Genomic DNA, 44044 nt, shown 5'->3' on the forward strand with positions numbered 1-44044 from the left:
GTGAGAAGATCACCCGAACCGGCGCCGTTGAAGGGATAGCGTTCCGGATCAGCGACTAAATCAGCACCCTGTTAGAAGCCGCTGCGTGCCGCCCCGGCCCGGCGATCCCGATCCCAAACCTAAGCATCCATACAGGACGAACAGCGCGTATGTGGCCTTGGCATCGGCCCCCTCAGCTTTCAGGAGGGGTCAACCTACGCCATATGCAACCGATATATCGGTTGCATATCAAGTCAGGATATTCCATAAAATTCTGAAAGGAGGTGAGGGATGGCTCGGGAAACGGGGAAAGCTGCGCTGGCATACAAGGCTATCGAGACCATGATTCTCTACGGAGAGGTCGCTCCGAATTCACTGGTTTCCGAGGCACAATTGATGCGGCTGACCGGGCTGGGCAGAACCCCTATTCGTGAGGCCTTGCAGCAGCTGTCGCGAAATAGGCTGGTCGAGATCTATCCCAGCAAGGGCGTGCTGGTTCCGCGCGTATCGGTCGAGGAACAGCTGCGCATTCTGGAAACCCGGCGCGTGCTTGAGGTACTGGCCGTCAGACTCGCCTGTGAGCGTGCCACTCAGGAGGAAAGACAGCGGATGGCGGACATGGCCAGGTTTCTTTCCCGGAATGAACCGGAAATCCGTGAATATGTCGGGACGCTGACCGAAACCCATGATCTGATCGTCGCGGGGGCGCATAACGATTATCTGACCATGGCGATGGCCCCGCTTCAGGGGTTGTCACGCCGATTCTGGATCAGCCGGTTGAAAGACGCGCACCGCGAAATCCGGATCGGTTCCAAACTGCATATTATGATCCTGGAGGCCATTGTCGCCCAGGACAGCGCCGCCGCGGAAAAGGCGTCGCGGGATCTGAACGACTATCTGGTCAATTTCGCGCTGGACAGTATCGGCGGAAAATAGAGCGAAGCTCCGCGACTTGACGATTTCGATGATCGTCCCCCCCTGATGTGGCGATTACGCTCGGCGGGGTTAGTCACGACGGTAGCACGGGCCGAGCGGAGCCTTCGCGTAGCGAAGCGAGGCCCGTGCGGGTCGCCTGGTTGCGGTGTTTGGCCTCGCCGGGACTTGTCTCGGCATCGGCTGAATATGGAGGCCCCGCGTTGCATGCATCCTGTCCGGACGGGAACGCTTTCGTCTTTGATGATGCGCGCGACCGCAGTCGATCGGATGCGCGCCCTTCTCTCTGACGGCGCATCCGAAGCCGACCCCCGAATTTACCGAAACAAAGCTGATTTCACCTTCTGATTGTGAAGATTTCCACGCCATAAGAGTTCCTGTGCCCCTGAAGCATGCGGGAAGGGGCTTGGCTAAGGCCGGAGGTCAGTGAATCGACAAAGCCTGCGCGCACTGGCAACCTGTGGCGCGGCCCAAGGCTTGACATATCGTCACGCAGCCGATCACGAGTACCGAGAAGCCCCGTCGCTCGAGCCTCCGCCACAACAGGCCAGTTCGAGCGCTTCAAGCTGCCGATTTCGTGGCATGCGAGGCAGACGCTGTCACCCCAGGGATGCGCGATGGGTTGAGGGGCGCGCCGATGCAAGTGCAGCTGCCGGTGGGAACGACGATATCGCCATTATCCAAGCGATCCTACGGGCTTGGGATAGCTGCATCTCCCGAGATATGCGCCCCTGCCCCCGAGGACACAAACGCCCGATAATGCGCAACAGCGGGTCTATGGGCATCAACGCGGTTGCGCGAGATATTACCATCCTCGATGGTTGGACACATAACCCACAGTCAGATAACTGTTTTCCCACTGCTCACCTTGTCAATTGAAGCGAAAACATAGCACCCACATGAAAAAAGTCCTCATCACCGGCACCGCCGGGTTCATCGGTTTCCATCTGGCCAAGCTGCTACTCGCAGAAGGGTTCCAGGTGCATGGCTATGACGGCATGACTGATTATTACGACGTCACCCTGAAACAGCGCCGCCATGCGCTGTTGCTGCAGAACCCCGGTTTCGCGGCGACCGAAGGTCTGCTTGAGGACCGCGATTTGTTCGACAGGATCTGCGACGATTTTCAGCCGGAGATCATCGTCCATCTCGCGGCGCAGGCCGGGGTGCGCTACAGTCTGGAGAACCCGCGCAGCTATCTGGATTCCAACGTCATCGGCACGTTCAACGTGATGGAGGCGGCGCGACGTCTGCAGGTCGAACATCTCCTGATGGCCTCGACCTCTTCTGTCTATGGCGCCAACGAGGACATGCCCTTCGTTGAAACCGACCGGACCGATACGCAGCTCACCATCTATGCCGCCACCAAGAAGGCGACCGAGGGGATGGGCCATGCCTATGCGCATCTGTGGAACATCCCCACCACGATGTTTCGGTTCTTCACCGTTTACGGTCCCTGGGGGCGTCCCGATCTCGCGCTCTATAAATTCGTCGATGCGATCCTCGATAACCGCCCCATCGACATCTACAATCATGGCGACATGTATCGCGACTTCACCTATGTCGACGATCTCGTCCGGGGTATCCGACTGCTGATCGACGCGGTGCCCGAACGTCCCGCGTCGCGCGAGGATATTGCGGAAGGAGACAGCCTGTCGCCGGTCGCACCCTATCGTGTCGTCAACATCGGCAATTCCGACAAGGTGCGGCTGCTCGATTTCGTCGATGCGATCGAGGAATGTCTTGGACAACCCGCCCAACGTAATTACATGGACATGCAGATGGGCGACGTTCCGGCGACCTGGGCGGATGCCGATCTGCTGCACAAGCTCACCGGCTACCGCCCGCAGACGGATTTCAAGGACGGTATCGCGCGTTTCGTCGCGTGGTTCCGGGAGTATTATGATAAATAGCACTGGCATGTCGGAACATCGCCGAGGGCTGCTACAATGAAATCCAAGTCGTCGCAGAGCAAGATCGCCGTGATCGGCCTCGGCTATGTCGGCCTCCCTTTGGCGGTAGAGTTCGGCAAGCGACGGCCGGTCGTGGGCTTCGACATCAACGAGGATCGCATTGAAGAGCTGTCTGGGGGGTATGACCGAACCAGAGAGCTGACCCCCGAAGAGCTAAGGGCGGCAAAACATCTGACCTATGCCAGCAAGGTGAATACGATTGCCGATTGTACGATCTATATCGTCACGGTCCCTACGCCGGTCGACCGCCACAAGCGCCCCGACCTCACGCCGCTGCTGCGCGCTTCAGAGACCGTCGGCAAGGTGCTAAAGAAGGGCGACATCGTGATCTACGAGAGCACGGTCTACCCCGGTGCGACGGAGGAAGATTGTGTTCCCCTGCTTCAGGAGCATTCGGGCCTTAAGTTCAATGTTGACTTTTTCTGCGGCTACAGCCCCGAGAGGATCAACCCCGGCGACAGGGAACATCGCCTGACAGATATCAGGAAGGTGACGGCCGGATCGACGCCTGAGGTCGCCGAGACCGTCGATGTGCTTTATGCGGAGATCATCACCGCAGGTACCTACAGGGCCGAGAGCATCCGCGTGGCGGAGGCGGCAAAGGTCATCGAAAACTCCCAGCGTGATCTCAACATCGCGCTGGTGAACGAGCTCGCGATGATCTTCAACAAGATGGGGATCGACACGGATGCGGTTCTGAGAGCCGCCGGAACGAAATGGAATTTTCTGCCCTTCCGCCCGGGACTTGTCGGCGGTCACTGTATCGGCGTTGACCCCTATTATCTGACGCACAAGGCCAAGGAGATTGGTTATCACCCGCAGGTGATCCTCGCCGGGCGGCGTATCAACGATGGCATGGGTGCCTATGTGGCCGGGCAGCTCATCAAGGCAATGTTGAAACAGCGGATTCAGGTGCACGGCGCGCGGGTGCTGGTGCTTGGGTTGGCGTTCAAGGAGAATTGTCCTGACCTGCGTAATACAAGGGTGGTGGACGTGATCCGCGAGCTTGAGGATTATGGCGCTACGGTGGATGTCCATGACCCCTGGGTAGAACCGGAGGATGCTCTGGCCGAGTTTGGGATCGGCCTCATCGAAGAGCCGATGGCGAAGACCTATGATGCTGTTCTACTGGCCGTGCCGCATGAAGAGTTTCGCAGCGAAAGCGCCGCAAAGATGCGCGGCTACGGAAAAGACGATCACGTGTTCTTCGATCTCAAGAGCGTTTTTCCTCCCGCCGAGAGCAACCTGCGCCTCTGACGAGAGACAGGTAAATATGACCGTCTCGTTAAGCCAGTCTCGGTGAGGCTGGCTTTTTCGTTTGAAGGACGGTGAAGCCGCTCACCGCCCCACCTCGGCCGTGATCTCCAGCAGCACCGGCGCATTGCGCGGCAGGCGCATCACGCCGATCACCGAACGCGGATGCCGTCCGGGACCGCCGAAAGCGTCAATGAAGACCTGCGAGGCGGCGTCCGCAACCTCGGAGATGAATTCGAACTCCGGTGACACGGCGACAAAGACATCCATCCGCAGGATCTGGCGCACTTTCTCGCCTTCGCCGAGCTGCGCCTCGAGCCAGCCGAGCCCCTGCCGTGCGGCGATCTCGGCGCTTTCCTTGGCCGTGGTAAGGTCGATGGTATCGCCGCATCGTCCGGCGGCGTGGATTTCGGTATCGCTGATCTTGGCGATCTGTCCGGCGAGGAACAGGATATTGCCGGAGCGTTTCGCCGGTTCATAGGCGTAGATAGTTCTATGCAAGCTCGTTCCCGTCTTCTCCTGCATATTCATGCGCTTGCCTCCGCTGATCGCGCGCGGTGGCGCAGTGTTTGAAAGAGATAGGTCAGGACCAGAACCAGCACGCCGAGGCCGGAGGTCAGCAGACCGGGATGGATCATCAGTGCTGCAACGACGAAGAGCAGAGCGCGCAGCACCAGGTTGAGCCGCCCGCCGCCGAACCAGCCGACCACCACCACCGACATGCAGATCAGCGCGAGGGCCGAGCGGGTCAGGGAGTAGAGCAGCTCCACGCTGAAGCTCGGGGCCAGCAGGTCTAGATTGGCCACGAAGAGGAACGGGATCACGTAGATCGGCAACCCGATGGCGAAGGCGGCCCAGCCGACGCGTGACGCGGATTCACCGGCGATCGGCGCGGCAGCATAGGCCGCCACGGCCAGCGGCGGGGTGATCTGGCCGAGCACCGCGAAATAGAAGACGAAGAGATGCGCGGCGAGCGGATCGGCACCGAGCTTCACCAGCGCGGGCGCGACCAGCGTCGCCTGGATGATATAGGCCGCGGTCGTCGGCATGCCCATGCCGAAGATGAAGGAGGCCAGCATCGCCAGCACCAGCGCGACGTTGAGCGAGCCGCCGGAGAAATCGGTGACGAGCGCGCTGAAGCGGAAGCCGAGGCCGGAGATTTGCACGATCCCGACGATGATCCCCGCGGAGGCACAGGCGGCTGCCACCACCACGGCGCCCTCCACACCCGAGCGGATACCGGCGATGAGCTGCTCCGCCCCGATGAAGGTCGAGCGACGCAGGAACGGGGTGATCAGCGCGGCCAGCACGCCCCAGAAGGCGGCGTAGCTCGGGGTGAACCCCTGCAGCATCAGCACCACCAGCACGATCACCGGCAGGATGAAAGTCCAGCCCTGCGCCATCACCCGGCGGGTCGAGCCCGCCTCGGCGCGCGGCAACGGTGCGAGATCGTGGCGCAGCGCCATCAGATGCACACTGATCAGCAACGCGCCGAAGAACAGCAGCGCGGGGAGCGAGGCGGCGAGCACCACTTCGACATATTCGATGCCGAGGATCGCCGCCATCAGGAAGGCCGCCGCACCCATGATCGGCGGGGTGATCTGCCCGCCGGTGGAGGCGATCGCCTCGATCGCTCCTGCGAAACGGCCTGGATAGCCAAGGTTCTTCATCATCGGGATGGTCAGCGAGCCGGTCGTCGCCACATTGGCCACAGAGGAGCCCGACATCATGCCCATGAGGCCCGAGGCGATCACCGCGATCTTGGCCGGGCCGCCGCGGCTGGTGCCGGTCACCGTGCGGGTCATGGCGATGAAGAAATCACCGCCGCCCGCGACCTGCAGCACCGCGCCAAACATGACGAAGAGGAAGATATATTCCGCCGAGACACCCAGCGCCGTGCCGAAAATCCCCTCGAAGCTGAAATACATCTGATCGACGAATTCGTTCAGGCCCACGCCGCCATGGGCGAGCGGGCGCAGGAAATCGACATGTCTCAGATAGGGGCCGACGAAAGCATAGGCGATGAAGATCAGGCAGAGGATCGAGATCATCGGCCCGAGGCTGCGCCGTGTGATCTCAAGCGCCAGCACTACGGTGCCCAGAGCCACGAAGATCTCGAGCGGACTTGCATCGAGCGTCCAGGGCGGGCGCACCACGATCTGCGGCGCAAAGATGATCGCATAGCCGAGACAGATGATCGCCAGACCGGCCAGCGCGAAATCGAGCGCGCGCCCGGCCCAGCCGCGTGCCATCGGATAGAGCAGAAGCACGATGAGCGCCGCGAACAGCAGATGCCCCGAGCGCAGCACCAGGTTGGGTGCCAGCCAGAGCGGCGATGCCGCTACGAGATGGAACAGGGCCATCAGGATCGCGAGGCCGCACACCATCCGGTCGCGCAGGGACATCTCTGCCAGGACGCTCATCTTGTCTTACCCCGCAGTCTTGAGCTGCGGCTCGCCATAGGCGATGCCCTGCTCGTCGAAATAGGCCTTGGCCCCGTCATGCAGCGGGATGACCATGCCCTTGCCGACCGTCTCGGCCGAGATATTGCCGAGCAGCGCATGGGTCTTCTTGAACTCCTCGAGATTCTCCCAGACCGTCTTGACGATCTCCTTTGCCGCCTCGTCCGACATTTTCTCGGAGGTGAAGAGGATCGTGTTGGTGCCCACGGTCTCGGCGGGACTGTCCTGACCCTCGAAGAGCCCTTCGGGCAGGGTCACCCGCTCGAACCCACCGCTGTTCTCCAGGAAGCGGTCGAGCACGGCAGGGTCGATCGACAGGGCGCGCATCGGGCGCACGGTCTCGTTCTGGCGCACCGTCGGATGCGGCCAGAGCGACAGCCACATCACCGCATCGAGCTCGCCATTGCGCAGGGCGTTGTGGGATTCAGACCAGCTCAGCTTGGCGATCCGCCCGCCATCGGCCTCGATATCCTCCATGGACATGTCCGCTGCCGCCAGCAGCTTCTCGAAGGCGAGCCAGGAGGTCTGGCCGGGCTGCCCCGCCGATATACGCTTGCCGCGCAGGTCCTGCAGACTGCGGATGTCGGAATTGCCGTCGACCCAGATCTGCACCGCGCTTTGCATGATGGTCATCAGCCCGCGCAGGTTCTGCACCGGCGCCTCGGGGGTGGCGGGGTCGCGACCGTGGTAGGCATCAAAAGCGTTGCTCGCCGAGGTGATGCCGAGATCGGCCTTGCCCGCCGAGACCCGCAGGATATTCGGCCCCGAGCCGCCGGGCTGCACGTCGATGATCGTGTCGGGATAGACACCGCGCAGCAGATTGGCGAGGCCGGTGGACACGATGTTGAAGACACCGCCCGAGGGACCGCCGCCGATGGTCAGGAAATCCGGCACGCTGGCGCGCAGAGCCATGGGCGCGGTCGCCGCCGCCGCGATCGTGGCGCCGAGAAACTGTCGTTTGGTGAGCCTGGTCGTCATGGAAATTCCTCCCTGAAACGGCGATCATCGCCCGTCATCCATTCAGACGACAGCACGCCACATAAAGCCATTTCTATCAATTAGGAACTTCTGACGCCGACTTCAGATTGGCTGAAGTGGTCCGCGATGCTTCCACTGAACTGCGGTGGTAAACGCAAATGTCCCTCACGACGCCAGTATCGCGCAAATGACGATAGCCCCGGTTATCGAGGCTATCTTATCTATCGTCCGGACTGTGGAGGGACAGTTTACCTGCGATGGCGACGCTCCCAGAGCAGCGCGATACTGGCGCCGATCATGGCCAGGGCTGCGGTTCCGGAGAGGGCGCTGATTTCAGGTACGTCGACGCCGCCAGAACCATAGCCGTTTCCGTTACCGTTACCGGGGCCATTTCCGACACCATGACCGGGACCGTTCCCGACGCCATGACCAGGGCCGACACCGTTACCGCCGCCACCGGCATTGCCGCCACCGCCGCCGGCACCACCGCCGCCGCCGCCAGCACCACCGCCGCCGCCGCCGCCAGCACCACCGCCGCCGCCAGCACTAGCGGTGTGAACAAGGCTACCGCCGTTGCTGCCGCACAGGTTGTTCAGGCCATTGTCACCGCCACAATTGCCGCCATGGCCGAGAACCAGACCATCGCTGACGGTTTCAAGGTTGCCTGCGAGTGCCTGATCGACGACTGCCATTGCGAGTAACGTGGAGAAAAATAATAACTTCTTCATGGAACATACTTTCAGATAAGTTCGACAGGCGTCGAATATGGAGTTACAACGATACGTCTATTCATCGAGACGCGATCAGCGGGCGGCGATAATCGCCGCCCGAGACTTCAGTTGTTTGCTTGCAGGCTAATTCCTGCGTGAACCGATTGAATTAAGGTTCCGATTGATAATGGACGTTGTTTAATGTTTCAGGCCCGGACTTACCCGATGACCCTGGGATCGATAAATTGTCTTGTCTTGCCAAAAATTCCGAGATGACGGTCTTCGAACCAGATAGCGCGCATCGGAATGAACGCCGCAAATTTCTGGTCAACGATTTTGGGAAAGTTGGAAAGTTCCACAACGGAACGAACGCTTTGCAGTAACCCATCATCATTAAATCCGCTTCCAAGCAATTGTTAGAGAATCCGAATAGTCACGTCACAACATTTACGCCACGTCGCCACAAAGTCAACATATTTGAAAGTTGGGACCTCTCGCTCCGTTACGATTTATGCAACCTCGCTGACCGGGACACCGCCCGCAGTTCTATAGGTTGCTCCCCCTAGCCCGCCGCGATTGCAGCTGCAAATCGCCGCTCAAGGCTTCAGAAGCAGAAAAGACTCACGCCTTGGTGGCGTTCTGCGCTAGCTTGCCCGGTATCCTATTTTGAAAACTCTTCCCCGGATCGTGGAAGACGTGTCCTGCGTCGGAATACCCCGAGCTGAGCACTACTGGTTCCAGTAAAACAATGTTCACCATTATCCCTTCGCTCCCTCGGCCGAAGATCCGGGACAAGATTGACGGGGGGCCGATTTGAACCATCACGATTTGCAATGGAATCATGGCCTTCGAGACGTGCCGCTTCGTTCAAGAAGCGCAGGAGATGGCAGGTGCCGGAGTAACGGCCGCTTGCAGCAGGCGGTGTCACCGCCGGTCAGGCCCGGGATCGCGTTATTTGCGAGATTATGACCGGGCCTTGATTTTATCATCGTTCGATAAGGAGATTGATTATGAAGAAACTAATTGTTGCCTCGGCTGCGCTATTGGCCTCCGCGCAGGCGTCCTTGGCTGAAGTGTGCACATATGGCGAATCCTGCGGCGAATACCCGCCGCCGACCAACGTGCCGGAAATCAGCGCCCAGGGAAGCATCGCGGCACTGGCTGTGGTCGGCGTCATCACGCTATTGGCCTGGGAACGCCGTCGCCGTCAGGCCTGAACTCGGTTTCTCCCTGCGCGAGTCCGCTTGCGATCTATCGTAGGCGGGCTTGCGTTTTTTGGGCACGAAGTGGCTATTTGGGATTGCCCATCCCTCTGCTCAACCGCTGGCAGCCCGATCGCCCCGCCCCCATTTCCGCCATGCCATCCAGCAAAAAAAAGCACCTCCGAGGATAAACGCCAGATGCCGGGGGCGCAGGCCCTGGCCCGCGGAGACCTCGTCACCGGGATGATAGCGCGGGTCCAGCAGGCGCGTGTCGGCCAGCATGCCGCCGATAAGGGTCTCCGTCCCCCGCGCGACGGGGCGCAGCCCGCGCCCCTCGGGCTTGTTCAGCAATTCGATGGCCGGGATCAGCGCGCCTTCGCTCTCCTGCACCTCGGCGAACACTTCCGGCGACACGCCGAGATGTTCGGCAAGGAGGCGCGTTCGGAAACCGACGATAAGCGCGTCAGGTTCCTCGATCGCCACATCGCATTCAGTGTCAAATCCCATCGAGCGATCGTTGAGATTGCTCGAGCCGATGCGCAGCAGGTCGGAATCCACGGTCATGATCTTGGCATGAACGTAGATCGGCTCTCCTGCCGCGTTGACGGGATAATAAATGCGAAAGCGGTCCTCGCTGTCAGCCTCCCGCAGCCGCGTGATCATCCGTTCGCGCAGCACATGCATGGCATCGTCCTCGAGCTGGGATTCGGCATCCTTCGGGTTGATCACGACGACCTCGGGGCCGCCCCGTTCCCTCAGCCGGTCCTCGAGCGCCTCGCAGATGGTTCCGGCGGCGAAATACTGGGATTCGATATAGATGATGTCCTTTGCCGCCCTGATCCCGTCGAGATAGAGCTGCTCGATCTCGTTGATCAGCGGCTCCCCGTCGAAAGGCGGTTCGGTCCGGGCGATCGCGACATCCACATTCCTCGCTTCGACTTCGAGGCTGCCGGGCCAGCCGGACAGGGTCGCATTCTTCGGCCGTTCCAGAGTCTCGCCGGTGGCGCGGTGCCAGCGCCTGCGCGACAGCTCCCCGAGCGCCGCCGCGGCCGGGCCCGTCATGGCCGAGGTCGCATCATGCCAAGGACCGGAGAGCGTGCCGTCCTTGCGAATCCGGCGCAGGTCCTCCGGCAGGTGCTCCGCCGTATCCCAACGGTCCTCCGTCGCGTCGATCCCGCCGCAAAAGGCGAGGCTGTCGTCCGCCACGACGATCTTCTGGTGATGGCAAGCGCCGAAGGGGTGATGCCCGTCGAGGGCGAAGTGAATCTGGTCACCGCCGAACAGGCTCAGCGCGAGGGAAGGCGCCAGACGCCCCGGCGCGGCCAGCACTGCCCCGTTCCATTTCAGCAGATAGACATCGAGCTCCGACGCCTGTTCGACAACCGCCTCGATGAAGGCGCCGAGCTTGTTCGGGAAACCATCCGGAGCGAGCCCGTCCTCGTCGCTTTCTCCGGGAAGCATGTCGAGTTCGAAATCGAAGTCCCAGCCGATCAGCAGAAGCTCGCGCCTGGCCGCGATGAAAACCTTGCGCAGCACCCGAAAGTAATCTGCCGCATCAACGATCAGGGAGAACTTCTCCGCGCGGGCCACGCGCCAGCAATTTCTCTCGGTTTCAAAGCAGGTGAGGCGCGTGCCGGGCACGGGCGCTTCGGTCTCATTCCGCCTCAGCGCTGCGTCCGTGCTGGCAGTCATTCGGGTATTCCTTCTCGGCCGTCGGTTTCATTTTCCCGGCCCAGCGCGTACCGTGCATCCGGGTCGTCTGCCACATCGGTACCCGGGCGCCGCTGCGCTACATTGGCGTGCTTCGGGGCGGTCCGCGGCTGCCTATGTCAACCCGTTGAGGAAGCCCGAGGTTCCAGCATCGCGGCCATGGCCGAACAATCGGCGCTTCTCCGTTTCGCAGACACCGCCCGGCGCCCGGTCATGCGCCCTCAAAGGCCGCTTTCAGCTTGGCGACGTCCATCTTCACCATGTCGAGCATCGCCGCCATGACGCGCTGCACCTGTTCCGGGCTGCCTTCGTGGGTCATCCGCCAATAGGCTTCCGGCACAAGCTGCCAGCGCAGCCCGTATTTGTCCTTCAGCCAGCCGCATTGTATGGGCGCGCCCCCCTCGGCGGTCAGCGCATCCCAGATCCTGTCGAGCTCCGCCTGATCCCGGCAATTGACCGAAAGGGACACTGCCTCGTTGAAATCCACGCCCGGCCCGCCGTTCAGGGCCTGATGGGCAACGCCGCTCAGCGTGAATTCGACCAGGACCACGTCACCGGCCTTGCCCGCTGGCCAATCGACGCCGGAGCGCATGATATGGTCGATCTGCGACTCCGCGAAGATGGATGTGTAAAACTCCGCCGCCTCCAGGGCCTGGCGATCAAACCACAGGCAAGGAGAGATGGGTTGCGATGGCGTCAGGCCATTTCCGCTCTCCTCAGTCATGGAACTCACCCTTTCTGTTCCCGACAAACATCATCTTCGCGCCTTGCGGATCATCGGTCTGGATCAGCCAGCCCGCATTGTCCGGCAATTCGGTCGGCCCGATGCGCAGAAGGCCGCCCGCCTGTTCCACTGTTGATCTGGCCTTGTCGATGTGGGTCACCTGCAGGGCGAAATTCCAGTAAGGCTTTGTATCCTTCTCAGGCATCTCCATCACTGCCCCGATCATGTCGCCCTCATGATTCAGGAATATGTACTCACCCGCGGGTCCCATGGACATCGCGCCGCCATGCTCCCAGCCAAACAATTTACCGTAGAAATCGAGCGCTGCCTTCTGATCAGTCGTGACCAATTCGTTCCAGCAGGCATGGCCGGGTTTCATCGGCGTGAAGGCCGCACTCGCCTCGTCGCTGTCGGTTCGCATCAGGTAGAAATGCGCGCCCTGGGGGTCACTGCAGAAGGCAAAACGACCGACATCGGGAATGTCGTCCGGTTCCATGTCAACACGGCCTCCGAGTGCCTTAACCTTCTCGGCCGCTGCATCGACATCCTTAACGGCGATATAGGCAAACCACATGTCCGGCATGGCCTGCGCATGTTCGGGTTTGCGCATCACGCCCGCAATCGGTGCCCCGCCGGCCGAAGCAACGCGGTAATCCATATCGTCTTCGGCGGGCATGGCTTCGAACGACCAGCCCATGACTTTTCCGTAAAAATCCTGCGCCACGTCAGGGTTCTGCGTCATCAACTCATACCAGATCGGGGTGCCTTCACGATTTCTCATTGGTCCGTTTCCCTTGTTTTCATGATCGCGCCCGCGATGCTTCAGACGTCGAGGATCGGTTGGAACCCGCCGTAGATCAGGCGCTTGCCATCGAAGGGCATTTCCTTGGCCATCGCATCGAACCGCGGATCTTCCATGATCTTTTCCATGGCGGTATCGCGGGTCGCCTTGTCGGGCCATTCGATCCATGAGAACAGCACGACCTCGTCGTCTTGAGCCTTCACCGCACTGCGAAAATCGGTGACCTTTCCTTTCGGCACATCATCGCCCCAGCATTCGACCATGCGGATCGCGCCGAGATCCTTGAACAGCGCGGCCGCCTCTTTGGCATGTTCGATGTATTTCTGCTTGTTGGCAGCGGGCACCGCGATCACAAATCCGTCGACATAATTCATCGCAAATCTCCTTTGTTCGATTGCGCCTCACTGCGAGGCAGTTTGAAAAGCAGTTCGATATAGCGTTTGAGGTGATCGATATTCTCGCGGGCGATCTCGGGATCACCCGTCGCCTTGGCGAGGATGAAGGCGCCCTGCAGCACCCCTTGCGTGTGACGCGCGAGGCTTTGGGCGGTCCAACCCTCTCCCGTGATCCCGCGCTCGGACATCGCCGCCTCAATATCCGGCTCCAATGTCGCGGCATGATCCACGATGCTGGCTGCGCAGGCCTCGCGAATGGCCGGGGAGGAATCGTAGATCTCCTGGGCCATGGTGCCCACGAGGCAGGTGAATTCCGCCGTGTCGCCCTCGATAATGGTCTTGCGGAAATCCAGATAGGCCAGCAGCCGGTCGAGCGGATCGTCGGCTGCATGGTATGGCGCCTCGGCGAAGAGCGCGGATGTCGTCTCGCCCCAGTATTCCGCCGCAGCAACGCCTAGCGCTTCCTTGCTGCTGAAATGGTGGAAATAGGCGCCTTTCGTCACTCCGGCGGCCTGGCAAAGGTCATCCACGGTGGTCGCTGTGAACCCCTTTTGGCGGATGATATCTCTTGCCGCCTCGAGAAGGCGGGTACGCGCGTCACCGCGCTGCGGATCTATCTTGGTCTTTCGTGGCATGGGGCCACCATACCATACAGACGGTATGTATGTCGAAAAATTTTTTCTCAGCAATCTTTGGGTGCTGCTGATCGCCGAGACCCGCGTAGTTGTTGTATCGCAATATGTGTTGCACTATGTAGAACATGGAGTTTAGCACAAGGGAGGCTGCAATGCCGTCACCATTGAATATCCGCGACATCGGTCGGGACCGGAAGGCCGCGCTCGAAGACGAGGCAAGGGCCGCCGGTACCTCGATTGCCGAAATCGTGCGGGAATGGATCGACGCGGGCATTGCGCAATCCCGGGCCGAGCGGGAGCGCGCGGCCTGGATCGCCGCCGCGCAGAAAGGTCTTGCGGATGAAGCCCGGCAATTGGAGCTGAACGGCCCCAGTCTTGCCCGCTACCGGCAGCTTTGAGCGGAACGGGAATGGTTCAGGGAAATATTCATCGCCTGCGCGATGGCGGTGAGTTGATCTGCCGTATCCAGACAGACCTCGGTGTCGAGACGCCCTATATCCTCTGCGCCCCGGTGGTGCCACGCGCCGAGTGGGGCGCTCTGGCGCCGAAGCTGCATATCCCGATATTTCTGGGCGACGTGCCGCATGTCATCGTCATGTCGCAAATGCTCGCGCTGCCCGGCAACCAGATCGGGCCGCCATGTGGAGATGCGTCGCCCTGGCGTGACGAGATCGTTGCAGCGGTGGATCTGCTGGTCTCCGGATTCTAAGGGCTCACGCATCGCATCGCCGGAGACTTGAACCGCCCTAGAGAAACCTGCCGCTGCGCTCCAGCACCTCGATCTCATAGCCATCCGGATCGGTAACGAAGAAGAACCGGGCCACCAGCGTCCCGCCCGGCGCGAAGGCGACGATCTTGCGGGGCGCGAACCCGGCTTCGGTGAACCGCGCATATTCGGCCTCCAGATCATCGACCGACACCGCGAAGTGACCATATCCATCGCCCAGCGCGTAGGGCTCTGACCGGCCCTTGTTCACGGTCAGCTCGAGCTCGAAACCGCTCTCCGCATTGCTGAGATAGACCAGCGTGAAATCATCGAAATCCAGCCGGTCGGCGATCTCGAGCCCGAAAGCCTCGCGGTAAAACGCCACCGAGCGCTCTTCGTCAAGCACCCGGATCATGCTGTGGATTGCCTTGGCCATGCTGCCTCTCCATTCGATCGTGATAACTTTGGCCCGACCTAGCACATCGCGGGCGCGGCGACAGGGGCGACCCTGAGGCGCGCCGCGACTTCGCCCCGAACTTGTGCGGTTCACGAAGTCGTGCAAAGCTGCGCCACGGGGTCAAGACGTGATCGAGCAACCACGATTGGGGAAGCTATGACAGATTCAACCTCCGAAAGCAGCGAAATCGACACCGACTTTGAAGTGGGCCAGGACAATATCGAAGGCAGCCTCGGGCCCTTCGGCTTTGACATCCACAACCCGGTCTTCGTCATATCCGGTTTGACCGCCGTCGCTTTCGTTCTTCTGACATTGATCTTTCCCGATCAGGCGGGGGCCATCTTCCTCGCAGTCCGCAATTTCGCGACCACCAAGCTCGACTGGCTGTTCATGATCATCGTGAATATTTTCGTGATCTTCTGCATCGCGCTGATCTTCATGCCGATTTCCAAGGTCAGGCTCGGCGGGGTCGATGCCGAGCCGGAATATTCCTATCCCGCATGGTTCGCCATGCTCTTCGCCGCGGGCATGGGGATCGGACTGCTGTTCTTCGGTGTGCTCGAACCGGTCTATCACATGAACGTTTCGGGCCCCCTGAGCGTCGCCTCCCCGATTGCGGCGGACGGCAGTATCATCCCCGAAAACGTCGAAGCGGCCCGCGCCATGGGTCTGGCCGCGACCTTCTATCATTGGGGTCTGCACGGCTGGGCCGTCTATGCGATCATGGCATTGGCGCTGTCGCTGTTCACCTATAACAAGGGCCTGCCCTTCTCGATCCGCTCCTGTTTCTACCCGATCCTCGGGGATCGCGTCTGGGGCTGGTGGGGGCATCTCATCGACATCTTGGCCGTCTTTGCCACGCTTTTCGGTCTAGCCACGTCGCTGGGGCTGGGCGCGCAGCAGGCCAATGCCGGTTTCAACTTCGCCTTCGGCCTCGATATCTCGATCAATGCCCAGGTCATCATAATCATTCTGGTGACCGCCGTGGCGCTGGTCTCGGTCTGGCGCGGCCTCGACGGCGGTGTGAAGATCCTCTCCGAGGTCAACATGGTCGTCGCCGTGTTGTTTTTCCTCTTCGTGTTGCTGGTAGGGCCGACGCTGATCGGCCTCGGCGGCTTCTGGACCGGCTTGATCGCCTATACAAAGGAAATCATCCCGCTTTCGAACCCCTTCGGCCGTTCGGATGACGCTTACCGGGAGGGCTGGACCGCCTTCTACTGGGCCTGGTGGGTCTCATGGGCGCCCTTCGTGGGCATGTTCATCGCCCGCGTCTCGCGCGGCCGCACGGTGCGCGAGTTCATTATCTGCGTGTTGCTGATCCCGTCGCTGATCATCTTCGTCTGGATGGGCGTCTTCGGCGGCATCGCGATCGAGCAGATCCTCACCAGCCCGGAAACCTCGCTGGTGAAAGCCAATGTGATCGACAGCTATTCCCCGGAACTGTCGCTCTTCGGCATGCTCAACGAATTGCCCTTCACCAGGACGGCCTCGACCATCGCCATCCTGCTGGCGCTGGTGTTCTTCGTGACCTCCTCGGATTCCGGCTCGCTGGTCGTCGATACGATCACCGCAGGCGGCAAGATCGACGCGCCGGTGCCGCAGCGGATCTTTTGGTGCGTCGTCGAGGGCCTGATCGCCATCGTGCTGCTGATCGGCGGGGGGCTTTCCGCCCTGCAGGCAGGCGTCACCGCCACCGGCGTGCCCTTCTCAATCCTGATGCTGCTGATGTGCTACACGATCTTCCAGGGGCTGCGCAGCGAGCCCCGCTAGGACTCCCGCGACATCAGCGAATCAAGCAGAAAGCGCTTTGAACGGGCCGGTGCTGCATCGGCCTGAATCTGCGCCGATTCTCCCCGCCAAAAAATTTGTTAAAAATCTAGCGACTTGCACATTTCTGCCAATTTTTGTTGACTTTGCAACGGCTTTCACTAACCGTTAAGTCATTGATAACGGGCCTGCCCTCCCGCGTTTGTGGCAATTTGTTTCTGTATCGAGTGGCCTTATTGAGCGTCAGCTTCACGACGGAAACGTCATTTTCAAACAAAGACATAGTCTGCGCAGCTCAGGGAGCGCATCGCGATGACCTATTACAACCCCGGATCCTATTCGGCTCCGAAAGCTTATAAATTCACCGCCCTCAAACTTTCAGATCTCCAGGACGGCGGCCTTCAGGGCAGCGTCAATTGCGGCGACACGTTCACGATGGGCGCCTCTGCCTCGCTGTGCATCACGGTCAAGGACGATGACCGCTATCTCTCCGGTGACGGACGCTGGTGCTACAACGACAAGGCCACCGATCAATCCTATCAGAAGGGCAAGATCACCAAGGGCGAAAACGGCCCCGAGATCGGCAATGGCGGTCAGCTCTATATCGAGAAGTATTTCTGGGTCTCCGATCAGAACGGCAAATGGTACGTGATGCTCGAGATCGAGCAGGAAGGCTCGGACGCGAATTACTACACGTTCCACTCCAGCTACGGCGTGCCGCCCGAAGGGGCGCAGCTGAAGGTCGGTTCAAGCTGTGATGTTTCCGGCTCCGGCATCAAATACGAGAACCTCGGCGCCGGAGACTGCGCTCCGCCCCCGCCCCCGCCCGATTGCATCGTTGTCGAGGCCGAGGATATGCAGCTCTATGGCTACAAGACCGAGTATCTGGCCGGTGCCTCGGAAGGCAAGGTCATCAAGGCAGGCTGCGATGTCTCCTGGGCCAAGACGACTTTCAAGGGCGAGGCCGGGAAATACGATCTGAAACTCTCCGTGGTCGATGAGAATGACGGTCAGGGCTATATCAAGATCTACATCAACGGCAAATTGAAGAAATCGGTGAAACTCGATGAGGACAGCGGCGGCGCCTATGGCGAGACCGGGGTCTTCCGCGAGATCGTGCTCGATGACGTGATGCTCAATGTCGGGGACAAGATCGTCATCAAAGGCGTTCGCAATTGCAACGAATTCGCCCGGATCGACAAGCTCGAGATCTGCAAGGACGATGAGCCGCAGCCTGCCGCCCTCGGCGACACGGTGTTCTATGACACCGACAAGGACGGTATCCAGGATGCGGGCGAGGCCGGTGTGCAGGGCGTGACCGTCAACCTCAAGGACGCGGGCGGCGCGATCATCGCGACGACCCTCACCGATGCCAACGGCAAGTATCTCTTCGATAACCTCGCTCCCGGCACCTATTCGGTCGGCTTCGTCATCCCGGCCGGATTTGTCGGCAGCCCCCAGGATCAGGGCGGCGATGACGGAATCGACAGCGATGGCAACTCGAGCACCGGCATGACCGGACCCTATACACTCGCCGCAGGGGAGACCAATCTCAGCGTCGATATGGGGATCTACCAGGAGAACAACGCCCCGGAGCCGGAGGATGACCGGGCCGCGGTCTGCGCGACGGAGACGGTGAACATCGACGTGGTGGCCAATGACAGCGATCCCGATGGCGATCCGATTGAGGTGGCGCATATCAACGGCGTCGCGGTCGCGACAGGCGAAAGCGTGACACTGGCTTCCGGTGCGGTGGTGACGCTGCTCGCCGATGGTTCCCTCGATTATGACAGCTCGAATGCAAGCTACATGGTCGATGGCGTGCTGACCCCGGCGGATGAAATGCTGATCCGCACCGAGGTTTCCGAGAACTTCAGCTATTCGATTTCGGACGGTGAGGATATCGGCTCCGCCTATGTGAACGTGAAGGTCTGCGGCGCGAAGAATACGCTGGAGACGATCGAGGCGAGCCTGCCCGCCAGCGGCATGGCGGTGCTGTCCGTCGACAACGCCGACTTCTTCACCATCGAGATCAGCGGCACGGGCGATGCGAATTTCAACGGCAGCTACGACATCGCCTATTGCATCGCCGCAGAGGTGCCGATCACGCCGGGAACCTCCTATCAGGTCGAGTTCTGCGTTCTCGACAAGGACATCTCGACCGATTACATCGCCAATCCCGAGAATGTCGGCTATATCAACTGGATCCTCAATCAGGACTTCACCAGCGTCAGCAATGGTGAGGGTGGCTTCTATACCGAGGGCGAGATCCAAGGCGCCATCTGGGGTTTCAGCGACGGTTTCTCCTTCATCGATGATGTGCCTGACAGTTTCGGCAGCGATGAGAACTCGATTGAGATCTATCAGGCGGCGCTGGATGCCGGACTGGCGGCCCAGAACTACGTTCCCGGCGAGGGCGACATCGTGTCGATCCTGCTCAAGACCGAGAACCCGCATCAGGTGCAACCGCTGATCATCGGCATCGAATTCGACGAACTCGCGCAGGAATGCACCTGCGACAATTTCGTCTTCTAGGGAATTCGCGGGGTCGAGCGTCACCAGATCTCGGCTTCGCGAAAAAGTCCCGCCGGACCCTCTGGCGGAACATTGCAACCAAACATCTGGCCTGCTGCCGGATAGATAGAAAGGATGTTTTATGAAGAAATTATTTACCTTCTCACTCGTGATGGGCGCGGTGCTGTCCAGTCAGGCACTGGCAAACCCGTTCTATGTGCCGCCGACCGACGTGCCGGAAATCGACGCGCTCGCCGGTTTGGGCGCGCTGGCCACGCTGGGCGCCGGGGTGGCTCTTTTCTGGGAGCGTCGCCGCCGCCGGTGATCCGGAACGGGGCACTTCGCCCCTGTGACTGAAACTTGAACATGGCCCTGCCCTTTCCGGGCGGGGCCATGTTAGGTTGCGATCCTTCAACCACTCAGCGGCTCGCGCCCTCAGAGCACCGCCAGTTCCCGGTTCGACAGATTGCCCTGGCTGCCCAGCCGCATTTCGAGCTTCTTCTCCAGCGACATGATCACCGTCTCGGCAAAATCGACGCCCTGCATATCGCAGATGCTCCAGAGCCCGCCCGGTGTGAACACGTTGATCTCCAGGATCTTGTCCCCGACGATGTCGAGTCCGACCAGGAACAATCCGTCATGGATCAGCTTCGGACGCACCAGCTCCGCCACGGCGAGGATCTCATCGGTCATCTCGACCATCACCGCCTCGCCCTTCGCATGCATGTTCGAGCGCACGTCGCCCTTGGCCGGGACCCGGCGCAGCGCGGCGTATTTTCCGTCCCGTTCCAGCGGCGTGCCGTTCATCACGAAGAGACGCACGTCGCCATCCTTCGCCTTGGGCATGAAACCCTGGGCAATCATGTAGCCCTCCTCGCTGACCGCTTCGAAGATCTGGTTGATGTTGGAATCGTCGGGCCCGTCGATCTTGAAGACATTCTTGCCGCCGGAGCCCTGAAGCGGCTTGATGATCACGCCCTTGGGCTGCGTGTCGATGAAATCGCGGATTTCCTCGAGGTTTTTCGAGATCAGCGATGCGGGCCGCGCGGCCTCCGGGAAACCCTGCAAGTAGAGCTTGTTCTGCGCCAGCGCCAGCCCGTCGGGATCGTTCACCACCAGAACCCCACGATCCACGGCGAGCCGCCCGAACATCGGACCGGCCTGTGCCGCCCAAGGGTGCGTCTCGGCATCCTGCGACGGGTCATTGCGCAGCATCAGCACATCGATCTCGGTGATGTCGATGGTTTCCCGCGTGGTTTCGTCCGATTGCAGCGCCTTGTGCAGGGTCTGCACCTTCTGGAACGAGCGGTCGGGCAGGTTCAGCACGCTGGCATGCAATGTGTCATCATCGCGCAGCACGAAATCCGACGGGGTGATGTAGCAGACATCATGACCGCGCGCCTTCGCCGCGAGGGCGAAGACGGTGGTGGTGAAACGGGGCGCTTCATCCTTGATGCTGTTGACGAAGAAAGCGATACGCATTGGAGAAGCTCCTATCCTGAAATCAGTTCGGCCGGTGTCATACCGGCGCGGGCCGCAGCCAGCCGTTGTTCGGCAAGCTCGCCGGTTAGAAACGCCGGGGAGACCGGCGGGGTCCTGAGCAGACCCCGCGCCGCGAGTTCCTCGATCTGGGAAAACTGCGATTTGGCGAATTTGCCCAGCCAATAGGGCGCGAGCGATCTGCCCGAACGCAGGTGTTCGAGCACGTCGCGCAACCCGCGCAGATAGATCGCATCCTTGGCAAGGCCGCCGGAGCGATAGAGCCGCACCGTCAAATTGAACGCGGCGCTGTCGGAAAAGCCGTGATCGCGGGTCAGGATGCGGAAGGTCTCGACAAACTCGGCCCCGTCCAGCATCGCGGCGCAGCCGACCACGCGGGCGGCCAGCAGCCGCAGACGGCCCGCCGTCAGCCCGCCCGCCAGATATTCCGCAAACACCCCCAGCCCTTCCTGGATACCTTCGTAGCCCGCCAGCCCGCTGCGGAAAATCCGCAAACCCTGCGCGTCGCCGGTGAAATAGGTCATCAGATGCACGCCGATCTCATGGCTCAGCAACGCCTGCAAGCGGCCGCGCGTCATCCGGGTGCTGCGCGAGATCATCAGGCAGGGCCCCGACACCATCATCCCTGCGGGCAGGTCATCGCGGATCACGACTTCGGCGTCGAAGCCGGGATATTCCGCGTGGTAATCGGCGATCATACGGCAGGCGGCATCGCGCAGCTCGTAGCAATCGACATGGCCTTCCTGACCGCCTTCACCCTTGGCGGCTTTCCCGTCCCTGAGCGGCCGGGCGAGAATGTCCTGCGCTGCCGCGAGGAGCGCGTCCTCGACCGGCCCATAGAGCAATCGACTTGCGTCGCGAAACCGCGTCGTGTCGCGCAGGTTGATCGCGGTAAGCTGCAGATCGAGTTCCTGCTGCCGGTCCCGGTAGATCGACGCCAGCAGCGGATCTTCGAGATTTTCGAACGCGATCCCATGAAGCGCCCGCTTCTGCGCATCGACCTCGATAGCGAGGGGCCGATAGAGCAATTGCGGCGCGCGTTCCTGCTTCTGCTCCCGGAATCGGTCCCAGGCCGCCGCCGTGTTGATCGGCGTCACCGCCAGCAGAAAGTCGAAACTGTTGCAGACCGCATCCATCTGCCGGTCGAGCTTCCTCACCGCGTCCACGAAGGCCCGACGGCCGAGCGCGCGGTGGGTCGCAGGCTCCATCGCGCCGCTTTCGCGGGAGAACGCCGCCGCTGCCTGCAACAGCGCATCGAATATATTCGCAATCAGCCGCTCGCGCAGTTCCGTATAGACCGCATCGCTGTCAGGTTGGCGGTAGATCGGAGCGAAGCGCAGCGACAGCAGGCCGAACTCCGGATCGAGCCCGGTCAGCGCGTCCGTATCCCGGCGCTCTCCAACCGTGCGCGACACCAGTGGCGAGCGGTATTTAACATCGACGCTCTCGATCGCACCGGCCGCCGCCTCAAGGGCCGCGCGCGTATCGGTCCGCGGTTCGGTTTGAAGCGCGATTTCGAATTCCGGCAGATAGGGGCTGTCCTCGCTCAGCAAGTCGTCCTGCTCGAATTCCGAAACACGGATCACCAGGAAGGCGCCGAACCGGTCGATCATCGCCCGCCCGATGCCGTTCAGAATGTCGATATCGCGGCCGAGATCCTCTGAAACGAGGTAGGATGCATGGGCCAGGGCGATATCCTCGGCGGCCCGCTGTGTCTCCTCGACAGCCTGATGCACACAGATGAAGGGCAACGGCCGGTCGATATGTATCCGCGCGCCCGAAGCCAGGGTTTTGCGAACCGGCTTGTCGGCACTCAGGCAGGAGACGATCTCCCCGCGCTCGGTTGCCGTCGTCGCGCTCATGGCATGCCTTTGACGATATCTTCGAGCAGGGGCAGCGTGGATCGGATCATGGCGCGCATGGCGACGAGCGCTTCGCGGTCCGGCTTGCCGCTCCACTCATCCATGAAGAATTTCTTGAACTCGATCGCGATGGCGCAGCCGGTTTCGGGAAAATGCTCGTGGATGAATCGGGTCTGCTCGCCCCTGCCCTCGAACGCGACGTTTTCGCGGACATCCATCCGGTGACCGCGGAACTCGAACTCCCGCAGCTTCGCCATGAACGGATCGACCACATGCGCCCAGCGCTCCCGGTCCATCGAGAAGGTGCCGATATTGATTTCCGGCATGGTATCGGGATCGGTGGCGGGTGCTTCGGGACCGTCGCGCCGGTGATTGTAGCTGTGAATGTCGAGCACGACGAAATGCCCGTATTGCTCCTCCAGCTCGCGCAGCATCGTCTTGAGCATGATATAATAGTGATCGTGCATCTGCAGCGATTGCGCCACCATCTCCTCGCTCGGCGCGTCTTCCCACACGTCCAGCCCCCAGGATTGCTCCGGCGAGAGATAGACCGCCTCGTCGCGCGCGCGGTTCAGATCGACGGCAAAGCGCGAGCGGTGAAAGGCGATGCGGTTCGGCAGATCGCGGATGGTGAATTCGGTGAACGGGTCCTCCTCGCGCAGCCGCTCGTCCTCCTCGAGCGCCATCTGATCCTCGAGCTCGGGTCGGACCTCATGCCCGTTGTGGATCGCCGTTCCAAGGATGGGCGAGGCACCGCGATGAATGGTGAACCAGTCCCGATCGCTTGTCTTCAGCGCAATACCTTGTTCCTTGGGCATCCTCGGTTCCCCTGCATTCCATGAACTCACCGGCGGGTCATGCCGATCTGCGCGTTTCTTCGGTCTCTGGGTGTTTAACCACCCGTCGGTGGGGAAGTTCCTCGGCGGACAGGGCCCGACTTCCCCGGCCCGTCGGCTTACCCGGTAAAATCCCCGTGTGTGCTGGTTGAACGGGGCGCGCGCTGATATAATTCCGGGGCATTGCAGAAGTGCTTTTGCAACCATGGGAGACATCGTCATGACGACCCCAATACCCACAAGACGCAATCTCATCTCCGGCGCTGGCGCGGCGCTGCTCATCGGCGCCTCGGGCCTGCGCCTGCCCGCTCGCGCGCAGACGCTCGCCCCCACGCCGACCATGCGCGGCGGTGCCAATAATTACCGGCCCGGTGCCCCGCTGACGACCAGGATCGGCGGCGGCGGTTTCTTGACCAGCGGCCGCGTGCGGCGCGCAGGCGACGGGGCGCCGCTGGCCGGGCGCCGCATCCAGGTCTGGGCCCATACCACCGAGGGTCACGAACGCGACGCCCGCTCGCATGGTGCGACGCTGACGGATGCGGATGGCGTGTTCCGCATCGAGATGCCGCAGATCGTGCCCGCCTTCGGGCAGCCGCATGGGCATCTGGCCTATGATGCCGAATATGACGATGGCGGTTTCGAGACGGTCTTCCTGCGACCGGTGATGGCGCGGGCCTCGGACAGGAGCCTTCATGTGGAATTCGTCCTGCGCCCGGCCTGATGACATGGCGTGGCGCGCTGATCTGGGCGGCGCTGGCTCTCGCGATCGCCCTTCCCGTGATCACCGCCGCGCAGAGCCCGCTGCTGCAATGGCGTCAGCCCATCTATATCATCGCCGGATTTGCCGGGATCGTCGGGCTGGCGCTGCTGCTGGTGCAGCCGCTGCTGATCCTGGGTCTCCTCCCCGGTGTACCGGCGCGACGCCTGCATATCTGGACCGGCGCGGGGCTGGTGATTGCGGTGATCGTCCATGTGCTCGGCCTCTGGCTCACCAGTCCGCCGGATGTGGTGGATGTCCTGCTGTTCCGCTCCCCGACCCCGTTCTCGGTCTGGGGCGCGGTCGCGATGTGGGCGGTCTTCGCCGCCGCCCTGCTTGCCGTCTTCCGAAAACGGCTGGGCCTGCGCCTATGGCGCCTCGGTCATAGCGTCGCGGTGGTAATCGTCGTCATCGGCACCGTGGTCCATGCCTGGCTGATCGAAGGGGCAATGGAAAGCCTGACGAAAGCGGCGCTCTGCCTGCTGGTTCTCGCAGCCGTGTTCTGGGCCTTGCGCCGTCGGCGGGTGTGGCGGATGCTGCTTTGAACCAGCGTCGCGGATCATGTCTCCCGCCCCTACTCTGGCGGGGATCGGCTAACGATTCATAGGCCCGATTGCCCTGCCCCGCCGCAACCCCTATGCAAGCACCATGCGGAAACTCCTGACCCTGATCCTGAGCAGCCTGATCGCCACCTCGCTGGCGGCGCATCCGCATATCTTCGTCGATACCGGATTGGAGCTGATCACCAGCGATGCCGGAGAGATGACCCATGTGCGCGTCACCTGGGAATATGATGAATTCTATTCGCTGCTGATCACCGAGGACATGGGGCTCGACGGCGATGGTGATGGCCTGCTGACCGAGGCCGAACTGGACAGGCTGAGCGGGTTTGACATGAACTGGATCGAAGGATTCAACGGCGATCTGGTGGCGCGGCTCGGTGAGACGGAGATTCCCCTGTCAGACCCGCAGGAGGTCACCGCCAGTTTTGCCGAAGGGCGCATCACCACGACCCATCTGCGGGCGTTTGAAGAGCCGATCCCGGCGGGGGAAACGCTGGTGATGAAAGCCTATGATCCGACCTATTACACCGCCTATGAACTCTCCCGCCCGGTGCGCGTCGAGGGCAGCGGTACCTGCGACGTGCGGCGCAAGGCGCCGAAGCTCGACAATGAGCTGCGGGAATTGCAACAACAGCTCGCGACGCTCGATGCCGAGATGGACCCGGAAGATGTCGGTCTGCCCGATATCGGGGCGCAGATGGCGGGCAGCGTGCATGTGACATGCGCCGCGTCCTGACCTTGCTGGCCCTCGCGGTCCTGATCGGACTGGCGCTGATCTGGTGGAGCGGCGGTTTCGACCGGCTCGCCTATTGGGCCGCCGGTCAGCAGCGCGCCTTCCAGATCACCATCGCCAGCAGCCTGCGCGCCGCCCGGGCCGGGCAGCCGGGCGCGGTGATCGCCCTGCTTTCCGCCTGTTTCGCCTATGGGCTGGCCCATGCGGCTGGGCCGGGGCATGGCAAGGTGCTGATCGGGGGTTACGGGCTGGCGCGCGGCGTGCCGATGCTGCGCCTGTCGCTGATCGCGCTCACCTCCGCGCTCGGGCAGGCGCTGACGGCGGTGGCGCTGGTCTATGGCGGGGTCACTCTGCTGAACCTCGGCCGCGAGGCGATGGTGGGCGTGACCGAAGATATCATGGCGCCGGTGAGCTACGGCGCCATCGCGCTGATCGGTGCCTGGCTGATCACCCGCGGGCTGCGCCATCTGCGTCCCGTGGCGCTGCAGCAAGGCGAGCCGACCACCTGTGCGAGCTGTGGCCATGCCCATGGGCCGACACTGGCACAGGTCGAGCAGACCGGCAGTCTGCGCGAAGCGCTGGTGCTGATCGCGGGCATTGCCCTGCGCCCCTGCACCGGCGCGCTTTTCGTGCTGATCATCACCTGGCAGATGGGGATCGGCCTGCTGGGGATCGGCGGCACCATCGCCATGGCGCTCGGTACGGCGGCAATCACCATCAGCGTCGGGCTCGGCGCAGGCGTCCTGCGGGGCGGCATGCTGGCCGGATTCCTCGGCTCGCCCCGCGCGGCGACGCTGGCGGCCCTGTTGCAAATCCTGGCCGGTGCGCTTGTCGCCGTGCTGGCCGGTGGCCTGTTGCTGCGCGCGCTCTAACGCGCCGCCAGAGCCGCGACGATGGCCTAGCCTGTCTGGCTAGACCCGGGCGCGTTCCCGCACCAATGCCGCAACCGCTTGCTCCTCCGCGCTTTCCTGCGCGCCGAGCCCCGCCTCGACCCCCTGACGGTCGGTGCTCTCCTTGTTCTGGCTGACCTTCCAGGTGCCGGCGAGCTCCTCGATCTCGATCTCGAAGCCGACCAGCCCGCGCAGCTGACGCATGACGAAATCCTCCGGCGCGTCCGTGACCGCCCAGGGCTGCGGCCGCTGGCCCTCCTGCTGTGCCGTCAGGTCCTGCAGATGCCGCAACAGCCAATAGGTTTCCCGCGTGAAGCGCAGCCGCCCGCGCGCATGGACCACAACGTAATTCCAGGTTGGCACGACTTTCCCATGTTCGCGTTTGGACGCGTACCAGGACGGCATGACATAGGCCTGCGGGCCCTGGAAGATCGTCAGCACCTCGATTCTGCCCTCGGTTTCCCGAAACAGCGGGTTCCCCGCCCCCAGGTGTCCGCGCAGCACCCCGCGCGCGCCTTCGCCCTCATGCAGGACAAGCGGGACATGTTCCGCCGTCAATGGCCCGGTGGCGGCGGAGACGAGGGTGGCGAAGGGATGCGCGCGCATCAGCGCCTGCATGACCTCGGGACGGTCTTCACGAAAAACAGGCGGCTGGAACATCTGGACTCACATTTCAAACAGCAGGAACAGCGGAGCTTAGGCGCGCGGCGCTTGCGATGGCAAGCGGGCATGCGTTGATCCCGAGCGGACCCTTTCCTACCGGATTGCGTCTTGTGCGCCGACGGCTTCCGGTGTCGGGTAAGCGCATGAAACTCGGCGGCCCCTTCCTGTTCATTCTTGCAACGCTGATGGTGGATGCCATCGGTGTCGGGATCGTCTTTCCGATCATGCCCGATCTCATGGAACGCGTCGGGGCGGGCAGCGTGGCCGAGGGGGCGTTCTGGGGCGGGGTCATGATGTCGGCCTATGCGGCGGCCATGTTCCTCTTCGGCCCCATCGTCGGTAGTCTCTCTGATGCCTACGGGCGGCGGCCGGTGCTGATCGCGGCGCTGGTCACGCTGACCATCGATTATGTCATCATGGCGCTGACGCAGACCTACTGGATGTTGCTGGCCGGAAGGATCATCGCGGGCATGGCCGGGGCGACCTATATCACGGCGACCGCCTATATATCGGACATCGCCAGACCCGAGGAGCGCGGCGCGGCGTTCGGAATGATCGGCGCCGCCTTCGGCATCGGCTTCGTCTTCGGCCCGGCGCTCGGCGGTCTTGCCTCGGGCTGGCATATCACCGCCCCATTCTGGATCGCCGCCGCACTCTCGGCGCTCAACGTGATCTTCGGACTGATCGTGCTGCCGGAATCGTTGAAGCCACAGAACCGCCGCCCCTTCGGCAGACGCGACCTGAACCCGGTCGCCTCCATCCTCGCCGCCTTCGCGCTGCCCGGGCTGGCGGTGCCGCTGATCTGCATCTTCGTGTTCGAATTCGCCAACCTGGTCTATCCGACACTCTGGGCCTTCTGGGGCCGCGAAGTCTTCGGCTGGGACGGTTTCGCCATCGGGCTGACCCTGTCGGCCTATGGCATCCTGATCGCAGGGGTGCAGGCGGGTATCCTGCCCTTGCTGTCCCGGCGCATGGGCGATTTCAATACGCTGATCATCGCGACCTGCGCTGCCGTGATCGGGCTGGCAGGTTTCGGTTTTACCACGATGCTCTGGGCCGTGGCGATATTCCTGCCGATCGCGGCCCTGTCGGACATGGCGCCGCCGCTGATGACGGCGGTTGCGGCGAACCGGGTGAGCGAGGACCGGCAGGGGCTGGTGCAGGGGGTGATCGCCTCGCTGTCATCGGTGGCCGCCGTCGCCGCGCCTTTGGCGCTGACCGGCGTGTTCGAGCGGTTTGTGAACGGGGAAGGGATCTATCTGCCCGGCGCGCCGTTTCTCGTCGCCGCTCTATTGGTCGTGGCGCTGACGCCGCTGATCCTGAGAATGAAGCCGAACGCTGAGCGGGAGGTGGAACCGGGGCCGGGCTGATCCTTCAGCTGTCCGCGCATCTCGTCCGGCCCGAAGGGCCGACGGCGCAGATCATGCTGCGGCGACCACCGGCATCGGCGCCTCGGCGACCCGGCTATCGGGCAAGCGGACGGTAAATTTCGTGCCGACCCCGACGGCGCTTTCCACCGTGATGTCACCGCCATGCGCGGCGGAGAGTTTCTTGCTGATCGCGAGCCCGAGGCCGGTCCCGCCTTCGGAGCGATTTTCGGCCGTCTCGACCTGGGTGAAGGCCTCGAAGATGCGGCTGAGATCTTCCTGCTTCATGCCGCATCCATTGTCTTCGACCTCAAGCCGGAACCCGGTCCCATCGACCTTGGCACGCACGAATATCTTGCTCGCATTGGAAAACTTGAGCGCGTTTCCGATCAGGTTGATGAGGATCTGCTGACAGCGCCCGCGATCGGCCAGCACCCTGATATCGTCGCAGTCGACAAGGAGTGTCGCCGACTTTTCGGTGACAAGGCCCTGGAACTGATCCCTGATTCCCCGGAGCAGGTCCTGAACCGGGAATTCGGTCTTGCTGAGCTTGATGTCGTTCAGCTCGATGCTCGTATAGTCGAGAATCTCGTTGATGATCGTCAGGAGATGATCGCCAGCCGTCTTCACGCGCTGCCCGTAGAGCTGCGTCTGGTCGCCAAGCGCATGGAAATGGGCTTCGGTGATCGGCTCGTCCGGTTTCAGCTTGCTCGTCGTGTGCCCCTTGAGCTTGGACAGGAAACTCGCATAGCCGATGATGATCGTCAGCGGGGTGCGGAGTTCGTGGCTGAGCACGCTCATGAATTCGGACTTTGCACGGCTTGCCCTCTCGGCCGTGTCCCGCGCCTTGCGCAGCTCTTCGATGCTCTCCATCCGCGTGCGGTTCTCGATGAAATAGGTGAACAATCCGCCCAGAACGATCATGCTGGCCGTGCCCGCGATGACCAGGGCGAGCAGCTTGAATTCATCGGGATTGGTATAATCGCCCCCGGACCCCATGGATTGGACCCTGAACGCCGTCATGCCGGTGAAGTGAAGCCCGGTGATGGCCAGCGTAAAGGCCAGCGTCATCTGCAGATCGCCCCGTTTCTCCCGGTTCTTGCCGAGGAACAGCGCAATCGTGGCGAGGATCACGGCGATCAGGATCGAGGCAATGAGGTAGGTCTTGTCCCAGGATACCGCCCCCTCGACGCGATAGGCGACCATCCCCGTGTAATGCATGGCCGAAATCGCCAGTCCGACGATCGTGCCGCCGATGACGGTCGTGATCGTCGATTGGAACACACCCGCAATCAGGATGCCCATCGTGCAGCCGAGGATCGCGATGATCAGCGAGGCGAAGGTCAGCGACAGATCAAAGGTGACGGGGGACTCCGGCTGATAGGCGAGGATCGCGATGAAATGGGTACACCAGATCGCGATGCCGGAGGTGATGGCCGTCATGAAATACCAGATGATTGCCTCTTGCGTCGGCCGCTTCAACGCATGTCTGTAAAGCCGCGAGATGACCCAGCTGCCGAAAGCACACAGGAGAGCCGCGAGAACGACCAGACCGAAATCATGATGGGCATGGATAGAATGGGCGACGGTGAACATATGATTTCCTTGTGGGCCTCTCGCGACCCGGATCTAATGGAGCATGATGGCGGAATGTAGTCGAAATCTGGTTGTTTAAACGCCCGGGTGAACTTGTCGGGGCGGGTTCAGGCTTCGTGATCTCGTGGGGGGGAACATCCTCGATATGGCGCGTTATAAGGGCGCCGATTTTGCAAATTGACATGGCTCGTACAATCGACGGCTGAGTTAGGCAAGATTATGAATACGCGCACCAAAATCTTGCCTGGATATGTGTCCACAATATCACCGGGGCCATACAACTCGAACAGCCGGTCCTGATCGGGCGCAGCATTGCAAATTCTTGCGGTCGCCTGCTCTGGCAGCCGCTGCACCGTCTGATAACTCCGTGCGCGGACCTTGGGAATTTAACTCAGTCAGCAACCGACGCAGGCGGACCGTCTTTCCATTGCTCCCAATCAGCAATGATCCTGTCCACCAGCGGCGCCCCCACCAAGGTGATGTTCTCGACAGTTTCGGCGAAGCCACCTGCGGTTTCACCTGGCGCAGGGTCGAGATGCTGAAGGGTTGTTTCGTTCGGATTCCCCTGATCGAAGTTCACGGCACCGCGCAAGCTGACGATCCGGTCGGTTCCATGCTCACGGTCGATGACCAGGGCAATCGCGGCGGCCTCCATTTCGGTGATCATATAATCATCCGCACCATAGAGCTCGGCGATATACTGGGCCTCGTTCGACAGGCCCGGACCGTGAAAGAACGTGTCTCCGGTCATATGCGTGCCGGTTTTCACACCGGGAGCCGCCTGCGCCGCCGCGTCCGGGTAGCGCTGTCGGTACTGCCGGGCCGCGTCGGAATCCCGCAGCTCGACATCGTCTGACAGGGCGACACCCCAGGCCACCAGTTCGGGGTTCAATTGAAACAGACGGTAGGATTCGTAGCCGGAGCGCGGCATGAACACGGGCGCGCCCGGCTCCCCTTCTTCCGGTGCCCAGCGATGTCCGAGGTCATAATCGACAAGCCAGGTCCCCCAGACAACATCGCCGATGGTGCCCCTTGACGGCGGCGTGCCCGCGACCCCTGAAAGAACATAATAGGCCTGCGAAAAATCGTAATCCGGATGCAGCAGGATCGCTTGCATTGAGGCGGAAGAATTGACTTTGCCCATGCCAAGGACGGCTCCACAGACGCCTGCATCGTCGCAATATACCGGCTTGAACGCCCCTGGCACGTCCTGCGGTTCGGCTTCGGTCCAATATCGTTCATACCAATGCTGAAATTCGCCTGCCCGATCCCCGGTGTTGTCTCCTATCTCGAACATCGTGCCGATAAAGACCTTCACCGCGACCGGCTCGCCCGAGGCAATCGTCGCGCCGATAGCGGAAATTGTTAGGGCGGACAAACCTGTTTTGAAGACCTCGATCATAGCATTTCCTTTCGAACATGGATTCCAGCTGCTTCGTGGCATCGGCTTCGTCGGCAGGCCAAAGGCGCGGGCCAATGCCCTCGGACCATAACACGAATGGGGCGATCGATCTGCTATCACGGTGGTGCCACGGGCCGCCCTTCCCGGGACATCTGTTGCCCGAAACCGGATTCCGGGCAATGATGCCGATGAAACAGGGAGGTAATCGAATGAAACACTTGAAGATCTCGGCCCTTGCAATCGCCGCGTTGGTGTCCCTCGGCGCCGGCGCCGCCATGGCGCAGGAAAAGGAGAAGGCGATGGACAGCGTCCATTTCCTCATTCCCGGTGGTGCCGGGGGTGGCTGGGACGGCACCGCGCGCGGGGTTGGCGAAGCGCTGAAGAATTCCGGCCTCGTCGATACGGTGACATTCGAGAACATGTCCGGCGGCGGCGGCGGCAAGGCGCTGAACTACGTCGTCGAGAATGCCCAGAGCAACGAGGGCACGCTGATGGTGCACTCGACCCCGATCATCGTGCGGGCCCTCAACAAGACCGTCGACATGGGCTTTCGCGACGTGACCCCGGTGGCCGGGGTGATCGGCGATTACGCGGCCGTCGTGGTTGGCAAGGACAGTGATTACGAAAGCTGGGATGATCTTTACGCCGCGTTCCAGGAAGACCCGCGCGGCGTCGCCATCGGCGGCGGTTCGGCGCCCGGCAGCATGGATCATCTGGTCCCGGCGGCGATCCTCCAGGAAGCGGGGAGCGATCCGCTGGACCTGCGCTATGTCGCCTATGACGCGGGCGGCAAGGCGATGGCCGGTCTCCTTTCGGGCGAGATCGCGGCACTTTCCACCGGACTTTCCGAGGCCATCGCCCTGGCCGAGGCAGGCGAGGTCCGCATTCTCGGGGTGACCGCGCCAGAGCGCGTGGAGGCTGCACCGGATGCGCCGACCTTCAAGGAACTTGGCGTGGATATGGAATTCGTGAACTGGCGCGGCTTCTTCGGCGCGCCGGGCCTGCCGGAAGACAAGCGGAATGCCTATGCCGATATGCTGAAGGAGATGACCACCACCGAGGCCTGGGCGAAGGTGCGTGATCGCAACGGCTGGATCGACATCTACAACGCGGGCGAGGATTTCACCGCTTACCTCGAAAATCAGGAAGCCGATATGCAGCAGCTCATGACGAACATGGGCTTCATCCAGTGATCCAACCGGTCCGACCGCGCCCCCCGTGGTCGGACCGCTCATTTGCAAAGGCGGCTTGCCATGACCCTTGATCGTGCCATCGCGCTGTTCATCCTGCTGCTCTGCCTGCTCTATGGCTATTCCGCATGGTTCATCATGGATGCGCAGATCGCGCCCTTCATGGCGCGCAACCCGGTCTGGCCCTCCTCCTTCCCCAAGATCCTCGCCATCGGCGGCGTGTTCTTCGCGCTCCTCGTGCTCATCGCGCCGCACCGTCCGCAGCAGGACCCGGATCTCGAACTTTCGCGCCTGCTGGAGTATAATTACGGGCAGGCCCTCGGCCTGCTGGCGCTGATGACCGCCTATGCGCTGCTGCTCTTGCCTCTGGGCTTTCTGATCTCCACCTTCCTGTTCCTGATGCTCGGCAGCCTGATCCTCGGCGAGCGGCGTTGGATCGCGATGATCCTGGCCTCTGGCATCGCGAGCCTCGGCATCTGGTATCTGGTGCAGGAAGTGCTGGGCATTTTCCTGCGCCCGCTTCCCGCGGCATTGGCGGGCTGAGCGATGATCGAAGGTCTCCTGATCGGCCTCTCCACGGCCTTCTCGCTGACCAATATCATGATGGTCATCGGCGGCTGCCTGATCGGCACGTTCATCGGCATGTTGCCGGGGCTCGGGCCGATGTCGATCATCGCCATCATGATCCCGGTGGCGATCACCATCGGCGATCCTTCCGCGGCGCTGATCCTCCTCGCCGGGGTCTATTACGGGGCGATCTTCGGCGGCTCCACCTCCTCCATCCTGATCAACGCGCCCGGTGTCGCCTCCACGGTCGCCTCGAGCTTTGACGGCTATCCGATGGCGCGCGATGGCAAGGCGGGCAAGGCGCTGACCATCGCGGCGATCTCCAGTTTCGCGGGCGGCACAATCGGGGCAATCCTGTTGATGATCTTCGCACCGATGCTGGCCTCGGTGGCGCTGCTGTTCCACTCGGCGGAGTATTTCGCCCTGATGGTCGTCGGGCTTTCCGCCATCGCCGCCTTCGCGGGCACCGGCAATGTCGCCAAGGCCATGCTGATGACCATCGCCGGTCTGATGCTGGCCACCGTCGGCACTTCCGCGCTATTCAACGCGCCGCGTTTCACCGCGGGGATGATGGAGCTGCAATCCGGGATCGGTTTCATCACGCTGGCCATGGCAATGTTCGCCCTGCCCGAGGCGCTCTACCTTGTCCTCGACCCCGCCCGCTCGGCCCGTTCCGGAAGTGGCGGCGAGATTTCCAACCTCCGCATCACCCGCGCCGAGGGGCGCAAAATCGCGCCGGTCATCGGGCGTCAGTCGATCCAGGGCTTCTTTATCGGCGTGCTGCCGGGCGCGGGCGCGACCATCGCTTCGTTCCTCGGCTATGCGGTCGAGCGCAATATCGCCTCGCCCGAGGAGCAAAAGGAATTCGGCCGCGGCTCGATCAAGGGGCTTGCCGCGCCCGAGAGCGCCAATAACGCGGCCTCGACCGGCTCTTTCGTGCCGCTCCTGACCCTCGGCATCCCCGGCTCGGGCACCACGGCGATCCTGCTCGGCGCGCTGCTGGCGCTGAACGTGAGCCCCGGCCCGCGCCTGATGGTGGATTCACCCGAGATCTTCTGGTCGGTCATCATCTCGATGTATCTCGGCAACCTGGTGCTGCTGATCCTGAACCTGCCGCTGATCCCCTACATCGCCAAGATCCTCGCGGTGCCGCGCAATTTCCTGATCCCTTTCATCCTCTTCTTCACGCTGATGGGCGCCTATATCGGCCAGAACAATTCGACAGAGCTGTTGCTGCTGGTGGGTTTCGGCGTCATGGCGACAATCCTGAAATTCGCCGATTTCCCCCTGCCGCCGCTGCTGATCGGTTTCATCCTCGGCGGCATGCTGGAGGATAATTTCGCCCGTTCCATGCAGCTCTATGACGGGATCGGCTTCATCTGGGAGCGGCCGATGACCCTGATCCTGCTGATCATCGCCGCGGCCCTGATCGTGCTGCCCGGCCTGCGCAGCTGGCGCGCCCGCGCCCGACAACGCCGCGGCGTCTCCACGCCCGATTGATGCGGCAAGCCAGGGCCGAAACAACGCGGGGTTGATCTGCCTCAAGGGGCCCATGCGCTCCTGTGCTATGATGGGATTCGTCAAAAGGAGATCCAGATGTTCACGAAAATCATGATCCCGGTAGACCTGCGGCACGTTGATCGCATGGAGAAGGCCCTAACAATCGCCGCCGGTCTCGCCCGGCAATACGGCGCCGAGGCGCATATCACCGGCGTCACCGTCTCGACCCCGACGGAGGTGGCCCGCACCCCGAAGGCCTATGCCGACAAGCTCGCGGCCTTCGCCGCCGAAACCTCCGAGACCCACGGCGTCACCTTCACCCCACATGCCGAGATCAGCCACGACGCGAGCATCGATCTTGATGACATCCTGAGCCGCACGGCCGACAAGATCGGTGCCGACCTCATCGTCATGGCCAGCCATGTCCCGGGCTTCGCCGACCGCTTCATGTCTTCCAACGCCGGGTATCTGGCCTCTCACGCGCATATATCAGTATTCGTCGTGCGCTGAGGGCAGTGGCTTCAAGCAGGCCCGCGCGCCGTCAGGCAAAACACAACATGAAAACACGACACGGGGCGATTTCGACGCAGCAACCGTGCGCCGCCTTGCGGTTCTGGCCGAAGAATATGCGACCGGCTCAAAAGATCCAAGCCACGCCATATTTTCATCTCTTTTCAACCGCATGAAGAGATTACCCGAGGGAAAGTTGAGCCTGGCCATGGATAAGACATCAGAACCCAAAACCCAGCGGCGCGTCGCGCATTTCTGGCGCAACGAGGACGGCAGTACCACGATCGAAACGGTCATCTGGTTGCCGATCTTCATGCTGCTGCTCGGGCTGATCATCAATGTCGCGATGGTTTTCTTCAATGAATCGCAGATCACCCGCATCGTGCAGGATGGCAACCGGGCCTTTTCGCTCGGGCGGCTGGAAGATCCTAAGGCGGTAGAGGATTACATTGCCGAGCGTCTGGCCTATCTCGAAGCAACCCTGACAATCAATTCAGGGAGAACGGGCGGTGTCATCACCACAACGCTTTCGACCCCTGCCACCGATCTTATGCCGTTCAAATTCATGACCACTGCCTTTGACAGCGTCAGAGTCGGCATCCGCGCCCAGCATATTATCGAGTTCTGACATGAAACCCATATTCATTCGCGGATTATCCGGCCGCGCGCTGCGCTTCCTTCGGGACGAAAACGGCTCCGGCACCATTTTGGCGCTGTTCTTCCTGCTGATCGGATTGATCATCGGCGGGCTCGGAATCGATTTCAACCGGGTCATGGCGCAGCGCTCGCGCCTGCAGATCGCCACCGATACCGCCGCCCATGCCGCCCTTTACACCCGTGAGGAAGAGGATGTGACAGCGGCGCGAAACAAGGCGACCGAGACCGTGGCGAGCATGTTGCCCGAAGCCGCCTTCGGCAGCACCGCGCTGACCACCACGGACGTCACCTTCGGCCATTGGAATGCACAGGACCTGAGCTTTACCGAAGACAACGATTCAAAAACCGCCGTCCGGGTGCGTGCGGCGATGACCGAAACGCGCGCCAATGCCTCGCGCAACCTGCTGCTGCACATCATCGGTTTCGATACTTTCGATCTGGGCGTTGAATCGGTCTACAGCACTTATTTCCCGTCCTGCTTCACCGAAGGCTTCGTTGCGGAAGGGGTCGTAAACATCCGATCGAACAACAGTTTCTCCGACGGCTTCTGCATCCATTCAAACGAATATGTCAGCCTCAACCAGAACAACTACTTTGAACCCGGCACGGTCGTGTCGATGCCCAATCTCGACGATCTCGACATGCCGAACTCGGGGTTCGAAAAGAACGAGGGTCTGCAGACTGCCCTGCGCAGCGGCGCCTACCGCCTGCGACTGCTCAGCGACCTGCCCGATATCATTGACAGTTTCTGGACCGCCGAAGCCAAGCACCTGCCGCCCTATGTCATCGCCGGTTCGATCTACGAAGTGTCGGAAAACCATCTGGCGGTCGAACCCGAGGTCGAAGCGGAGACTGGAACAAAGGGTAATGGCAACGGCAACGGCAATGGAAACAACGGCGGTGGCGGCAATGGTCTGACCCCCAATCATTTCGAACCCTACAGTGTCAACGTGATGAATTGTTCAGGCTCGGGCAAGATCACCCTCAAGGCCGGAACCTATTCCAATTTCCTTTTCATCAGCGATTGCGAGGTCAAGTTCAGCAATGGCGTCATTCTGGAGGACGTGGTGATGGCCACCACCAATACCAGCGCCAGCTCCTTCAACACCCCTAGCGGGCTGAGCATCGGTCGCGATGACAATTGCCTTGCGGGCGGCGGCGCTTCGCTGATGACCCTGGGAGGTTTCCACGCCGCATCCTCTCTCAACATCTTCGGCGGGCAGATTCTGGCGCTCGGCGACATCGAATTCGCCGCCAATGCCGATGGCATCCAGGGCGCCTCTCTTGTCTCCTATGGTCGCATCGAAGGCACCAGCAACATGAACATGGGCTATTGCCGGAGCGAAGGCATGGAGAATGCCTATCGCGCGGATTATTTCCGGATGGTGAACTGAGCGCGGCCGCAATTGGATCATTCCGGGCGCTACCGTGCCATCCACAGGTAAGCGACATAGGCGGCCAGGACGAACAGCCCCGTCCCCCGCCCGATAACGGGTCGGGTCAGGAGCAGTGCCGTCAGCGCCAGCGAGGAGGTGATCATGATCGGCAGATCGAAGGTCAGGAACCTGTCTGCCACAGGGACCGGCCTGATCAGCGCCGTCACCCCGAGAATCCCGAGCACGTTGAAGATATTGGACCCGATGATATTGCCGATGGCGATCTCGGATTGTCTCCGGAAGGCGGCGATGATGGAAGTGGCCAGTTCGGGAAGCGAGGTGCCGACGGCCACGATCGTCAGACCGATGAACGCCTCCGAAACCCCGAAATCCCGCGCAATGGAAGCCGATCCATCGACAAGAAACCGGGCGCCGAACATCAGGAAGACCAGCCCGAACAGAACCCAGAGCGCCGAGACGAGCAGCGAGCCCGGCACGGCTGTATCGCCGTGCTCCTCAACCTCAGCGCCCGGGTGAAGATAGGCCCAGGTCAGGTAGCCCGCCAAGGCAAGCAGCAACAGAATACCCGGCAGCCGATGGATCTCGCCCATGGCAAAGATCGGCACCAGGGCGAAAGCGGCCGCGAGCATGACCCCCGTGTCGCGCTGCAGCGTTCCGCCGGAAACACGTATGGGCCAGATCAGACAGGTCAAACCGACGATCAGCAGGATATTGGCAATGTTCGATCCGACGATATTGCCCACCGCAATATCGGGTACACCACGCAACGCCGCCTGAACCGAGACCAGAAGCTCGGGCGTCGAGGTGCCGAACCCCACGATTGTCAGGCCGATCAACAGCGGCGATATCGCCCACCGCCGGGCAATTCCGACACTGCCGCGCACCAGCGCCTCGCCACCGACAAACAGACCGATCAAACCGGCGACGACGTAGATGTAATCCAATCAAGTATCCCCGCGGGCAATCCTTCCGCCCCGCAAGGGAAATGGGGATCACATCCCGGTTTCCACAATACCCCGCGTGATATAATCTCTTCGACATGCCGCGACCCCCATGGGCGCCCGTCCCGTTCGATTGTCCAGCACAACGCGATAATTCGCGCGCCACTCTGGCAGAGCACGGGTGACATATCTAAAGTCTCGCCTATCGCCCCCGAATTCGGCGCATCCGGATATCGATATTCAGGGTCGTCAATGCGAGGAAAGGGCCGAAGGAAAACACGCCCATGCCAAACGATGCGCGCCCGGTGCTCTCCATCATCGTTCGCCGTTTTCACCAGGATAGAAAAGCCGACATCCTGCACTCGCTTCACCGATTGCAGCAAGTCGCGGCGGATCAGCCCGGATATCTCGGCGATCACAACAGCCTGTCGGAAGAAGAGACGCAATGCGAGCTTGTGAATGTCTTCGCCTTCAACTCTCGAAAGAACCTCGAAAGGTGGGAAGCCTCCGAGCTGCGCAACAGATGTCTCGCGGAGCTGGACCGGCATCCGCAGAAGGCAACGCGGCATAAAGATTTCGAAGAGCTTGCCCGGCTCCTCCCGCAGACTTCCCGGATCAGCAAGATCGAAATCGTCGTGATCCTGATCTTCTGGATTCTGATCTCGGGAACATGCCTGGGCTACCTGGGCGACCTCCTGCTGCCCACGGGCTTTCCCGCCGTTGGGCGGTCCATCCTGCTGGTGACGATCAACGTCCTGCTGATCAGCTACCTCTTCCTCCCTTGGACCAGCAATATCCTCACGAAGCTCAAGACAGCGCGGGCCGAACGGGTGCCGAAAAGCTGAGCCGCCCCCGGTCCGCGCTTGGTTTGCAGCTCCCCAGCCCCTATCTGGCAGGTATGAAACACGCATCCCCCTCCGAACGACCTGTCGCGCAGGCGACGCAGAAGAGCGGCGCGCCGGGTTACCTGTGGTGGCTGGTCGGCGCCATGGCCCTGATCGAGCTCATCCTCAGCCTGTCGGAGACCGGCCTGTTCGGCGGCCCGGATCTGCGCTGGTCCGCCATCGCGATCGGCGGGTTCTGGCCGCCGTTGCTGAATGGAGAAGTCGCGCCGCTCTATGCAGGTCAGGCCGCCGTGATGTTTCTCAGCTACGCCTTCCTGCATGGCGGGCTGGCGCATCTGGCCATGAACGGCGTCGTGCTGCTGTCGCTGGGCAAGTTCGTCTCGGCCCATGTCGGCGCGGCGCGGACCCTGCTGGTCCTGTTTCTCTCCGCGCTGGCGGGGGCGGCCTGTTTCGCTCTGTTGTCCTCTGGCGACGCGCCGATGATCGGCGCCTCGGGGGCCGCCTTCGGCCTGATCGGGCTGTGGCAGGCGATCGAGGCGCGGGCACGCCGCCGCGCCGGGCTGTCGCTGCGCCCGATCTTCATGGCAATGCTGGCGTTGATCGTGGCCAATATCGCGCTCTTCGTGCTCTTCGCGGGCGGGCTGGCCTGGCAGGCGCATCTCGGCGGTTGGATCGTCGGCTGGCTGATGGGGCATGGCTTCGCGCGCCGCTAGGCGGAGCCGCAGAAGACGTCTCGTACCGGCGCGGCGCCGCGATTGACCGGCTTCGATGCCCGGATTACCCTTCACTGGTCTGAAACAGGTTAGGCGCGGGAAGGTTGGCCCGCCCCCCGCATCCTGCGGGTCCTTCCGTTGCAAGGCAACGGCCCAAGACTATCAAGGCGTCTGCGCGGTGCGGATGCCGATAGAAAGGGCATGCATGAAACCCAGAATTTCCGTACTGACACTCGGAGTGCGCGATCTCGAACGATCGCTTCGATTTTACCGTGACGGGCTCGGGATGCCGACAAAAGGCATCATAGGTCAGGAGTTCGACCATGGGGCGGTGGCGTTCTTTGACCTGGCCGGGGGCCTGAAACTCGCCCTCTGGGCGCAGGCCGATATCGCCCACGACACGGGCTTGCCGATAGAAGCGTTGAGCCCGACCGCCTTTACCATCGGGCATAATGTGGCACGGCGCGAAGAGGTCGATCAATGTATGCAGGCCGCGGCGCAGGTCGGCGCCGACATCATCAAACCCGCGCAGGATACGTTCTACGGCGGCTATGCGGGCTATTTCCGCGACCCTGACGGCCACCTGTGGGAGATCGCCTGGAACCCGGACCTGATTCCATCGGAAGATTGAGCCAACAGCAGGGGGTGGGACAGGCTGCTTTCAATCCACCGTCGCCCCGATCCCCGCATCCGCCAGCATCTCCCGATCCGGCAGCTCGCGCAGGCTCTCTAGCCCGAAGGCCACGAGGAAATGTGCGGTGGTCACGTAAGTGTAGGGCGCGCCGCGCCGCGGACTGCGCGGCCCGGTGGCGATGAGGTCGCACGCATGCAACCGCCCGATGACGTCACGGGAAATCTCCTTGCCGAAGATTTCCTTCAGCCCGTCGCGCGGGATCGGCTGGTGATAGGCAATCGCCGCCAGCACCGCGAGATCGAATTCCCGCAGGTCGAGCGCCTGATCCGTGACATCCGCCGCCGCGCGCACCGCCTCGGCATAGGCGGGCCGGGTGCGGAGCATCCAGCCCCCCGCCGCCTTGCGCACTTCGAAAGCGCGCCCTTCCAACTCGGCGGCGAGATCCTCGACGAGCAGATCGACCGACGCCCCCTGCCCCACCAGCCTGGCGAGCGCCTCGCGCGGCACCGGCGCGGCGGAGGCGAAAAGCGCCGCCTCGATGCGCCGCATCCATTCCCCCCAGCGCAGCGCTGGCGGCACCTCCGACAGCTCCCGGTCAAACCCCGGCTCTGATCGCGCCCCCGCCATGTCAGAGCCCGTAGAGCCGGAACATGTCCCGCCCGGTCAGCTCGCGCACCGCGCCGAGCCCGACCAGACGGTCGCAGAGCCGCCGCGCCGCCCGGTCGCTCATCGCCTGCGCGGTGCCCTGGACACGCGGGGAGAGCATCCCGGTCGGCGCTACCGCATCCTGGCTCAGGAACAGCGACACCGCCGCCTCGGAGGCTTTCGCACGCAGCTTCGGCGCCACCGCCCGCAGTCGCGCCGCCCGCCGGGTCAGCTCACCCGCAAGGCGCAGGGCATGCTCCGCCCCCTGCCGCAACGCCCCGTGCAGCGCCAAGATGGGATCAGCCTCGCCCGCGGCGATATCGCGAAGCTGTCGCCGGGACAGATGCGCCGCCAGCAGCGGCACGGGGTATTCCCATCGCAATCCCTGCGCCAACACCGCCTCGGCCCGCATCAGCGCGGCGGTCTCCTGCCGCGGCGCAGCGCGCAGAGTCTCCGCGAAGACCTTACCGGCCCTGAAAATGGGCGATCCCCGCTCCTTGTCCAGCTCTAAACGCGTTTCTATCCCCTCCGGCAACAGCCGTGCCAGCCGCGCTACCGCGCCCGGCCCGGTTACCTTCACCCGAGCGAGCCCTCTCCAACGCGCGAACATCTCTCCCGCAGGTCCGGGCGCATCGCCCGTTCGCGTCAGACAGACCGCATCGCGGACCTCCGCAGCGCTCTCCCGGCGCCCCTCACGCTTCAAACACGCACAGGCGGCCTTCAGCGCCAGCCGGTCGCGCCACAGCGCAGCGGGCAAAGCCGGGTCGTGCGTTGCGAGGTCCAGAATTGCCAGTGCCGCTCCGGCTGCAAAAGCGTCGTCTTGAGCAACGGATGCAAAGGATCGCGTAGCCCAGCTCGGCAGCTTGAGCGAGGTTTCCGGGGTGGATAGCGGAGGATCGGCTAAGGAAGTCATCAATGCAACCTATGCCGTCCCGGCGGCTGGGGCCATGATATTTTGGCCCAACCGCCGCGCGATCGATTCCAGTTTTGTCTAGAAAGCCCGACCGCGTGATCGCGTTGCACAAATAGCGCTCGGGCCGCATTTGCCCCTTTCCCCGGTTCGTTATGGGACACGCTCATAGGCTGCACGACCGAGACGGGTCATGCGGTTGAGGGCGTTGACAGCGATGCGGGCTTCGGTTGCCTGGGTCTCCATGTTGCGGCTGCGCAGTTCCGGTCCGATGACCTGTTTGTAGCGCCCGATCTGGGCCTCGCCGCGCGATCTCTGACCATAACCGGCGGCCCTCTGCCATGCCATTCGGCCAGTTTCGGTTATCATGCCGAGATGGGCGTTGCGTGCCTGGCAATCTCCGGGAACGGCGTTCTCCGGCGGCGGAATGATCAACTCGACATCCGGACCAAACGCGTGCCGGATTGTCGCGGCGGTTGGCACACCATCATAAGCTCCGTCTCCGAAGAAACGGCGCACCGGACCGGATACCTCGGCAAGAAGGTCGGGCAGAGCGCCGGTGTCCCCGACATGCTGGGGTGTCAGGCAGGACGCCACAAGCTCGCCGCTCTCCGGATCGAAGCCGATATGCAGTTTGCGCCATATCTTGCGGGCCTTCGGCAGCCCGTGCTTCTCCCGCATCCACTCGCGGCCACCGTGGACACGCAGCCCTGTGCTGTCCACAACCAGCGCGATCGGACCACTGGCTGTCCGGGTGTCAGGCGCGATCTGAAGCGATGGCGCCCGCCGGCAAAGCGTCGAAAAATCCGGCACGGGGAGGTCCGTCTGCATGAGCCGCAGCAGACTGCGGACAAAGCCCTGCGTTTGGCGAAGCGGCAAGCCGAACACGGCGCGCAGGGTCAAGCAGGTCTCGATCACCAGATCAGAATATCGTTGTTGACCACCGCGCTTGCCAGTGCGCTCTGCGCCCCACCGGGACACCGCGTCTTCGCTGAACCAGACCGTTACGTCGCCACGCTGGCGGAGCACCTCGTTGTATTCGGCCCAGTTCGTCACACGGTACTTTGCCTTCGCAAACTTATCCCGCCGCGGCGCGTTGAATTTGAAAGGCATACCAGCATCCCGCAGTCAAATCGAAGCACCAGCTACGCATCGGAAACGATTCGTGCAACACGCTCGCCCCGCCCCTAAACTGATCGTGTCGTCTACTCGGCTCCGCTGGCGTGCTCAGATTGTACGTTCACGACAAAGAGGGCCGATCAGGCGTAAGACAGTTCACGCAGGATCGACGATGACCCTAAGATTATTTGTTATCACGCCCTTAATGCTCGCTATCGGTACAGCTGCTGGTTGGCTCGCACACCTCACTCCGGTGCCCCTGCCCTATTTGCTTGGAAGTCTGATGATGACCGGTGTTATCGCGACCAGCCTCCCCAATGCCTTACCGGACGGCTACAGCTTCCCTCAGCGGGTGCGGACCGTTTTTATTGCGATCATTGGCTTGACAATTGGGGGGCGCGTCACCTCTGAACTAATCGGCGACTTGAATGAAATGGTCTATAGTCTGATCGCAGTGAGTTTTTTCGTGCTGCTCGCACATATGGTTAACTACCAGATATTTCGTCGCTTAGGAGAGATGGACCGCATCACCGCGTTTTTCGCGGCTGCGCCTGGTGGACTGATCGAAAGCGTTGCCTTGAGTGAAACCGCCGGAGCTGACACCAAACATATTGTAATGCAGCAATTCCTTCGGATCATCCTTGTCATCGCTCTTGTCCCTATTGCTATGTCGCTTTGGGTCGGCCATCCGGTCGGTAGCGCCGGAGAAATGGACACCGTTAGCGAAGATAGCCTGACCGCTACCGGCATCGTATTATTGCTGTCGACCAGTATTGTCGGGATGCTTATAGCTCGAATCCTGCGTTTGCCCGCTTGGGAGCTCACCGGTCCATTAGTTGCCGCCGCTGCCCTAAATTTTGTTGGCGTCGGAGCACCCCCGGTGCCATTCTGGCTGCTCAACATCAGCCAGATCGCCATCGGTGTCTCGCTAGCAGGGTGCTGATTTAGTCGCTGATCCGGAACGCTATTCCTTCAACGGCGCCGGTTCGGGTGATCTTCTCACTTGTCGACGGGTGTGAGGCGCGCATGTGGCGGCGTGTTCCTGC

At 62.0% G+C, this 44044-nt stretch carries 44 protein-coding genes; 25 read left to right on the top strand and 19 right to left on the bottom strand.

The window, feature by feature from the left end:
- Positions 1–270: 270 nt before the first annotated feature.
- From ACFSUD_RS17255 to tviB, 3 genes are all read left to right on the top strand, one after another.
- Positions 271–915 (top strand): GntR family transcriptional regulator, encoded by a 645-nt coding sequence (locus tag ACFSUD_RS17255; protein WP_386375751.1) that lies wholly within the window; start codon positions 271–273, stop codon positions 913–915.
- 896 nt (positions 916–1811) lie between these two features.
- A complete protein-coding gene (locus ACFSUD_RS17260) occupies positions 1812–2825 on the top strand; it encodes an NAD-dependent epimerase/dehydratase family protein (RefSeq protein WP_386375752.1) in 1014 nt (337 codons plus the stop codon).
- 36 nt (positions 2826–2861) lie between these two features.
- Entirely contained in the window at positions 2862–4142 is a 1281-nt protein-coding gene (gene tviB / locus ACFSUD_RS17265; RefSeq protein ID WP_386375753.1) for a Vi polysaccharide biosynthesis UDP-N-acetylglucosamine C-6 dehydrogenase TviB, read from the top strand.
- A gap of 81 nt (positions 4143–4223) precedes the next feature.
- On the opposite strand, the gene ACFSUD_RS17270 is transcribed toward tviB, so the two are convergent.
- Genes ACFSUD_RS17270 through ACFSUD_RS17280 form a run of 3 tightly spaced genes read right to left on the bottom strand, consistent with a single transcriptional unit; the run spans position 4224 to position 7579 of the window.
- The gene (locus ACFSUD_RS17270) at positions 4224–4640 is read right to left on the bottom strand and encodes a RidA family protein (RefSeq protein WP_386375754.1); all 417 of its coding nucleotides are present in this window, start codon (positions 4638–4640) and stop codon (positions 4224–4226) included.
- A 26-nt stretch (positions 4641–4666) separates the two neighbouring features.
- Complete coding sequence (locus tag ACFSUD_RS17275) at positions 4667–6562, bottom strand: TRAP transporter permease (RefSeq protein ID WP_386375755.1); 1896 nt, start codon at positions 6560–6562, stop codon at positions 4667–4669.
- Between the two features lie 6 nt (positions 6563–6568).
- Complete coding sequence (locus tag ACFSUD_RS17280) at positions 6569–7579, bottom strand: TAXI family TRAP transporter solute-binding subunit (RefSeq protein ID WP_386375756.1); 1011 nt, start codon at positions 7577–7579, stop codon at positions 6569–6571.
- A gap of 257 nt (positions 7580–7836) precedes the next feature.
- Between ACFSUD_RS17280 and ACFSUD_RS17285 the strand changes: the two genes are divergently transcribed.
- Complete coding sequence (locus tag ACFSUD_RS17285) at positions 7837–8280, top strand: hypothetical protein (protein WP_386375757.1); 444 nt, start codon at positions 7837–7839, stop codon at positions 8278–8280.
- 1019 nt (positions 8281–9299) lie between these two features.
- The gene (locus ACFSUD_RS17290; RefSeq protein WP_386375758.1) at positions 9300–9506 is read left to right on the top strand and encodes a hypothetical protein; all 207 of its coding nucleotides are present in this window, start codon (positions 9300–9302) and stop codon (positions 9504–9506) included.
- A gap of 99 nt (positions 9507–9605) precedes the next feature.
- On the opposite strand, the gene ACFSUD_RS17295 is transcribed toward ACFSUD_RS17290, so the two are convergent.
- The 5 genes from ACFSUD_RS17295 to ACFSUD_RS17315 form a co-directional block, all read right to left on the bottom strand.
- Complete coding sequence (locus ACFSUD_RS17295; protein WP_386375759.1) at positions 9606–11183, bottom strand: phospholipase D-like domain-containing protein; 1578 nt, start codon at positions 11181–11183, stop codon at positions 9606–9608.
- 229 nt (positions 11184–11412) lie between these two features.
- The gene (locus tag ACFSUD_RS17300; RefSeq protein WP_386375760.1) at positions 11413–11925 is read right to left on the bottom strand and encodes a VOC family protein; all 513 of its coding nucleotides are present in this window, start codon (positions 11923–11925) and stop codon (positions 11413–11415) included.
- Positions 11918–12706 (bottom strand): VOC family protein, encoded by a 789-nt coding sequence (locus ACFSUD_RS17305; RefSeq protein ID WP_386375761.1) that lies wholly within the window; start codon positions 12704–12706, stop codon positions 11918–11920. Before ACFSUD_RS17305 ends, ACFSUD_RS17300 begins: the two co-directional genes overlap by 8 nt.
- Positions 12707–12747: 41 nt before the next feature.
- Positions 12748–13101, bottom strand: coding sequence for a DUF1428 domain-containing protein (locus tag ACFSUD_RS17310; protein ID WP_386375762.1), 354 nt, complete (start codon positions 13099–13101; stop codon positions 12748–12750).
- Positions 13098–13757, bottom strand: coding sequence for a TetR/AcrR family transcriptional regulator (locus ACFSUD_RS17315; protein ID WP_386375763.1), 660 nt, complete (start codon positions 13755–13757; stop codon positions 13098–13100). Before ACFSUD_RS17315 ends, ACFSUD_RS17310 begins: the two co-directional genes overlap by 4 nt.
- A gap of 152 nt (positions 13758–13909) precedes the next feature.
- On the opposite strand from ACFSUD_RS17315, the gene ACFSUD_RS17320 reads away from it, so the two are divergent.
- Both ACFSUD_RS17320 and ACFSUD_RS17325 read left to right on the top strand, forming a co-directional pair.
- Complete coding sequence (locus ACFSUD_RS17320; RefSeq protein ID WP_386375764.1) at positions 13910–14155, top strand: hypothetical protein; 246 nt, start codon at positions 13910–13912, stop codon at positions 14153–14155.
- Between the two features lie 11 nt (positions 14156–14166).
- On the top strand, positions 14167–14466 hold the full coding sequence (locus ACFSUD_RS17325; protein ID WP_386375765.1) for a hypothetical protein: 300 nt from the start codon (positions 14167–14169) through the stop codon (positions 14464–14466).
- A 37-nt stretch (positions 14467–14503) separates the two neighbouring features.
- Here ACFSUD_RS17325 and ACFSUD_RS17330 read toward each other — a convergent pair whose 3' ends face one another.
- Entirely contained in the window at positions 14504–14899 is a 396-nt protein-coding gene (locus tag ACFSUD_RS17330) for a VOC family protein (protein ID WP_386375766.1), read from the bottom strand.
- A 177-nt stretch (positions 14900–15076) separates the two neighbouring features.
- Here ACFSUD_RS17330 and ACFSUD_RS17335 point away from each other — a divergent pair, with 177 nt between their 5' ends.
- The 3 genes from ACFSUD_RS17335 (at position 15077) to ACFSUD_RS17345 (ending at position 19526) form a co-directional block, all read left to right on the top strand.
- Entirely contained in the window at positions 15077–16690 is a 1614-nt protein-coding gene (locus ACFSUD_RS17335; protein WP_386375767.1) for a BCCT family transporter, read from the top strand.
- A 309-nt stretch (positions 16691–16999) separates the two neighbouring features.
- A complete protein-coding gene (locus ACFSUD_RS17340) occupies positions 17000–19222 on the top strand; it encodes an SdrD B-like domain-containing protein (RefSeq protein ID WP_386375768.1) in 2223 nt (740 codons plus the stop codon).
- Positions 19223–19343: 121 nt separating this feature from the next.
- Positions 19344–19526, top strand: coding sequence for a VPEID-CTERM sorting domain-containing protein (locus ACFSUD_RS17345; protein ID WP_386375769.1), 183 nt, complete (start codon positions 19344–19346; stop codon positions 19524–19526).
- 110 nt (positions 19527–19636) lie between these two features.
- Here ACFSUD_RS17345 and ACFSUD_RS17350 read toward each other — a convergent pair whose 3' ends face one another.
- From ACFSUD_RS17350 to ACFSUD_RS17360, 3 genes are read right to left on the bottom strand one after another with little or no spacing between them, the layout of a single operon-like run.
- Positions 19637–20683 carry a glutathione synthetase gene (locus ACFSUD_RS17350; RefSeq protein WP_386375770.1) on the bottom strand — a complete coding sequence of 349 codons (1047 nt, stop codon included), beginning with the start codon at positions 20681–20683 and terminating at the stop codon, positions 19637–19639.
- Positions 20684–20694: 11 nt separating this feature from the next.
- Positions 20695–22563 carry a flavohemoglobin expression-modulating QEGLA motif protein gene (locus ACFSUD_RS17355; RefSeq protein ID WP_386375771.1) on the bottom strand — a complete coding sequence of 623 codons (1869 nt, stop codon included), beginning with the start codon at positions 22561–22563 and terminating at the stop codon, positions 20695–20697.
- A complete protein-coding gene (locus tag ACFSUD_RS17360) occupies positions 22560–23381 on the bottom strand; it encodes an N-formylglutamate amidohydrolase (protein WP_386375772.1) in 822 nt (273 codons plus the stop codon). Before ACFSUD_RS17360 ends, ACFSUD_RS17355 begins: the two co-directional genes overlap by 4 nt.
- Positions 23382–23619: 238 nt before the next feature.
- Here ACFSUD_RS17360 and ACFSUD_RS17365 point away from each other — a divergent pair, with 238 nt between their 5' ends.
- The 4 genes from ACFSUD_RS17365 to ACFSUD_RS17380 all read left to right on the top strand — a co-directional run bounded on the left by ACFSUD_RS17365 (position 23620) and on the right by ACFSUD_RS17380 (position 26324).
- Positions 23620–24120 (top strand): twin-arginine translocation pathway signal, encoded by a 501-nt coding sequence (locus ACFSUD_RS17365; protein WP_386375773.1) that lies wholly within the window; start codon positions 23620–23622, stop codon positions 24118–24120.
- On the top strand, positions 24120–24701 hold the full coding sequence (locus ACFSUD_RS17370) for a ferric reductase (protein WP_386375774.1): 582 nt from the start codon (positions 24120–24122) through the stop codon (positions 24699–24701). The genes ACFSUD_RS17365 and ACFSUD_RS17370 overlap by 1 nt, the downstream gene beginning before the upstream one ends.
- A 103-nt stretch (positions 24702–24804) precedes the next feature.
- Positions 24805–25455: a DUF1007 family protein gene (locus tag ACFSUD_RS17375; protein WP_386375775.1), complete on the top strand. Its 651-nt coding sequence runs from the start codon at positions 24805–24807 to the stop codon at positions 25453–25455.
- Complete coding sequence (locus ACFSUD_RS17380) at positions 25440–26324, top strand: nickel/cobalt transporter (RefSeq protein ID WP_386375776.1); 885 nt, start codon at positions 25440–25442, stop codon at positions 26322–26324. The genes ACFSUD_RS17375 and ACFSUD_RS17380 overlap by 16 nt, the downstream gene beginning before the upstream one ends.
- A 39-nt stretch (positions 26325–26363) precedes the next feature.
- On the opposite strand, the gene ACFSUD_RS17385 is transcribed toward ACFSUD_RS17380, so the two are convergent.
- On the bottom strand, positions 26364–27002 hold the full coding sequence (locus ACFSUD_RS17385; RefSeq protein WP_386375777.1) for an FMN-binding negative transcriptional regulator: 639 nt from the start codon (positions 27000–27002) through the stop codon (positions 26364–26366).
- Between the two features lie 146 nt (positions 27003–27148).
- Between ACFSUD_RS17385 and ACFSUD_RS17390 the strand changes: the two genes are divergently transcribed.
- Entirely contained in the window at positions 27149–28375 is a 1227-nt protein-coding gene (locus tag ACFSUD_RS17390) for an MFS transporter (RefSeq protein WP_386375778.1), read from the top strand.
- Positions 28376–28426: 51 nt separating this feature from the next.
- Here the strand turns inward: ACFSUD_RS17390 and ACFSUD_RS17395 are convergent, their stop codons facing one another.
- Both ACFSUD_RS17395 and ACFSUD_RS17400 read right to left on the bottom strand, forming a co-directional pair.
- Positions 28427–29968, bottom strand: coding sequence for an MHYT domain-containing protein (locus ACFSUD_RS17395; RefSeq protein WP_386375779.1), 1542 nt, complete (start codon positions 29966–29968; stop codon positions 28427–28429).
- 391 nt (positions 29969–30359) lie between these two features.
- Complete coding sequence (locus ACFSUD_RS17400; protein WP_386375780.1) at positions 30360–31370, bottom strand: purine-nucleoside phosphorylase; 1011 nt, start codon at positions 31368–31370, stop codon at positions 30360–30362.
- Between the two features lie 209 nt (positions 31371–31579).
- On the opposite strand from ACFSUD_RS17400, the gene ACFSUD_RS17405 reads away from it, so the two are divergent.
- The 6 genes from ACFSUD_RS17405 to ACFSUD_RS17430 all read left to right on the top strand — a co-directional run bounded on the left by ACFSUD_RS17405 (position 31580) and on the right by ACFSUD_RS17430 (position 37188).
- Positions 31580–32563, top strand: a complete 984-nt coding sequence (locus tag ACFSUD_RS17405; protein WP_386375781.1) for a Bug family tripartite tricarboxylate transporter substrate binding protein — start codon at positions 31580–31582, stop codon at positions 32561–32563.
- 60 nt (positions 32564–32623) lie between these two features.
- Positions 32624–33103 carry a tripartite tricarboxylate transporter TctB family protein gene (locus ACFSUD_RS17410; RefSeq protein WP_386375782.1) on the top strand — a complete coding sequence of 160 codons (480 nt, stop codon included), beginning with the start codon at positions 32624–32626 and terminating at the stop codon, positions 33101–33103.
- A gap of 3 nt (positions 33104–33106) precedes the next feature.
- Complete coding sequence (locus tag ACFSUD_RS17415; RefSeq protein WP_386375783.1) at positions 33107–34627, top strand: tripartite tricarboxylate transporter permease; 1521 nt, start codon at positions 33107–33109, stop codon at positions 34625–34627.
- 96 nt (positions 34628–34723) lie between these two features.
- Positions 34724–35137, top strand: a complete 414-nt coding sequence (locus ACFSUD_RS17420) for a universal stress protein (protein WP_386375784.1) — start codon at positions 34724–34726, stop codon at positions 35135–35137.
- A gap of 85 nt (positions 35138–35222) precedes the next feature.
- A complete protein-coding gene (locus ACFSUD_RS17425; protein ID WP_386375785.1) occupies positions 35223–35765 on the top strand; it encodes a TadE/TadG family type IV pilus assembly protein in 543 nt (180 codons plus the stop codon).
- A gap of 1 nt (position 35766) precedes the next feature.
- The gene (locus ACFSUD_RS17430; RefSeq protein ID WP_386375786.1) at positions 35767–37188 is read left to right on the top strand and encodes a pilus assembly protein TadG-related protein; all 1422 of its coding nucleotides are present in this window, start codon (positions 35767–35769) and stop codon (positions 37186–37188) included.
- A 29-nt stretch (positions 37189–37217) separates the two neighbouring features.
- On the opposite strand, the gene ACFSUD_RS17435 is transcribed toward ACFSUD_RS17430, so the two are convergent.
- Complete coding sequence (locus tag ACFSUD_RS17435; RefSeq protein WP_386375787.1) at positions 37218–38135, bottom strand: calcium/sodium antiporter; 918 nt, start codon at positions 38133–38135, stop codon at positions 37218–37220.
- Between the two features lie 281 nt (positions 38136–38416).
- Between ACFSUD_RS17435 and ACFSUD_RS17440 the strand changes: the two genes are divergently transcribed.
- The 3 genes from ACFSUD_RS17440 (at position 38417) to ACFSUD_RS17450 (ending at position 40321) form a co-directional block, all read left to right on the top strand.
- Entirely contained in the window at positions 38417–38977 is a 561-nt protein-coding gene (locus ACFSUD_RS17440; protein WP_386375788.1) for a hypothetical protein, read from the top strand.
- Between the two features lie 53 nt (positions 38978–39030).
- Entirely contained in the window at positions 39031–39690 is a 660-nt protein-coding gene (locus tag ACFSUD_RS17445) for a rhomboid family intramembrane serine protease (protein WP_386375789.1), read from the top strand.
- A gap of 205 nt (positions 39691–39895) precedes the next feature.
- Positions 39896–40321 (top strand): VOC family protein, encoded by a 426-nt coding sequence (locus ACFSUD_RS17450; protein WP_386375790.1) that lies wholly within the window; start codon positions 39896–39898, stop codon positions 40319–40321.
- Between the two features lie 30 nt (positions 40322–40351).
- On the opposite strand, the gene scpB is transcribed toward ACFSUD_RS17450, so the two are convergent.
- From scpB to ACFSUD_RS17465, 3 genes are all read right to left on the bottom strand, one after another.
- Complete coding sequence (gene scpB, locus ACFSUD_RS17455; protein ID WP_386375791.1) at positions 40352–40951, bottom strand: SMC-Scp complex subunit ScpB; 600 nt, start codon at positions 40949–40951, stop codon at positions 40352–40354.
- A gap of 1 nt (position 40952) precedes the next feature.
- A complete protein-coding gene (locus ACFSUD_RS17460) occupies positions 40953–41882 on the bottom strand; it encodes a DUF1403 family protein (RefSeq protein WP_386375792.1) in 930 nt (309 codons plus the stop codon).
- Positions 41883–42032: 150 nt separating this feature from the next.
- A complete protein-coding gene (locus tag ACFSUD_RS17465; protein WP_386375793.1) occupies positions 42033–42992 on the bottom strand; it encodes an IS5 family transposase in 960 nt (319 codons plus the stop codon).
- 178 nt (positions 42993–43170) lie between these two features.
- Between ACFSUD_RS17465 and ACFSUD_RS17470 the strand changes: the two genes are divergently transcribed.
- Positions 43171–43941, top strand: coding sequence for an AbrB family transcriptional regulator (locus ACFSUD_RS17470; RefSeq protein WP_386375794.1), 771 nt, complete (start codon positions 43171–43173; stop codon positions 43939–43941).
- The last annotated feature ends 103 nt before the right edge of the window (positions 43942–44044 follow it).

It is taken from the genome of Sulfitobacter aestuarii (assembly GCF_042685005.1).
GTDB classification, from domain to species: Bacteria; Pseudomonadota; Alphaproteobacteria; order Rhodobacterales; family Rhodobacteraceae; genus Sulfitobacter; species Sulfitobacter aestuarii.

Coding starts and splice junctions, on each gene's coding strand:
- ACFSUD_RS17255 (WP_386375751.1), top strand. CDS start 271: ATGGCTCGGGAAACGGGGAAAGCTGCGCTGGCATACAAGGCTATCGAG.
- ACFSUD_RS17260 (WP_386375752.1), top strand. CDS start 1,812: ATGAAAAAAGTCCTCATCACCGGCACCGCCGGGTTCATCGGTTTCCAT.
- tviB (WP_386375753.1), top strand. CDS start 2,862: ATGAAATCCAAGTCGTCGCAGAGCAAGATCGCCGTGATCGGCCTCGGC.
- ACFSUD_RS17275 (WP_386375755.1), bottom strand. CDS start 6,562: ATGAGCGTCCTGGCAGAGATGTCCCTGCGCGACCGGATGGTGTGCGGC.
- ACFSUD_RS17280 (WP_386375756.1), bottom strand. CDS start 7,579: ATGACGACCAGGCTCACCAAACGACAGTTTCTCGGCGCCACGATCGCG.
- ACFSUD_RS17285 (WP_386375757.1), top strand. CDS start 7,837: ATGGCGACGCTCCCAGAGCAGCGCGATACTGGCGCCGATCATGGCCAG.
- ACFSUD_RS17290 (WP_386375758.1), top strand. CDS start 9,300: ATGAAGAAACTAATTGTTGCCTCGGCTGCGCTATTGGCCTCCGCGCAG.
- ACFSUD_RS17295 (WP_386375759.1), bottom strand. CDS start 11,183: ATGACTGCCAGCACGGACGCAGCGCTGAGGCGGAATGAGACCGAAGCG.
- ACFSUD_RS17300 (WP_386375760.1), bottom strand. CDS start 11,925: ATGACTGAGGAGAGCGGAAATGGCCTGACGCCATCGCAACCCATCTCT.
- ACFSUD_RS17305 (WP_386375761.1), bottom strand. CDS start 12,706: ATGAGAAATCGTGAAGGCACCCCGATCTGGTATGAGTTGATGACGCAG.
- ACFSUD_RS17310 (WP_386375762.1), bottom strand. CDS start 13,101: ATGAATTATGTCGACGGATTTGTGATCGCGGTGCCCGCTGCCAACAAG.
- ACFSUD_RS17315 (WP_386375763.1), bottom strand. CDS start 13,757: ATGCCACGAAAGACCAAGATAGATCCGCAGCGCGGTGACGCGCGTACC.
- ACFSUD_RS17320 (WP_386375764.1), top strand. CDS start 13,910: ATGCCGTCACCATTGAATATCCGCGACATCGGTCGGGACCGGAAGGCC.
- ACFSUD_RS17325 (WP_386375765.1), top strand. CDS start 14,167: ATGGTTCAGGGAAATATTCATCGCCTGCGCGATGGCGGTGAGTTGATC.
- ACFSUD_RS17330 (WP_386375766.1), bottom strand. CDS start 14,899: ATGGCCAAGGCAATCCACAGCATGATCCGGGTGCTTGACGAAGAGCGC.
- ACFSUD_RS17335 (WP_386375767.1), top strand. CDS start 15,077: ATGACAGATTCAACCTCCGAAAGCAGCGAAATCGACACCGACTTTGAA.
- ACFSUD_RS17340 (WP_386375768.1), top strand. CDS start 17,000: ATGACCTATTACAACCCCGGATCCTATTCGGCTCCGAAAGCTTATAAA.
- ACFSUD_RS17345 (WP_386375769.1), top strand. CDS start 19,344: ATGAAGAAATTATTTACCTTCTCACTCGTGATGGGCGCGGTGCTGTCC.
- ACFSUD_RS17350 (WP_386375770.1), bottom strand. CDS start 20,683: ATGCGTATCGCTTTCTTCGTCAACAGCATCAAGGATGAAGCGCCCCGT.
- ACFSUD_RS17355 (WP_386375771.1), bottom strand. CDS start 22,563: ATGAGCGCGACGACGGCAACCGAGCGCGGGGAGATCGTCTCCTGCCTG.
- ACFSUD_RS17360 (WP_386375772.1), bottom strand. CDS start 23,381: ATGCCCAAGGAACAAGGTATTGCGCTGAAGACAAGCGATCGGGACTGG.
- ACFSUD_RS17365 (WP_386375773.1), top strand. CDS start 23,620: ATGACGACCCCAATACCCACAAGACGCAATCTCATCTCCGGCGCTGGC.
- ACFSUD_RS17370 (WP_386375774.1), top strand. CDS start 24,120: ATGACATGGCGTGGCGCGCTGATCTGGGCGGCGCTGGCTCTCGCGATC.
- ACFSUD_RS17375 (WP_386375775.1), top strand. CDS start 24,805: ATGCGGAAACTCCTGACCCTGATCCTGAGCAGCCTGATCGCCACCTCG.
- ACFSUD_RS17380 (WP_386375776.1), top strand. CDS start 25,440: ATGCGCCGCGTCCTGACCTTGCTGGCCCTCGCGGTCCTGATCGGACTG.
- ACFSUD_RS17385 (WP_386375777.1), bottom strand. CDS start 27,002: ATGTTCCAGCCGCCTGTTTTTCGTGAAGACCGTCCCGAGGTCATGCAG.
- ACFSUD_RS17390 (WP_386375778.1), top strand. CDS start 27,149: ATGAAACTCGGCGGCCCCTTCCTGTTCATTCTTGCAACGCTGATGGTG.
- ACFSUD_RS17395 (WP_386375779.1), bottom strand. CDS start 29,968: ATGTTCACCGTCGCCCATTCTATCCATGCCCATCATGATTTCGGTCTG.
- ACFSUD_RS17400 (WP_386375780.1), bottom strand. CDS start 31,370: ATGATCGAGGTCTTCAAAACAGGTTTGTCCGCCCTAACAATTTCCGCT.
- ACFSUD_RS17405 (WP_386375781.1), top strand. CDS start 31,580: ATGAAACACTTGAAGATCTCGGCCCTTGCAATCGCCGCGTTGGTGTCC.
- ACFSUD_RS17410 (WP_386375782.1), top strand. CDS start 32,624: ATGACCCTTGATCGTGCCATCGCGCTGTTCATCCTGCTGCTCTGCCTG.
- ACFSUD_RS17415 (WP_386375783.1), top strand. CDS start 33,107: ATGATCGAAGGTCTCCTGATCGGCCTCTCCACGGCCTTCTCGCTGACC.
- ACFSUD_RS17420 (WP_386375784.1), top strand. CDS start 34,724: ATGTTCACGAAAATCATGATCCCGGTAGACCTGCGGCACGTTGATCGC.
- ACFSUD_RS17430 (WP_386375786.1), top strand. CDS start 35,767: ATGAAACCCATATTCATTCGCGGATTATCCGGCCGCGCGCTGCGCTTC.
- ACFSUD_RS17440 (WP_386375788.1), top strand. CDS start 38,417: ATGCCAAACGATGCGCGCCCGGTGCTCTCCATCATCGTTCGCCGTTTT.
- ACFSUD_RS17445 (WP_386375789.1), top strand. CDS start 39,031: ATGAAACACGCATCCCCCTCCGAACGACCTGTCGCGCAGGCGACGCAG.
- ACFSUD_RS17450 (WP_386375790.1), top strand. CDS start 39,896: ATGAAACCCAGAATTTCCGTACTGACACTCGGAGTGCGCGATCTCGAA.
- scpB (WP_386375791.1), bottom strand. CDS start 40,951: ATGGCGGGGGCGCGATCAGAGCCGGGGTTTGACCGGGAGCTGTCGGAG.
- ACFSUD_RS17460 (WP_386375792.1), bottom strand. CDS start 41,882: ATGACTTCCTTAGCCGATCCTCCGCTATCCACCCCGGAAACCTCGCTC.
- ACFSUD_RS17465 (WP_386375793.1), bottom strand. CDS start 42,992: ATGCCTTTCAAATTCAACGCGCCGCGGCGGGATAAGTTTGCGAAGGCA.
- ACFSUD_RS17470 (WP_386375794.1), top strand. CDS start 43,171: ATGACCCTAAGATTATTTGTTATCACGCCCTTAATGCTCGCTATCGGT.